Source organism: Bacillus sp. PDNC022 (assembly GCF_016919285.1).
GTDB classification, from domain to species: domain Bacteria; phylum Bacillota; class Bacilli; order Bacillales; family Bacillaceae; genus Bacillus; species Bacillus safensis.
The window spans coordinates 2358079-2415749 of sequence record NZ_CP070345.1 but is presented as its reverse complement, the minus strand read 5'-3'; the positions used below and the strand labels follow the sequence as shown (position 1 = coordinate 2415749).

The following is a 57671-nucleotide window of genomic DNA, read 5'->3' as shown; positions in this document are numbered from 1 at the left end:
ATCAGCGCGGTATTCCGATGAATGCCTTACTGCTCACCTTCCTGTTTACAGGAATTTCGCTGTTATCCGGGTTCTTTGCAGAGAAAACGGTATTTGCTTGGATCGTGTCCATTGCCGGCATGAGTGCACAGACAGGCTGGATCACGATTACATTATCACAGCTTCTTTTCCGTAGAAAATATTTGAAAGCAGGCGGAAAGCTGGAAAACTTAAAATTTAAAACCCCTCTCTATCCAGTGCTGCCGATCATTGCGATCACACTGAACACCATCGTGTTAGTCAGCCTTGCCTTTGATCAAGAGCAGCGCATCGGGCTATATGTCGGCGTACCGCTCATGATCATTGGGTATGTTGTCTATCACCGCTATGTGAAAAAGCATCAGGCACAAAGCGAGCCGCTGAAGCTGCAAATCCATGGAGATGACGAGATTCGGTTTTAAACCATCAAAAAAGAAGCCAACCTAATCGGGAGGCTTCTTTTTTGATTTAATGAACGCCTTTCATCGCTTTCTTAATCACTGGTGTAAGTAATAGCATCACACCGCATAAAACGATGGCAAGGAATCCGATGATACCGAAATAGACGGTTTCTGGCACTTTATCAAACAGTTTGACTACTTGCGCATTGATCGCCTGTGCCATCGCATTTGAAAGGAACCAAAGGCTCATCGTTTGCGCTGAGAAGGCAGCAGGTGCCAGCTTTGTTGTCGCTGACAATCCAACTGGTGATAAGCAGAGCTCTCCGATCACGACGAGGAAGAAGCTCAGAACGAGCCATAATGGGCTCACAAGTGTGTTCGGGCCTGACATGTATGCAGGAATGATCATGATGATGAAGGATAACCCTGCAAACAAAAGACCGAGTGAGAACTTAATCGGGGTAGACGGCTGTTTCTTCCCGAGTCTGACCCATAACCAAGCAAACACTGGAGACAGCAGCACAATAAAGATTGGGTTCAATGATTGGAACCACGAAGAGGCTAATGTCATCCCAAGGAAATTCAAGTTTGTTCGTTGATCTGCATATGTCGCTAAAATGTTTGAGCCCTGTTCTTGAATCGCCCAAAACATCACAGCAGCAAGGAACAATGGAATATAAGCGAGGACCCTGGATTGCTCCACTGCGCTCGTCTTTTTACTGAAATACATGATAATGAAATAAACAATCGGAATGAGTACACCAAGGGCACTGACAAACCAAGTGAATAGATTAATTGTGAGTGCGCCTGTTTGAATGCCAATGACAGCAAAAACCGCGAGCAAAATCACAACCAATGATCCGTAAATTTTGAAGTTCTTACGTTCGGAAGCTGATAACGGATTTGTCACATAAGTACCGGCAAGACCAAGGTTCGGTTTTTTTGTGATGACAAATGTAATGAGTCCAACAAGCATTCCAACGGCAGCGAGTGAGAACCCGAGGTGGAAATTCACTTTTTGACCGAGTGTTCCGACAATTAATGGGGAGATAAAGCCACCCATGTTGATTCCCATGTAGAAAATACTAAAGCCTGAGTCCCTGCGTGGGTCTGTTTTTGTATACAGGTCGCCAACAATGTTTGAAACGTTTGGCTTGAGAAGACCTGTCCCGATAATAATCAGTCCCATACTAATAAAGAGCGCTGTTGCTCCGCTTGGCAAAGCCAAAATCACGTGGCCAAGCATAATGAAAACTCCGCCATAAAAGACCGTACTGGATGATCCAAATACCCGGTCGGCGAGCCATCCGCCAATAACGCCTGACATATAAACAAGTGCACCGTAGACAGACATGATCGAATTGGCTGTCGTCTGGTCAAAGCCTAGACCGCCTTTTGTCACCTCTGTGTACATATAATAAATAAGCAGTGCACGCATGCCGTAATAGGAGAAACGCTCCCAAAATTCAGTGAAAAACAGTGTGTAAAGTCCTTTAGGATGTCCAAAAAACCCTTTTTGAGGAACACTTTTAACAATTTTATCGTGGTCAATTGTAGACATGGCATAGATCCTTTCTTAAAAAAAGAGATATGAGAAAAATGATATTCTTGTATAGTTCTTGTGTCAATATAAAACTATTCTAAAACAGGAAAATGTTAGTTCAATAGGCGTAAAGACTCAAAAAATCGAAAAATTCTTCAAAGTGAAAATTATCGGAAAGTTATTCCAAAAGAATTTATTTAAAATTTTAAACAATGTACAAGCAAACCTTTACCACATGCATAGGATGACGAGAGGACATGTGTGAAAAGGAGTGATTTAAGTTGGGGGAATTGAATGAAGCTGATCTAAAAAAACCTGTTGTCAATGTACTAGATTTTGGCGTAATTGCTGACGGGAAAACGGATTGTACAGCTAAGCTTAATGAATGTTTAGAATGGACAAAAGCACAAGGGTATTCCCATGTCTGGCTGCCGAGCGGCACGTATTTAATAGATGCGGTATACAGAGGTGATTCGTTTTTTCCTTTCCGAGGTGCAGGTATACGGGTGCCAAGTCATATATGCATTGAGATGGCGTCAGACGCAGTGATAAAGGTAAAACCAAATGATTCATGGGGGTATGCAGCCTTTTATATAGGAAAGGTTCAGCATGTGACCATCCGAGGCGGGCGTATTGAAGGGGATCGTCATGAGCATATATACAAGCCGCTCCCCGCTGAACGAAGAACCCATGAATGGGGCTTTGGGATATGTATCGAAGGTGCCTCCCATGTAGAGGTCAATTATGTCCAAATAAAAAATTGTACGGGAGACGGCATCATTGTCAGTCCCCACGGTTTGTTGACAGAGGGTGAACCGTATTCGCCTGCTTCATCTATTGATATTTCTGGCTGCACCGTCACAGATTCGAGACGCAACAATATTTCGATTACAGGCTGTGATGGGGTCATTGTAGAGGACTGTCTCTTGGAAAGAGCAGGAGTAAATGGGGTCGAGCCAAGAATGGGCATTGATATTGAAGGCTATGGAGAAAATGCCGTGAATATGGAGGAGCCTCTGAATATTCAGATTCGCAACAACATCGTCAGAGGAGGTGCTGCAAGCTCCATCTATAACTTTAACGGCTATGGTGTGATCATTGAAGGTAATCATACAGATAGCAGTATCTCCTATGGCTTTTCCACCGAAACGATCATTGCCAACAATTTGATTCGTGCAGTAGGAGGAGGTGTGACAAAAGCAGGGATTACGAGCTTAGGCGTCTCACTTGGTCAAACGGAAAACAATGTGATTATTATTGGCAATATGATTGAGGGGTTTGAAAAAGGGATTGATGTGAGGGGAGACAGTGTTCACATTACAGGCAATAAGATCAGTCTTTTTGAAGATGCGGCTGTGTCCGTTTATATGGCGAATCGCATTCTAATAGAAGGAAACCATATTGAATCAGGAACGAATACCGGAAAAAGAAGCGCCTCGCTGCGTATCTATCAATCGGATAGTGTCGTCTTTTCAAACAATACGGTCTACTCAGTGATCGATGCGGCCGTGGTGAGAGGCACGAATATCCTGATCCAGCACAATCAATTTAAAGAATTCAGCAGAGGAATCTGGGTGCAGGAAGGGGAAGTCGGGATTAACGGCAATCACTTTATTCAAGAAGGACATCCAGAGCTTGTATCCTCGTATACCATTAGTATTACTGGGAATGCAAAGGCTTTCATTTGGCAGAATCGCTTTAAGGACTATCAAAACTATGCTGTATACAGCAGTACGACGGGGGTATTAGAGATTAAAGATAATTCCTTTGAAGAAACACCCTTATATGTGGTGATGTATATTAAAAATGGTTCGCCACAAATTGGAGATAACCGCTTCTATTTAAATCGATCGATCGGACAGCCGACGGCGATCTTTATTGACCAGGCCGCCTCAGCCCGTGTGCTGCGCAATAACATCATCAATATATCTCCTCAAAAAGCAATTGCCGTCCGCACCGCAAATTCCACTCATTCTGTCATCGCCCACAACATGCTGGAGCGTAGTCAATTGGTGACACATACCACAGACAGGCTCATCGGAAATATTGAGATTGATACACCGTCATGAACGTTTGAAATCCCTTATTTTGGAGGTTCAGAAGGCGGTTGACAATCCTGTAAAAAGGGCATATAGTAATAATTATTTTTCATTTTTCGCAACATTTGCCCTTTTTTTATTAATAAAACCGATTAATTCAATCAGAAAAATGTATCTTCTAAGGACTTCGGTTTGATACATTTAGGATATAGAAAGGATGAAGAACAAGTGTCACAGCCGAAAAGGAAGCTCAAGCTAGGCGTATTCATCGCAGGAACTGGACATCACGTTGCCTCTTGGAGACATCCGAATGCAGTACCAGACGCAGCCATGAATCTAGATTATTTTAAACAATTAGCGAAAAAGGCAGAGGAAGGAAAGCTGGATTTACTCTTTTTAGCTGACAGTTTATCCATTAATCAAACCTCTCATCCGAACGTATTAACGAGATTTGAACCGCTGACCCTGCTTTCATCCATTGCTGAGTCTACTTCCACCATTGGTTTAGCAGCAACAGCATCCACTACATACAGTGAGCCTTTCCATATTGCAAGGCAGTTTGCCTCCCTTGATCATTTATCAGGCGGAAGAGCGGCATGGAATGTGGTCACATCTTCTATTGAAGAAACAGCGAAAAATTTTAGCGGAGAAGAGCATTTAGCACACCATAAACGATATGAGCGGGCAGAAGAGTTCGTCGAGGTCGTCAAAGGTCTCTGGGATTCTTGGGAGGAAGACGCCCTTGTCAGAAACAAGGAAACGGGAGAATTCTTCGAATCTAGTAAGCTTCATGAGCTCCAGCACAAAGGTGAGTTCTTCTCAGTAAGAGGTCCTCTCAACGTATCACGCACGCCGCAAGGGCAGCCAGTAATCATTCAAGCAGGATCTTCTGAAGATGGCCAAAAGCTTGCAGCAAAAACAGCAGAGCTCATTTTCACTGCACAAAACGATCTCGATAAAGCGAAGGAATTCTATCAAAGCTTGAAGGGGAAAGTAGAGGCTGCTGGCCGTGCTAGAGAGGACGTCAGTATCATGCCGGGTATCTTTCCGATCATTGCTGATACAGAGGAAGAAGCCCAAGCGAAATATGAAGAATTACAGGAGCTGATTGTTCCTGAGATTGGACTGAGCATTCTGCAAAATTACTTAGGCGGGATTGATCTGTCTCAGTATCCTTTAGACGGGCCGCTTCCAGAGATTGATCCAAGCACGTCAAATGCGGTGAAAAGCCGTTTTGATCTCGTGATGAATATGGCGAGAAAAGATAACCTGACCATTCGCCAGCTTTATCAATCGATTGCCGGCTCACGCGGTCATAATATTTTCATTGGAACGCCGCATCAGCTGGCAGATGTGATGGAAACATGGCTTCATGAAGAAGCAGCAGACGGCTTTAATGTCATGCCGCCGCTCTTGCCAGAAGGGCTGGATGTGTTCGTAGACCGCGTCGTCCCAATCCTTCAGGAACGAGGCTTATTCAAAACCGATTACACAGGACAAACCTTACGAGAAAATCTCGGATTAACAGAGCCAAAAAATCGCTACACGACATAAGGATGAGGTGACTAACGTTGGGATACACGTTTCGTCTGGCAACAGAGGCAGATATAGAGGCGCTGCTTGAACTGACAACAAGAGCCTACGAGCCAATTCGTGAGCTCGGGATCCAATTCCAAGCAGCACATGCTGATTTCGCTCTCGTTCAGAAAAATGTACAAAAAAATCTTTGCTATGTGATGGAAGAAAACGGAGAGCTTCTATCCACTTTATCACTCCGTATGCCTTGGGGAGAGCAGCCAGGACCGTTCGGCGTCCCTCACATTTGGTGGTTTGCCTCAGAACCAGCCGCCAAAAAAGGCACAGGTTCTGCCTTGCTGGAATGGGTTGAAACCGAAGTGCTAAGGGATACACTGAAAGTGCCATACGTGTCGCTCGGCACAGCTGATAAACATCCATGGCTCATAGAAATGTATGAGCGTAAAGGCTATGTCAGAGCAGGAGAAAAAGATTTAGGCAAAGGTCATATCACGGTTTATTTCAAAAAACAATTAAGATCAGATATCACACAACCATAAGAGGAAGAAGGGTTTACAAACATGAAAAACAAAAAGTGGCTAGTCGTTCTATTTGCAGCAATGCTGGCAGTTTTAGCAGCTTGCGGCGGCAACAATCAGAGTGAAGGCAAAGACGAAAAAGTGTTAAAAGTAGGCGCTACAGGACAAAGCTATCCGTTTGCTTATAAAGACAATGGCAAGCTTGTAGGATTCGATGTTGAAGTAACAGAAGCCATTGCGAAAAAGCTTGGCTACAAACTAGACTGGCAGCTGAGTGAATTCAGCGGACTGATGGGACAGCTGACATCTGGTAAGCTCGATACAGTGTCAAACCAAGTTGCAGTCACAGACGAGCGTAAACAAACATTTAACTTTACAGATACGTACGCTTACGCAGGAACACAAATCATCGTGAAAAAAGACAACAACGACATCAAAGGTCTTGACGATTTAAAAGGAAAAACAGTGGCGGCGGTTCTTGGCTCTAACCATGCTAAAAACTTAGAGAGCAAAGACCCAGACAAGAAAATCAAGATTAAAACATATGAAACGCAAGACGGCGTATTAAATGAAGTGGCAAATGGCCGTGTAGATGCATATGTCAACGGACGCAGTGTATTACTTGCTCAAATTGAAAAAACAGGTCTGCCGCTGAAAATCGTAGGCAACCCAATTGTATATGAAGAAGTAGGCTACCCATTTGCGAAAGATAAAAAGCATGACAAACTAAGAGAAGAATTTAACAAAGCCATCAAAGAATTAAGAGAAGACGGGACACTTAAGAAATTGTCTGAGAAATATTTCAAAGACGATGTGACAGTGCCTATTAAAAAATAACGACAGCGGCGGTGAAGAGCAGACATGAACAAAATTGATTGGCAGTATATGGTGACGGTTTTTCCGACATTGCTTCAATACTTGCCGATAACGATCTTCATGGCGATTGTCTCCATGGTATTTGCCATTATCATTGGTGTGGTATTCGCTCTCATTACGAAAAACCGGATACCTGTCTTATACCAATTTGCCAAGCTGTATATTTCTTTCTTCAGAGCGGTTCCAACCTTGGTTCAGCTCTTTCTCATTTATTTTGGTCTCCCGCAGCTATTCCCTGCGATGACCTCAATGGATGCTTTAACAGCGGTCATTATCGGATTAAGTATTAAAAACTCAGCATACTTAGCAGAAATTTTCAGAGCGGCTCTGAACTCAGTGGATGAAGGGCAGCTGGAGGCGTGCTTATCTGTCGGTATGACAAGGTGGCAGTCTTACGTTAGAATTATTTTCCCGCAGGCTATCAGAAATGCAATCCCAGCGACGGGGAATACCTTTATCGGTCTTTTAAAAGAAACATCTCTTGCCTTTACGATTGGTGTGGCAGAAATGTTTGCACAAGGGAAGATGATTGCATCAGCGAACTATAAATACTTTGAAACCTATTTAGCCGTAGGGATTGTGTATTGGGTGCTGACGATCATTTATAGCTTCCTGCAAGACCTATTTGAACGAAAAATCAGCAAACCTTACCGGAATTAAGGAGGTGTAGACATGATCAAGCTCACCAATTTGAAGAAATCATTCGGCGACCTTGTCGTCTTAGACGGAATTAATCTTGATGTACAAAAAGGGCAGGTTGTGGCCATTATCGGACCTTCTGGCTCCGGTAAATCCACCTTGCTGCGCTGTTTAAATTTATTAGAAACACCTGATGAAGGCACGATTGAAATTGGCGATGCGAAGCTCGATGCGTCCAAATATTCACGTAAAGAAGCCTATCACCTGCGTCAACAAACGGCCATGGTGTTTCAAAACTATAATTTGTTTAAAAACAAGACAGCACTGCAAAACATTACAGAATCATTGCTTGTAACGAAAAAAATGACGAAGCAGCAGGCGAATGAAATCGGTATGAAACTGCTGAAGCAGGTAGGGTTAGAGCAAAAGGCTGACAGCTACCCAGTCACATTATCTGGCGGACAGCAGCAGCGGATTGGGATTGCCCGCGCGTTAGCGGTTGATCCACATGCGATTTTGCTGGATGAACCAACGTCAGCGCTTGATCCAGAGCTTGTTTCAGGTGTGCTTCAAGTCATTAAATCCATTGCGATCCAAGAAACAACGATGATCATCGTCACACATGAAATGGCGTTTGCAAGAGAAGTGGCAGACCATGTGATTTTCATGGCGGATGGTCATATTATCGAGCAGGGGACGCCAACTGAGTTATTTGATGAAACAAAGAATGAACGGACGAAACGATTTATCCAAAAAGAAGCAGCGGCTGAAGAAGCATAAGCTGCTTTTTATTCTTTAGAGGGGTGAGAGTCTAGTGAAATCAATAGGAAATGAAGCTTTAAACAAACGTTTGATCAACATTCGCCGAGCGCTTCATGAGCATCCAGAGCTGGCGTTTGAAGAATATGAAACGACAAAGAAACTGCGCCGCTGGTTAGAAGAGGAAGGGATCACTGTGCTTGATATCCCGGCACTTCAAACAGGTGTTGTGTGTGAAATCAAGGGAGAACATGAGGGACCGACGATTGCTCTGAGAGCTGATATTGATGCACTTCCGATTGAAGAGGCATCTGGTGAACCATTTTCTTCAAAGGTACCGGGGAAAATGCATGCATGCGGTCATGATTTCCATACAGCTTCTATTTTTGGTGCGGCTCTTTTATTAAAAGAGCGGAAACATGAGATTAAAGGAACGATCCGTATTTTGTTCCAGCCGGCTGAGGAAGTTGCTCAAGGAGCGAAGCACGTTATAGAGGCAGGCGTTTTAGATGGAGTCGATGCGATTTTCGGTATGCACAACAAGCCTGACCTGCCAGTCGGCACGATTGGCATTAGAGAAAAAGCATTGATGGCGAGTGTGGACCGGTTTGAAATCGATATTAAAGGAACGGGTGGTCATGCTGGTATTCCAAATCACACGGTAGACCCAATTGCCATCAGCGGGCAGATCACAAGTGCCCTTCAGCAAATCGTCAGCCGCCGCATCAGCTCCTTGCATCATGCGGTTGTCAGTATCACACGCATTCAAGGCGGTACGTCATGGAATGTGATTCCCGACCGTGTCGAGATGGAAGGAACCGTTCGGACGTTTGAGCCTGAAGTAAGAGCGATGATTCCAGAGCTGATGAAACAAATCGTCAGCGGGATTGCAGAAGGTTTTGGAGCAGAGGCTGAAGTGAGATGGCATCCTTATCTGCCTTCTGTCATGAATGATGAGCGTCTGACAAAGGTGGTAGAAGAAACGGCTGATTCGCTTGACTTACATGTTGTGCAGGCAGAGCAGTCACCGGGCGGAGAAGATTTTGCCCTTTATCAACAACGCATTCCAGGATTTTTTGTATGGATGGGGACTAGTGGTACGAAGGAATGGCATCACCCTGCGTTTACATTAAATGAAGACGCACTTCCAGCTGCCGCTGCCTTCTTTGCTGAGCTTGCCGTTCGGGCATTGGAGTCTCGATCATGGAATTAACAAAACAACTGGCAGAAGCAGTGCTTTCTGCTGATCCGCTGCAAGATGAACGGGCCGTTCAAATGGCTGGAAATGGCCTGTTAGACGCTGCGGCATCAGCGCTTGCTGCGAAAGAGGATGAAGGGATTCAGAAGCTGATGCAGCTTGTTGAACAGGAAGGCGGAGCCGCACAGATTCCTGTCATTGGACAAGGAAAGAAGGTGAGCCGCCAATTCGCAGCGATGCTGAACGGCTACCTCATCCATGCCCTTGATTATGATGATGTGCACTCAGATGTGAGAGGACATCCAAGTGCGGTTATCATTCCGGCGCTGCTATCACAGCTGACAGAAGGCAAAGGGTATGGCGAGCGGTTTTTAGCTGCCTACATCACAGGTGTTGAAGTGATGGCAAGACTTGGCGAATCCATCGGTAAGGCGCATTATGAGCGGGGCTGGCATAATACAGGAACACTCGGAGCCATTGCGGCAGTATGCGCGATTGGTTATTTGAAACAAGTCTCCGAGGAAGAACTGACGAAAGCAATCGGCTTTGCCGGAGCGCAATCAGCCGGAATGCGAAAGCAATTTGGCTCTGATATGAAACCATTACAAGCCGGCTTAGCTGCTAAAACAGCCGTTTGGTCTATGGATTTAGCTTGTTCAGGTTTTGGCGGGAATGACTCGGTTCTTGATGACGCACTTGGTTTCTTTTCACTCTATGGAGATCTGGAACTTGCGAAAAGTCGTTTACTAGAGGGCTATGGTTCTACATGGCGTATTGTTTCACCGGGGCTGTGGTTCAAAGTATATCCATTCTGCTCAGCTGCCCACCATGCAGCAGATGCGATCCAATCCTTAACGAAAGAGCGGGCTTTCTTGCAGGAGCAGGTAAAACAGGTCGATGTCATATTCCCGCCAGGCGGAGATGCAGCGCTGATTGAGCAGACACCTTTGACTGGAGAAGAAGGACGATTCAGTGTCGAATACGTCATCGCACTTGCAGTGTTTGGACAGACGCTTACGCTGGATGCCTTTACGAAAAAAAACATTCCATTAGACATGCGGACATGGATGAAGCGGGTGAGCAGAGGTTATGATCAAACAGTAGAACCTCATCCCGATGCTGTTCCAAAAGGACGCTTTACGATTGTGAAGCTTACCTTATCTGACGGCACCACCATGAGCAAGCGGGTTGATATTCCGCAGGGAGCACCAGGCTGTGCGTTATCGAAAGAAGACATCATACAAAAGTTAAGCAGTGTCACAAGCGCATCACAGGGACAGCAGATTTTACAGGTTGTTGAAGAGGGAAACGACGCTGCTTATTTGAAGTTGCTGGCATGATAAAAAAGCTCATCGATAGTGATGAGCTTTTTTAAATAGATCTATCATATAACTGTCAGGAAGTGATTTATCTAAATATATGAGACTTCCTCATGAGTTAAAGATCATAAATGACACTGTCCTCATCTTGATATTTTGTAAAGTCATGTTGAATAACTTCTACTAATATCTTGACCATCTTCTGCAATGCCATCATAAAAAAACCTCATGTGATTCACCGCAGTATTAGTTCTTTCAATAAGTATGAATAAAAGATGACCAAACGATGATAAGTTCATAAAAACAGTGGAATCCAATTGAGATTTGAAAGGGAACATGTAAAATAAAGCTACATAAAGAAAAACAATGGTAGCAGCGGAGGCTGATCATGAAAATATTAATGATTGAAGATAATCAGAGCGTTTGTACAATGACGGATATGTTTTTTCAACGAGAGGGATTTCAAGCGGAATTTGTCCATGATGGTTTAGAAGGATTGAATCGCTTTAAGCAAGAGGAGGATTGGGATCTGCTCATTTTAGATGTCATGCTTCCTTCGATGGATGGTCTGACCATTTGTCAAAAGGTACGCCAGATCAGTGACATTCCGATTATCATGCTGACAGCAAAGGAAACCGAATCTGATCAGGTGCTTGGTTTTGATCTTGGGGCAGATGATTATGTGACCAAGCCCTTTAGTCCACTAACCTTGATGGCAAGAATTAAAGCGGTGAAACGACGCTTTGCTCATACAACTACTCAAGAAAAGGTGAATGAGGGCGAACGGCTGGAGACAGCACATTTTCAGTTGGATAAGAAAACGAGGGAAGTTTTCCTGGATGGAGAGCGAATAGAGAACCTCACACCGAAAGAATACGATCTGCTGTGCTTTTTTATTCAGCATCCTCGGCAAGTATTTTCACGAGAACAATTGCTTGAGCAAATTTGGGGATACCAATTTTATGGAGATGAGCGAACGGTAGATGTTCATATTAAACGGCTGCGCCAAAAAATTGGGGACGGGCCTAAGCCCTTTTTGTATACAGTATGGGGCGTAGGGTATAAGTTCGATGAAGATTAAATATTTTTATCAGCTGCTGATCAGTCACCTTGGGTTATTGCTCATCGCCATTGTCATTATCAGCACCCTTTTATCTCATTTTGTGAAAGATATTGCCTATCAAAACAGAGTGAATGAAATGAGCTCCTATGGGAATGAAATCTTGCAAGATTATAAACGACTCCCTAAAAGCGAGATGACCTTTCGTCTGCGTCCATTTGAAGATATTCTTTCGACGAGGCAAATTCGTTTTTTCGTGTTTGATGAAAAAGGAGATATACTGTCTCAGCAGCAAGAGATGCCGCCGCATGAAGTATTATTGACAAAGGATTTATGGGCCAAACTCTCAAAAGGAGAGCAAATCATTGTGAAGCGAAGTGATTCACGCCGCCTTGATCAAGAGGCATCACTTGTGGCGCTCCCTGTCATGGAGGATGGAAAGCTAAAGGGTGGAGTCGTCCTTATTGCCCCGATTCAAGGCGCTGAACAGCTCATCGCCCAAATGAATCGTTATCTGTATATCATCGTTTTTGTGGCGCTGACGATCACCTTTATTCTCAGCCTGTTCCTGTCTAAATTTCATGTGAACCGCATCAAAAAGCTGAGAGAGGCGACTGAAAAGATTGCGCAAGGTGATTACAACATCAAGCTTGAAAACAAACACCTTGATGAAATTGGCACACTTGGTGAGGATTTTAATATGATGGCCAAGCGTCTTCAGCAATCAAGAGAGGAAATTGACCGGCTTGAAAAGCGCAGACGCCAATTCATCGCAGATGTGTCTCACGAATTGAAAACACCGCTGACCACCATTCGAGGACTGGTGGAATGGCTGAACACTGCGGATGTGTCAGCAGAAGAGAAAGAGAAATGCTATGCCTTAATCACTGACGAGACAAAACGTATGCTGCGCCTCGTCAATGAAAATATGGATTATGAGAAAATTAGATCGAATCAAATTACCCTTCAGAAATTTCACTATCCACTCATTGACACATTTGAAGTGATGAAAGAGCAGCTGAGCCGAATCGCCGAAGAGAAAAACAATCAGCTGATCGTGGATGTTGATCCTGAACTAAAGGTTTATGCAGATTATGACAGGCTCATTCAAATACTTGTCAATATCACAAAGAACGCGATTCAATTCACAGAAGGCGGCCGTATTTACTTAAGAGGAAAACAAGAAAATCAAGAGACGATCATTGAAGTGGAAGACACAGGCATTGGCATTGCGCCAGACGAAGTCAAACACATATGGGAACGTTTTTATAAAGCGGATATCTCAAGAACGAATACACCGTATGGAGAATACGGATTGGGCTTGTCCATCGTGAAGCAGCTTGTGGACCTGCATGAAGGGCATATTGATATGAAAAGTGAAAAAAACAAAGGAACGACCTTTACCATTCGATTGCCGTTTCCAGAAGAAAAGGGCTAAAATGAAGTTCATTTTAGCCCTTTTTGGTGAATCACCACTTATTCATTTTTGGTAAACGTTAATCCAATATGAGCAAGTGCCTGTGGTAAATCTTTCCGGATGGTGATGTCTTTAAACGATATGTTGGATTGAATCGCACTTAAAGCAAGGTCTTGCTTAATGCCCGTTAAAACTGCCGAAATTCCTAAAAGTCTCAGCGTTTGTGCGTAGCTGACCAAATATTGAATGCTTTGTTCATTCAGGCTTTTTGTTCCCGAGACATCAATGACCAAATGAGAGAGCGACAGCCTGTAGCTTTCCTGTAAAATGGTTTCCAAAATATGCTGAGCACGTGTCTCTTCGATATCACCAAGCAGAGGAAGCACGGCGACACCGTCAACTACTGGTACGATTGGTACAGACAATTGCTGAATTTGCCGGTTAGCACGGTCTAGTTCGAGAACGTAGCTTAATAAAGAAGCCATCGTTTCAAACATATACACATGCTCTTCTGTGAACTGCTTCGGCCTCAAATCTAGTCCGCAAATCGTCCCGTAGTTCGTCCCATCTGTAAAATCAATGGGAACCCCAATAAACGAGCCGTTTTGAAGATGTTTCGTGACCTCTAAATATTTAGATCGGTCATCCCTCGAAATGTCAGGGATCACAAGTGTATCCTTATGATCGACTGCCAGCTTGCAAAATGTTTTTTCGTAAGGGAGTTCTTCTCCTTCTTCAAGAAGCTGCTCGTCATGATTTAGCACCTTTACAATCTGATTGGTGTTTTGATCATTTTTAGCAATAAACAGTGTATTCACATCAATGAATTGACTCATCATGTTTAAAATACTAGTAGAAGCATCATGAAAATTGCGAAACTGTTTTAATAGTTGTTGACGAGGCATTGTTTTAGGACTCCTTGTAGCTCCGAACATAGGCCGGAACGGATAGTTGATTTGTCTCTATCATACAAAATCAAACAAGAAATAGATACACTTTAATGCGCAAAAACACTCTGATCGTCGAGATGAAAAAAGACTGCTGATCCAAAGATCTGGCAGCCTTCTGATTAAAGAGAGACAGGGACAGTAGACATAGAGAAAAATTCCTCATACAAGGCTTGAACAGCTTCTTTTTCTTGCGCCGCTTTGACACCGAACATCATGCTGACCTCTGAAGAGCCTTGATTGATCATTTCAATATTGACCTTCGCTTTTGAGAGCGCCTTTGCTGCTCTTGCCGTTGTGCCAACATTATGACGCATCGCTTCTCCCACAACCATAATAAGCGAGAGATTTCGCTCTAAAACGACCTCATCTGCATCAAGCACGACCTTCAAGCGGTCTAGCAGCTCCTCTTCAATATGCTGCTCCTCCAGCTGATCCTGCCGTAAAATAATGTTCATATCATCAATGCCAGAAGGGACATGCTCATACGTAAGCCCATATTCCTCTAGTGTTTGCAGCACCTTACGTCCAAAACCGACTTCTCTGTTCATCAAATATTTGCTAATGTAAATGCTGCAAAACCCATTGTCTGAGGCGATTCCAACAACAGGTCCATTTGTATGGTCCCGCTGATTTACGATTTTTGTCCCTTTTGCCGAAGGGTTATTCGTGTTTTTAATCTGAACCGGAATGCCTGCACGGAAGGCTGGAATAAGTGCTTCATCATGGAACACAGAAAAACCAGCATAGGACAGTTCGCGCATTTCCCGATATGTCAGTTCTGTAATCTCTTTCGGATCATGAACGATTGTTGGATTGACAGCGTAGACAGCATCCACATCTGTAAAGTTTTCATACATATCTGCTTTCAGGCCGTTCGCCAAAATGGAGCCGGTAATATCGGAGCCGCTTCGCGAAAAGGTGACGATGTCTCCTGCTAGACTAAAGCCAAAAAAGCCAGGGAATATAATAATGCCAGAGCGCTCTCTTAATTTGTACAAATGATCATATGACTCCGGCAGGACTTGCGCTTGGCCAGGCTCATCGCTCACAAACAAACCAGCTTCCTTTGGATTCACATAATGAGCTTCAACACCCTGATGACGGAAATAGGCGGCAATGAGCTTAGCGTTATTGTCTTCACCGCTTGCTTTAATGGCATCAAGATAGCACTCAGGGCGGGATGAATCAGCCTGTAATAGTGTCTCTAGATCTTGCCTGATGGTATCGATAATGTCATGGCCTAATCCGAGTTCATCCGCTATTGAGGCATAACGCTCGATAACCGCTTCCTTTAAATCATGTGCTTCACCTAAACGTAAATATTGTTCACCGCAGCTAATTAATAGATCGGTGACCTTCGTATCCGTTGAATGCCGTTTTCCTGGTGCGGAAACAACGACTGCTTTTCGAGCTGGATCTGCTGTTACAATGTCAAATACCTTTTGCAGCTGCTTGCCAGAGGCAAGTGAACTGCCACCAAATTTAACGACCTTCAATGCATACATCTCCTATAGTAAAAATTTTCTCACAAATTGAATAGTTCCTATTATCAACTCTTTTCCTTAAATTATCAAGGTTTTTCTTCACTAGAAATACAAATGTATTTATAGAGAGGACGGTATTGTGTGAGTATATGAAAAAAGAGCCGGCCATATGCCGAGCTCTTTTTCTTATGAAGAAGACGAGGAGGAAGATATCTCCTGCTTCATCACTTTGTTATCACGTTTTGCCTTTAAGAAAAAGGAGAGGATGAGTCCAATGACTGCAATCAGACCAGAAATGAAAAATGACGTATTCATTCCATGAACGGCTGATTTTAATGGATTGGCTAATTCTGCATTTGCAGCAGAGCTGCTCATGATGGAAACAAGCACAGCCGTTCCAATGGAACCGCCTACTTGTCTCATCGTGTTATTCATCGCTGTTCCATGCGGGATCAAATGAGGCGGTAATGCGTTAATACCTGCCGTTGTCAGCGGCATCATGATCATCCCAACCCCGATTAAGCGAAGCGTATAGGCGACCGTAATGAGAGCGATCGATGAATCAAGGGTGAGCAGCATAAATGGCAGGGTGGTAACGGTGAGGATCGTAAATCCGCCTAATGCCAGCCCTCTTCCGCCGACTTTATCAAAAATCCGTCCAATAATCGGTGACAGGAGTCCCATGAAGAGAGCACCCGGCAATAAGATCAGCCCTGTATCAAGTGCAGACAGCCCTCTGACATTCTGCGTATAAAGCGGCAGAATCGTCTCTGTACCAATCAATAAAGCAAAGACAAGCATCCCGAGGAAAGTTGTTAAGCTAAAGATCGCAAATTTAAATACGCCAAACTCAAGCATCGGTCTTGTTAAGTTCGACTGGCGCAGGATAAAGAAGAACAAGCTCACGGCGCCGACAATCAGCGAAATGAGAACAGTTGCACTCGTCCATCCATACGTGCCGACACTAGAAAATCCGTAAAGCAGCCCGCCGAAACCGAAGGACGACAAGATGACAGATAACACATCAATACGTGTCTCTCTTTGCTGCGTCACATTTTTCATTAAGAAGAAAGCAAGAATGAGATCAATGATACCGATTGGCATAACAATATAAAACAGGGCCTTCCAGCTGAAGGAATCGACAATCCAGCCGCCAAGTGTTGGTCCAAGCGCTGGTGCGAACGAAATGACAAGTCCGACCATGCCCATTGCCTGCCCGCGTTTTTCTTTCGGGAAAATGGTTAAAAAGATCGTTTGCATCAGCGGCATTAAAATCCCTGCGCCGGCTGCCTGTACGATACGCGCTGCAAGTAACACCGGGAAATTCGTTGCAAATGAAGCAAGAATTGTACCGGCTGTAAAGATGCTAAGTGCCGTTAAAACTAAAGAACGGCTTGAAAATTTCTCAATGAGGAAAGCCGTAATGGGGATGAGAATCCCGTTTGTCAGCATAAAGGCTGTTGTGAGCCACTGTCCTTTGCTGACATCAATATTGAAATCTTCCATGATATGCGGGATCGCTGGAATGAGAAGCGTTTGGTTTAAAATCGCGACGAATGCCCCAACGAGGAAAATCCCAACAATCACAGATCGATTATACGATGTAGTTGATTGGTTCATGTTATCCCTTCTTTATCTATAAAATGATGTTTTTCAGCTGTGACACGTTTTGTGATAAAACGCTGTTTTTGCCTAAATAATCGAGCAGTGAGCTGACTAAAAAGGTTCTCGGTTCATCCTTTGATAATTCTTGATTGAGCAGCTCATACGCAGAGAGGAGATCGTCCTTTTCTTCTCCGTTTGGCAGTGCGTGCAGCTCTTGTTTGATCTTCGTTAAGTACGAGATGACAAGCTTCTCTTCATCATATTCGTCCTGTGAGGAAAACAAATAAGAGTCCATCAGTTGATCTGTTAACACAGGCTCAATCGAGCAAGGCTTTTTCGATACACGATCCATCACACCGATGATCATCTCGGCAGCATTTTCTAATTTGATGTTCTTGTGCTCAATCGCCAGCATTAAGATGAATTCTCTCATTAATCCATTGAGAACAATCACAAGGTCCCAAACATAAGGAGCGACAGATTCTCCATAGGTGCTCAAAATAATGTCTCTGTGCCGCTGCATGATAATGGAGCGTGTCTCGCGCAAGTGTTTAATGACAATAGGCGAATGCTGTGAAAAAGCTTCAAAGGACAGCATATTCAAAAATTTATGATTCTCTTTAAACTCTTCAAGCTCAAGCTTGATCTTCTTTGTGAATTTTTCCTTTTTGGACAGCGTCGTTTCTGAATGAATGATCTGAGAAATCTCTCTCATTTTGCACTGATTGTATTTAATCAGTTCTAATAGAAGAGCTTCCTTTGAATCAAACAGTTTATAAATAGACGCTTTTGATATTTTACAGGCATCGGCAATTGACTGCATGGAGACACTCATATAGCCTTTTTGAGAAAATAATTTCTTCGAAACCCGCAAAATCTCTTCTTGCTTTTCGTTCATCTTCATAAGTCCTTTCCGAATCGGCAAAACCATATGGTCACAATGGAAACCGAGTGGTCACTTTTGCTATGATAACAAAACCAATGACCCATGACAAGAAAATGAACTTAAAAAAATACCCGTCTGCATGACAGGTATTTTATCCTTCCGCATGTGCGACATATATTTTTGTTTTGCCGTGAAGTTCGACGACCAACATATCTTCTCTCTCTTTCACAGAGTAAATAGCGGTTCCTTTTTGTAACCGAGAGGCTGTACCATGTTCAAAATTTTTGGCGGCTGTTTTCTGAATGACACCTACTTGCTGCTGTTTTGTGACGTGTAAGGATGTCGTCCAATCTACATTTGTTTCATAGACCGTTCCTTCCCATTGAAATAAATCTGCCTTCTGATCGATAGCTAATAACTCTTCCGCACTAGGTGGTTTTGACTGAAAAGATTGAACGGACTGGCAGGCGCATAAGGAGATCGTGAGCATCATCATCAATAAATTAATCCATATATTACGTGTCAAAATGGGTTCCTTCCCTTCAGACAGTCTCATGAATAATGGACGTTTGTGGAGCCATATCGTTACTTGACTAGTCAGCTCCAGGTGAATGAGATTGTATGTGAGCACAAAATACGATACATTTATCGTATGACGAATCCAAACCATCCAAACCAAGAAGATATGAGACTGATTTCTGTTCTGCACGCATTGGCTGATCCAATCCGGTTAGAAATTGTCCGCTGCCTAGCAGAGGCGGGGGAGAGGACATGCGGCACGTATGAGATGAATATTGCCAAATCCACGCTTTCCCATCACTTCAAAGTGCTGAGGGAGGCAGGCGTCGTGAAAGTGAGAATTGACGGGAAGCACCGTTACTATTCTTTAAGAAAAGAAGACATCGAGACTGCTTTTCCTGGGCTTGTGTCATCTATTTTAAGAGTAGATAAAAAGCGGTGGTAAGCCAGCTGTCTATGAAGAGCAGCTGGCTGTTTTATGTCCCGAAAATGGCGTCATACAGCCTTTTCACAGCCGGTTGAATATCCTCTCGCCTCATATGTGAGAAGCCGAGGACGAGCGGAACAAAGCCTGGCTGATGCCCTGGCAATTGCTCATCAAGGGTAAAGCGATCCATTCCGTACATTTTCAGCTTCCTTTCTTTCGCCCGCTGTAAAATCTCATGCTGCGTCCGTTTTGAACGGAACTCTGCGATAAAATGAAGCCCGGCATTTTCTCCAATAATCCGCACATTGGCAGTAAAAACCGTATTGAGTTCTTCAATGAGCTGCTTCCGTTTTTCCTCATATAAACCATTCATTCTTTTAATATGCCGTTGATACGCCCCATCTTTTATAAAATGAAGAAGGGTGTATTGTGTAAAAAGATTGGCTGTTTGAATGAAAAAATGCTGTTCCTCCTTATAACGTCTCAATAAATGCTGAGGCAGCACCATATAGCTTAGCCGCAAGCCGGGCAGCAATGATTTTGAGAAGGTGCCCATATAAATGACTTTGTCATATCGGTCGAGACTTTGCAGCGCTGGAATGCTGTCTGTGCCATATTTAAATTCACTGTCATAATCATCCTCAATAATATAACGATCTGGCTGATCAGCTGCCCAGTTTAACAGCTGAATGCGCCGGGAAATCGGCATAATCACCCCTGTTGGAAATTGATGTGAAGGGGTAATGATCAACACATTCGGCTGTTTCTTATGAATGTCGCTCATTCGCACCCCTTTTTGGTCAATGCCAATCGTTTCAATTTGGTGATGATTGTTTTTCAGCATTTGATAGAGCCGGCGGTAGCCAGGGTTTTCTAACCCGTATATTTGATCAGGCGGAAGAATGCTTGATAACGAATGGATAAGTGACTGTGTGCCTGCACTTAAAATGAGCTGTTCCGGGTAGCATTTGACTCCTCGCGCAAGTCCGATCAGCCGGGCAATCGTTTCCCGCAGCTCATACACACCTTGTGGATGCGGAAGCTCACCGAAGGCTTCTTGGTGGAGGTGGATCGCCTTTTGTTCACTTTTCAGCCAGCTTTTAAACGGAAAGTTCGCTGTATCGACGGAGATATGTGAAAAGGAATACCAGTCGTCTCGTGCAATCGGTTCTTCCTTTAAATCTACAGGAAGAGAAGAGGGTTTTAGCTGACCAGATTCATGAAACGTTTCTAGTGACTCCACGAAAAAACCTTTGCGCTCAACCGAGTATAAATACCCCTCGGCAAGCAGCTGCTGATAGGCGCCATTCACTGAATTAACGCTAACGTTTAATGCACCCGCTAACTCTCGTTTGGACGGTAATTGATCGTGCGGCTGCAGGTTGCGATTTAAGATTTCTTCTTTGATTTTCATATAAATTTGATGATAAATATATCCGTTTTGCCCTGTTTGATCTAGTTGAATTGTCAGCATCTCACCATTCCATCCTCTCTGGTACCATGAAAAAAATGATATTGGTACTTTCTATCATACCAAAAAATATTCAGAATAATAAAAAAGGATATAAAGGGGATGGATGACAATGAGTCAAACGACAACAAACCGTTTTTCAACTGAAGAATGGCAGGGGAAAAGAGATCAATACGTCGCAAGAGGCGTGAGTAATGGCAACCGTCATCTTGCAGCGAAGGGGAAAGGAGCCGAGCTGTTCGATATTGATGGAAAGCGATTTATCGATTTTGCAGGCGCCATTGGCACATTAAACGTAGGACATTCACATCCAAAGGTCGTGGAAGCGGTCAAAGCACAGGCAGAGAGCCTGATTCACCCAGGATTCAACGTGATGATGTACGAATCGTATATCGAATTGGCAGAGAAGCTGTGCCATCTCACACCAGGTGACCATGATAAGAAAGCCATTTTTCTTAATTCAGGTGCAGAAGCTGTTGAAAATGCGGTGAAAATTGCACGTAAATATACGAAAAGACAGGCCGTTGTGTCGTTCACAAGAGGTTTTCACGGCAGAACGAATATGACAATGAGCATGACAAGCAAGGTCAAGCCATATAAATTTGGCTTCGGACCATTTGCGTCAGAGGTGTACCAAGCACCATACCCGTATTACTATCAAAAGCCAGAAGGATTAAGCGATGCCGCGTACGACGAGTACATCATTGACCAATTCAATCAATTCTTCGTCGCAGCCGTTGCACCAGAAACGGTTGCTTGTGTGGTCATGGAACCAGTCCAAGGGGAGGGCGGATTCATAGTGCCATCGAAGCGTTTCGTTCAGCATGTCGCTTCCTTCTGTCAGCAGCACGGGATTGTCTTTGTTGCAGATGAGATCCAAACCGGTTTTGCGAGAACAGGGAAATACTTTGCGATTGAACACTTTGATGTGGTGCCGGACTTAATCACTGTGTCAAAATCTCTTGCAGCTGGCTTACCGCTGAGCGGTGTCGTTGGCAGAAAAGAAATGCTTGATGCGGCAGATCCAGGGGAGCTTGGAGGAACATATGCAGGCAGTCCATTAGGCTGTGTAGCAGCACTGGCGGTTCTTGATATCATTGAAACAGAACAACTGAATCAACGATCTGAACACATTGGACAAGTCATTGAGGACAAAGCAAATGAATGGAGAACAGCGTATCCATTCATTGGGGAAGTTCGCCGGTTAGGGGCAATGGCGGCAATTGAAATTGTGGAAGATCAAACAACGCGTACACCAGATAAGAAAAGAGCCGCAGCGATTGCAGCATATGCAAATGAGCACGGGCTGCTTCTTTTAACGGCAGGGATTAATGGGAATATCATTCGCTTCTTAACACCACTTGTCATCACAGATGAGCTGCTTCACGAAGGACTAGGGATCATCGAGGACGCCTTCAAAGCACGCTAAACAACAAAGGGGGATGGTTGTATGCAAAAACAACAAATGGGAAAAACGATGTCGCAGTCTGACGTACTGTTTTTGTCCATTGGTGCAATGCTTGGCTGGGGCTGGGTTGTACTTTCGGGAGATTGGATTTTAACAGCTGGATTTTTAGGCAGTGTGATTGCTTTCGTTATAGGCGGTATTCTCGTCATCTTTATTGGACTTACGTATGCCGAGCTTTCATCTGCAATTCCAGAGACAGGCGGAGGGCTCGTCTTTGTCCAACGGGCATTTGGGATGAAAGCAGCGTTCGTCTCAGCATGGGGCGTATTGTTTGGTTATGTGTCTGTGATTACGTTTGAAGCTGTCGCCTTGCCGACCGTCATTGATTATGTGATTCCAACACAGCATGTTGGCTTCTTATGGAATATAGGGGGCTGGGACGTTTATTTCACGTGGGTATTGATTGGATCTGGCGGTGCATTGTTTTTAACAGCGCTGAATTACATTGGGGCGAAGCCTGCTGCCATTTTTCAATCCGTGTTCACAGTGGCGATTATTCTGACAGGTTTTCTCCTTTTAGGCGGCGCAACATTTAATGGAGATTTTGCAAACCTTGAGCCGATGTTTCAAGGCGGGGTTGGCGGTCTTATGGCGGTGTTAGTCATGATTCCCTTTTTATTCGTTGGGTTTGATGTCATTCCGCAAGTAGCGGCGGAGATTAACGCACCAAAAAAAATCATTGGGAGAATCTTGATTATCTCCATCGTGAGCGCGGTCATTTTTTATCTGCTTATTGTCTTTGGGGTAGCAGCTGGGCTGTCAAAAGGACAGCTTGAAGCTTCTTCATTAGCAACAGCAGATGCGATGGTACAGCTTCTCGGTCATCAAGCGTTTGGAACAGTGCTTGTCATTGGAGGGGTAGCAGGAATTGTGACGAGCTGGAATGCTTTTATTATCGGTGCAAGCCGTATTCTATATGCTATGGCGGAAAGAGGTATGATTTCCAAATGGTTTGCGTATATTCATCCAAAGTATAAAACACCGACAAATGCCATTTTATTTCTTGGAGCTTTGGCTTTTTTCGCTCCATTACTAGGGCGTCCTGCCCTTGTATGGATTGTCAATGCAGGCGGTGTAGGAATCATCGTTGGGTATTTAATCGTGTCCATTGCCTTTATGAGGCTTCGCAAAACAGAACCTGAGCTTGAGCGTCCATACAGCATTAAATATTGGCGGACGACAGGTGTTTTAGCCATCGGACTGAGTCTTCTTTTCCTTTCATTTTACTTTCCGGGAATGCCGGCCTCCTTATCGTGGCCAGCTGAATGGATATTGCTTTTAGGTTGGGTACTCATTGGGTATATACTATATGTAATGAATCCAAGAACGAAGGAGACGGTAGAGCATGACAAACGAACTCAAAGTGTATAATCCTGCAACAGGAGAAGAAATTGCTTCAGTTGCTCAGCATACAAAAGAACAGATCGAAGACGCAATTTCCCGTTCACACAAAGCATTTAAATCATGGGCGAAAACGTCAGCGCATGAACGTGCCAATATCATTCGCAAGTGGTTTGATCTGATGATTGAGCATAAAGAAAGGCTTGCGAAAATCATCACAGAAGAAAACGGAAAGCCATATCAAGAAGCATTAGGAGAAATCGTCTATGCGGCTGGTTATATTGAATGGTACGCGGAAGAAGCAAAGCGAATCTACGGCAGAACCATCCCGTCACATACGACGAACAAACGCCTTTTTGTCACAAAACAGCCAGTTGGTCCGGTTGCTGCCATTACTCCGTGGAATTTCCCTGCGGCGATGATTACGAGAAAGGCAGCTCCTGCGCTTGCAGCAGGCTGTACGTTTATTGTAAAACCTGCTGAAGACACACCGCTGACAGCCATTGAACTAGTGAAATTAGGTCATGAAGCCGGCATTCCAGAGGATGCACTGCAATGGGTTGTGGGAGACGGCAAAGAAGTGGGTGAAATCTTCACAGATAGTCCATTGATTCGAAAAATCACGTTTACAGGCTCAACGCCCGTCGGAAAGCATTTAATCAAAAACAGTGCCAGCACAGTCAAACACGTATCAATGGAGCTTGGCGGTCATGCCCCGCTCATCGTAGACAAGGATGCAAACCTTGAATTAGCTGTCAAACAAGCCGTAGCATCTAAGTTTCGGAACGCAGGACAAACCTGTGTCTGTGCCAACCGCTTAATTGTGCATGAAGATATTCATGAAGCATTTGCTCAAAGCTTCAGCAAAGAGGTAGAGAAGCTGAAAGTGGGAAATGGCTTTGAAGAAGGCACATCCATCGGTCCAATTATCAACAAACGCGGCTTTGATAAAATTGTCGACCAAATTCAAGATGCAGTGGATAAAGGAGCGAAAGTTCTTGTCGGCGGCGATACGCATTACGACGATGACAAGTCGTATTATTTTGTCCAGCCAACAGTTCTTACACATGTGGACCCTTCGATGAACATCATGCATGAAGAGACCTTTGGTCCAGTGGCACCAATTACGACATTCAAAACGTTAGACGAGGCAATTGAATTAGCCAACGATACACCTTTTGGCCTTGCTGCTTATTTCTTTACAGAAAATTATCGAAACGGACTCTACATTTCAGAAAACCTCGATTATGGGATTATTGGCTGGAATGATGGCGGTCCATCGGCTGTCCAAGCACCTTTTGGCGGTATGAAAGAGAGTGGGATTGGCCGAGAAGGCGGCATCGAAGGGATCGAACCTTATTTAGAAACAAAATATGTATCTATTGGGTTAGACGAATAAACGTGAAAAAGACTGTCCGAGAAATCTCGGCAGTCTTTTTTTATTAAACAGCCGGCGGAAAAAGCTGATCCACCGTTTCTTTCGTTTCTTTCAGAATTTCGTGTATGTAATCTGCAGATGCCTGCTCCATGCTGCTGAACAAAAGCCGTTCGACTGGCTGAACGCCAATAAAATTGAAGACTTCAGTATCAGTTGTCATGTGATGAGAGGAGGTGAAGATTTTATTGGAATCAAGAAAAGTCCTCGGGGCATCATGCGTGTTGATAATGACACCTTTTTTGTGCCGAAGCAAATTTTCAATCTCTCCATCCTCATTGATCTGATAAGCAAAACCCTCAGAAAAGACGCGCTCTACATAACCCTTTAGCATAGCTGGCAAGCCGGTCCACCATATTGGAAAAATAAACGTCAGCACATCCGCCTGCTGAATCAGTTTCTGCTCTCTTTGAATGGCAATCGGCACATCACCGCATTTGATGGCAGCCTTTTCTGTAATGGTGAGCTCTGGCGAAAAACCTAGAGTATAGACATCACGAACAGTCACTTCATGACCATTGTTCAAAAGAGTGCTCACAACAAGATCTAATAAGGTTTGATTTAAGCTTTGCTGGGGATGAGCAAAAATGATTACATGGTTCATCTCATAGCCTCCTATGTGGTCATGTGTCTCATTATGGCATGCGGCTTTATCCTATTCAATCCTATATTGGAAATAATAAGTTGGGAAAATGGAAAAAATTGATTTCTAATAAAAGTAAACAATCTGTGGTGCAAGAAAAAGCGATCGTTTCCTAGATAACGATCGCTCATGTATCTCTTTATTTCTTTCTAAAAGCAAGCCCAAGTGCAATCAGCGCCACGACTAGGGCAGCAATGGATAGACCAAGGACAAGCGGTGAGGAAGAAGCAGAGGCTGTTTCAGAGGCCTTTTCTTCTTTTGGTTTTTCCTGGCCATGTGAATCCGTTACGGTATTAGATGCCACAATGTTTGTGATGGAATGAGGTTTATCAGCATCTTTATCGCCAGTCCATTCAACGACCGTTCCATCCTTATAATATTGATACGCATCCCAAGCAGCTTCCCCTGCTTTTTCAGGGTTTTTCGCTACAAAAACGAATTGCTGGAATTGTCCAGCAAGCACACCTTTACCAGTTGCTTCCCAAGTCACTCTTGTCACCTTGCCATCTTTCTCTTCAGTTGCCGTTTTCCAGCCAGGTACTGGCTCATATTGCTGGAATTCTACGCCTTTAGGTATTGTCAAAACAACCTTTGTCGTCGGGCTGTCACTCTCAGAAGGAACCTTTAATGTATAGGTCTCCCAAGCATTTGCCGCAGATGTATCAGGCTTGACTGTCACGTGCGCACTCACAGGAATCGCCAATAAAAATGAAGCGAGAAGCATTGGTAATAAAGCTTTAACGTATTTTTTCATAGTGATAACTCCTTTTAGTTTCTTCTAATAAATGTAGTATCGATATTCTTAAAAGAACCAGTTAACGCATGGATTTCAATTTTCCATGTGCCTTTTTCATTTAATAAGAGATTTTCAGCAGAGAAATGACCATTTTTTAATCGTTTCAGTTGAAATTCACTTGGTGTCTCATCACCGAATAAAGCCACCTTATGGATCTTGGCTGTCACAGATTGAATATCAGTGATCGTTTCTCCATTCTTCTTTGTAAATGCCACTTCGAACGAGTTTTTCCCCGGGGCATTCGGGGTAATGCTCAAGGACACAATGTCACGATGCTCGACCTGATTTGCGCCAAAGAAGGGCTCAGGTGCAGGCGGAGGAGGGCTCGGAATATTGGTAAAGACAGCCGTTAATAACAAAATGGCAATCCCGATCATCCATTCAGCTCGTAAGGAAAAGCTGCGTTTCTGCATCTTTTCCCATCTCAGCATCAAGTAATGCATAAGCCCAAGCAGGCCCATGAGGATAAATAAACCAAGCTTGATTAAAAAGGTGCGTCCGTATGCTGATTGGAAAAGAGCGTCAAACGATTGCAAAATAAAGATGGCATTCACAAATCCTGAGAACACAATGAGTCCAACAGAGAGCAGTGCCCAAGGATGAAATGCTGCTAGCGTACTCCGAATGAGCGGCTGATCTTCATTTGGCAGTTTCTTCACCAATAGAAGGACAATGGCTGTTAAACCACCGACCCAAATCGAAGCAGAGACGAGATGGATGAAATCAAGTGATGTTGTGAGTATTTTATTGTCTGTTGCGGCTGGATGTCCGATTTGTGCTTTCACCCAAAGGAGCACTGTGAATAGGAGCAGTGGAAACAGCCAAATCCGAAAAGAAGAGAAGTCCCCTTTTCTCACCGCTACAATCGTCCAGATGGTAAGAAGAACAAATGACGCCATAAGCATCATCCACAGACTACCGCCAGAAGTGGACGCAATCGTTTCTTGTAAAAGCGAAGGCTGGAATGCCCCCCAAAAGGACACGTCTGCCGCTGATTTTGTTTGAATCGGCAGCTGGAACACAAGTGCTCCGCCCATCATGATCAATGACACGGTTAAAAGCCGCTTCATTCGTTTCGCCAATACAGGTGAAATCGCAGTCTTAAACCAAAGCAGTCCAAACAAAATGGCCCCAAGGAATAAGCTGAATGACGTATAAAGAAAGGCTTTATCAATAGTGGAGGCCACATCAATGGCTTCATCCGTTTGACCTTGTTCTAATTGGTCAAAACCGCCATTCGCTTTTCCAATACTAAACGGAATCATGCCAGAGACAGAGTGTCCGTCCGCTGATACCGCATTCCACTGAATGGTGTAAATTCCTTTTGGTAAATTCTTTTTCAAAGCCGCTTCCATGATCTTTTGATCTTTAATGACCGTATCTCCCTTATCCACACGATCACCTTTTGCATTTAGCACCTTAATGGCATGAAATCCGCTTTCAATCCCTTCACTAAATGTGATCGAGACGGAAGGAGGCTGCTGATCCAGCTCTTCATTTGCCGCTGGGTTCGAGCTCACGACGTATGCATGAGCAAATGCTTCCTTTGGAATGAAAAAAGCGAACATGACCATAAGAAGCAGAAGCCATTTACTATTTTTAAACAAGGTGAATAACCGCCTTTCTACCTATGAAAATGTCTCATGTATCAGAAAGAAAGCGGCAGTAAACTGTGAGTCACAGAAAAAACCGCTCTTCCTATTGTACCGCCCTCTCTAAAAGGTAAACGAAACAAACAGCAAGATGGTTCACTTTTTCTGTTTCATGTCTGCGCAGACATTTCTTAATTGAATAGGTTTCATCCAATTATAAGCCTATTCGATTTAAGAAGAGGAAACAAGAAGAGACCATTTGAAAGTTGTGAAATTCCAATGAATTTTGCGTAAAAACAACGGCAGATCAGGCTTTTCACCCATTATATGTTGGGATCTGACAGAAAGTTCATGTCCTATTTCAATTTTGTCACACACTAAGTGACAAAGTGACATTTAGTTTCAATTGAAGAGATTGTGAAAGCGTTTTACGATAGGCATAAGGGCTTCACTGAATCTTGTTCTTATATCTTTTGACCTATAAAGCCCTAAATAAAGGGAGAGAAGAAAGGAGTTTTCATAGATGCAGGAAAAAAGCGGATTTCGCGTAAAAGTACAGCGCTTCGGAAGCTATTTAAGCGGTATGATCATGCCGAATATTGGAGCATTTATCGCTTGGGGACTCATCACAGCATTGTTCATTCCAAGTGGTTATTTTCCGAATGAACAATTAAATACACTAGTTGGCCCAATGATCAACTACTTGCTGCCGCTTTTAATCGGTTACACAGGCGGGAAGCTCGTATATGACCATCGAGGCGGGGTACTCGGTGCAACAGCTACGATTGGGGTTATTGTCGGTTCGGACATCCCGATGTTTTTAGGTGCAATGATCATGGGGCCGCTTGGCGGTTATCTCATTAAGAAAATCGACCAGCTGTTTAAAGACCGAATCAGATCAGGTTTTGAAATGCTGATTAATAACTTTAGTGCAGGTATTCTAGGTGCCATTTTAGTCGCCATTGCTTTCTACGCCATCGGCCCAGTGGTACTAGGTTTAAATAAAGCCCTTGCGGCAGGTGTAGATATCATTGTCAATGCACATTTACTTCCGCTGGCAAGTATCTTCATTGAACCAGCGAAAGTATTGTTCTTAAACAATGCCATTAACCAAGGGATTTTAGGTCCATTAGGAGTAGAGCAAGCAGCGAAGACAGGCCAGTCCGTTCTGTTCTTGCTTGAAACAAACCCAGGACCAGGTCTCGGTGTTCTTCTAGCCTACATGTTCTTTGGAAGAGGGACGGCGAAGCAGTCTGCACCGGGTGCGATTGTCATTCAATTCTTAGGGGGAATCCATGAGATTTACTTCCCATACATCTTAATGAAGCCAAAGCTCATTTTGGCGGTTATTGCTGGGGGAGCAAGCGGAGTGCTGACCTTTACACTGTTAAATGCAGGCTTAAAGGCTGTGCCGTCACCAGGAAGTATTATCGCTCTTATGCTCATGTCACCAAAAGGCGGTCACCTTGCCGTTCTAGCAGGTGTTGTCGTGGCAGCGGTCGTATCGTTCCTTGTCGCTTCTGTCATTTTAAAAGCGTCTAAAGAAGTGGACGAAGACTTAACGGCAGCAACAGAAAAAATGCAAGACATGAAAGGCAAGAAAAGTGCAGCAGCAGCTGCTCTTACAGCACAAAAAGAAGGTGCTGAAGCAAGCGAGCAAGCAGCATCTCCAGATGAAATCAATCCAGATGACGTGAATAAAATCATCTTTGCCTGTGATGCAGGAATGGGCTCAAGTGCGATGGGCGCATCCGTTTTAAAGAATAAAGTCAAAAAGGCAGAGCTTGATATTGATGTAACAAATACATCCATCAGCAACATCCCAGATGATGCCGATGTGGTCTTTACTCATAAAGATTTAACAGATAGAGCCAAGGCAAAACTGCCAGGAGCTGTGCATATCTCAGTTGATAATTTCTTAAACAGTCCGAAATACGATGAGCTGATTGAGAAATTGAAAAAATAACATGACGAAACGGGTTGAGTCCAATTTTTCCTAATTGAACTCCCCGTTTTGGTTGTTTTCTGATTTTCCATTCTAAAAAAGGTGTGTGATCTTTCATGAAACAAGTACTTTCAAAAGATAATATTTTTCTAAACGAACAAGCGGGCTCTAAAGAAGAAGCCATTAAAAAAGCAGGCGAAGTCTTAGTGGCAAACGGCTATGTCACGAGTGATTATGTTGACAAAATGTTTGAAAGAGAAAATATTTCTTCTACATTTATGGGCAATGGAATTGCCATTCCTCATGGAACAGAGGATGCGAAAGCGGCTGTCCTTCATTCAGGAATTTCCATTATCCAAATCCCAGATGGCGTTGAATATGGAGAGGGAAATATTGCCAAAGTTGTATTTGGCATAGCTGGTAAAAACAATGAACATCTCGATATTCTTTCTCAAATTGCGATCGTCTGTTCAGAGGAAGAAAATGTAGAGCGTATCATTCATGCAAAGGATCAGGATGAACTGATCGCTATCTTTAACGAGGTGAACTAACATGAAGGCACTTCATTTTGGAGCAGGCAATATTGGCCGAGGGTTTATCGGATCTTTGTTAAAAGCATCAGGCTTTGAGCTCGTTTTTACCGACGTAAATGAAGCGGTCATCAACGAGCTGAATGAAGAAGGAGAATACACGGTTGAACTCGCAGCACCAGGGCAGCAGCAAGAAGTAGTTGGTCCTGTGTCAGCCATCAATTCCGCAAAAGATCCCGCTGCATTAACTGAGGCGGTAGCAACAGCTGACCTCATTACAACAGCTGTTGGACCAGCCGTTTTGAACATCATTGCTTCATCGATTGCTGAAGGTTTAAAACAGAAAAAGCCTGATCATATCATCAACATTGTGGCGTGTGAAAATATGATTGGCGGCAGCTCTCATTTAAAGGAAGCTGTTTTCTCTCATCTAACAGCTGATGAACAAGAAGCGCTGTCACACACAGTTGGTTTTCCAAACGCTGCGGTTGACCGCATTGTCCCGATTCAGCACCATGAGGACATTTTGAAAGTATCAGTCGAACCATTTTTCGAGTGGGTCATTGATGAGACAGGCTTTATCGGAGACGTTCCTCAGATCGATGGAGCGACCTTTGTACAAGATTTGACGCCTTATATTGAGCGTAAGCTCTTTACTGTCAACACAGGACATGCACTAGCTGCTTATGTCGGGTACGAGAAAGGTGTGCAAACGATTAAAGAAGCTGTCGATACACCAGAGATTCGTCAAGTGGTCGAAGGTGCACTTCACGAAACGGGCAGTTATTTAATCGACACATATGGCTTTCAAAAAGAAGAACATGATGCGTATATTCAAAAAATCATCAAACGATTTGAAAATGCCTTTATCTCTGATGAAGTCACGCGCGTCGCACGTTCCCCGCTTAGAAAGCTTGGAGCAGATGACCGTTTAATTGGTCCAGCGAAAAAAATCAAACAGCCACAGTATTTAATTAAAGGTATTGTGGCAGCTTTGTCTTATGACTTTACTGGAGACGAAGAAGCTGTTCGTTTGCAGGCATTAAGAAAAGAAAAAGGCATTGAAGGTGTGCTGGAAGAGGTATGTCGACTCTCGCCAACAGACGATCTTTATCAAGCCATTCTTAAAGAAACAGCTCGATAATGAGAAAAATCCCTTTCCATCGTGTGAAAGGGATTTTTTCTATGACTTTTTTAATACTTTTCCCTGCTTGACGATATATAAAGTAAGGGGGAATTTGTACATGAAAAAGAAAGCGTTTGCGTCAAGAAGTGTCTTTTTTCAATTAATGTCTGCCATTATCGTGATCACGATTTTAACAGGCGGACTAGTTGGAACAACGGGATATTTGTTAGCGAAACATGTATTAATTGATGCAGGGAAAGCAGATTTAAAGCACATTGTGAGCGGAGCGATGGCCACACTTGAACAGTTGAATGACCGTGTGGAGAAAAAAGAACTGACGCTTGAGCAGGCGCAAGAACAAGCCCGGCTTTACTTGAGCGGACCCAAAAATGACAACGGGAAGGGATACCAATCTCAAAAATCAGATTTTATCTATAAAAATAAAGGCTATCTTATCGCTTATGGCACTGACTATTCTACCCAGGTTCATCCAGTCAACGACATCGGCGTCATTCCAGATAACACGACCAATCGTCAAAAAATGGTCGCTGGCGCCAATGCAAAAGGCGAGGATGCACACTATGTGACCTATATGGATAAGGACGATGCAACCGGCGAAGAAAAAGAAAAGCTCGCCTATATGAGCCAGTTTACGCCTTGGAATTGGAGTGTAGGCATCGCTGTCTTCCAAGACGAATTTTATAAAGAATTAGAGCAGATGAAGCTCTATATTATTCTTATTACAGCGGGTGTCGCCCTTCTGAGCCTAGGCGTATTTTATTTAGCTGCTAGAGGAAAAGTCAGACTGCTGAAGCAAGTCACTGCTGCTTCAAAGGAAATTGCGGCAGGGAATATTGAACGCACGAACTTAAAGGAAACAACGGATGAAATCGGACAGCTGGCAAAAGGCTTTAACCATATGTCAGGAGAGCTTAGAACACTGGTGAGCGGTTTACAGGAAACGAGCAGTCAGCTTGTTGAATCAGCGACAGATTTATCGGCAATATCTGAAGAAACCTCAGCCAGCAGTGAAGAAATTGGACGAGCCATCGGAGACATATCGACTGGAACACTTCATCAAGCATCCGATCTTGAAGTCGCCAATCAACAAATGACCCAGTTTAATCAATCTATTGAGAATGTCAAAGAACAGAGTGATCAAATTAAACGGATTTCCGACCAATCAAGTCAATCATCACAGCAGGGCCAGCAAATCGTACAGCAATTAAAACAATCGAATGAACAATCGATTCAGGCGTCTCAAGGCATTAGAGCAGGAATCGAGCAGTTAAGTACAAAAGTACAGGATATCTCTCAAATCACAGATACGATTGAAAGCATTTCAAATGAGACGAATTTACTGGCGCTGAATGCAAGTATTGAGGCAGCACGTGCAGGAGAGCATGGCAAAGGCTTCTCAGTTGTGGCGAGTGAAGTGCGGAATTTAGCTGAGCAGACAAAACAATCAGCCGTTCAAATTCAGCAAATGATCCAAGGCATTAAAGAAGAAACGACAACAACAGCTGGTATCATGTCTAACACAATGGATCGTTTTGCCGAGCTGGATGAAGCGGTGCATGCAACAGAACATGAATTCAATGCCATCTCTACATTGATTTCACAAACCATCGTTGAAACAAATGCGATGGCAAAAGAGCTGAATACACTGCTGGAGCAAAACGACCTCATCACAAAAGCCATGCACGGCGCAGCACATGTTTCTCAAGAAAATGCTGCGGCGATCGAAGAAATCACTGCATCCACAGACGAACAAGTGACAGCCATCTCTAATGTGGCAAAAGCAGCAGAAAGGCTCAATGAACTAAGCATGCGATTGAATCAGGACATTGCGCGTTATCGTCTATAAATCATTTTGACGATGTATCACTTGTCAGCTACGGTGAAGTTAATCAAAACCTTGCTCACGCAAACAAAAGGAGTGTTCAGGTCATGAAAAAGAAGATATTGATGTTCTTACCTTGTGGCTATGGATACTCCACTGCTGTTTTCTTTTAGGATAGATAGAAATTGGTGAAGTCTGTCTACAAAACGAAGAAACTAGCAGAAAAATAAACGTGAGTGAGGGACATAACATGGAAAAAATCACGAGAAAAAACCCAGAAAGTATGCCGAAACCTGTTGGTCACTACAGTCATATCACAAGGGTGCCAAAGGGCGCGGGATTATTTGTTACATCGGGTCAGGTAGGGACAGATATAGATGGGCAGATCCCATTAAGCTTAAACGACCAAGTAACGAATACGTTTGAAAACATCAAAAAAATCCTTGAATCAGAAGGATTAAATGAAGAACATGTGATCAAGGTCAATATATGGGCAACAGAAGAAATCGACTGGGTGTAAATTTTGGTTTTATTTTTCACTAATTTTAATAGTTATTTTTCATTAATACAAAAAGCTATCTATTCATTTGTAGGTCTATTTTAATTCGGATTGCGAACTAAGCAGTTTTATTCAACTAACGTCGCAACTTAGTTTAGTATCCATTTTAATGATTATTCATAACACTACAAAGGATACGAATATAAATCGCTTATGGAAATATATTAAAAAAATTTCCTTGACTTGGTGTTCACTCCAAGTAGTAATCTGTGTTTACTATCGGAAACACAGAAAGGAAGAATAAAATGAACGAACAAAATAAAGTGGTATTGATTACAGGAGCCAACTCTGGGATTGGATTGGAACTGACGAAAAAGATTGTATCTCAAGGATGGGAAGTAATTGCTGTAATTCGTTCTGACTTTCCAAATGATCAACCAATAGTTATTGATGCTCTTAAAAAGAAGCTATTAAGAGTATATAAAGCTGATTTAGCCGAATTCTCCAGCCTTAGAAACGTACTTAGCCAGATTAAGAAAAGCGAGAACAAAATTGACTTGATTTTTAACAATGCAGGAGTCAGTTTTGCTGAATACAAATATTCCAAACAAGGGCGTGAAATTCATTTTGAAGTTAATACATTAGTGCCTTATATCGTTACAATGGAACTTAAAGAACTGTTACTACATGGGCAGGAGAAAACGATCATCAATACGTCTTCCAATTCTTTATTATTTTTGAAGCAATTTGACTTAAATACAGTAATCGATCCTAAGACAATTCCATTTAAAAAGATTATAGGTCCATATGCGAACAGTAAATTAGCCCTTTCCCTGTGGACGAATGGAATTGCTCCGAAGCTATTGACCGAGGGAATAAAAATTCGCAGTGTCTGCCCAGGACCAAACAGGACGAAGTTGACCAAAGGAAAAAGAATGCCCAGTTATATTCTTCCCATAAGGAACCTTATTTTTTCTCCTCCAAGCAAAGGGGCATCTCGCTTATATGAAGCTGCTTTCAATTTCAACAACGAAATTACCGGGATTTTTGTAAACAAGGGCAAAGAAACTGCAATCAAATTCTCTGGTTATGAGGCACAAGTACTTAATCAACTGATTGATATTTACCAAAACGAGTTTCTCGTTTAGATTTTAATTAATCTATCTGTAAACAAAATTAGTAGGTGATGATTTGAATGCTTATTCTATCAAGCAAGCTTCCAAGAAAACCGGATTAACTGAAGATGCGATCCGCTATTATGAAAAAATCGGATTGCTTCCTTATGCAAAAAGAAAACGAAATGGACATCGAATATACGATGAAGAAGACATAGAGCTAATGGAACTGATCATTTGTCTGAAAAAAACAGGAATGTCATTAAATGAAATGAAAAATATTTTACAATATCCTGTAAAATATAAACTTAGTTCTGTTCCCGAATTAAAAAGAACCCTTTTAGAATATAAAGAAAAAGTTATGAATCAAATACACGATCTTCAACGTATTGTGGAGTTTATTGATTCTAAGCTAGAAAACGATGAGACCCTTTTTCGGCCTCAAAAAAATAAAGGTAACAAAAACGGTTAGTGTATGACTAGTATTTTAACTGTAGTTTAGGTATGAAGCTACCCCTTATGGGCTATTACTTAATATTTTGTTTAAATCAATAAGATGCTTTAATATAAGAGTATTTTAGTGTAAATTAGCACTCAAATTAAATGAAAAATAGCTCCTAAAGTGATAGACTGGGACCATCTATATCCTCAGTGGGATACGACCTTGAAAACAGCTTACCCATCAATGACGGTTGCTTATGTATCAGCTTTAGGATGGCCGGAGCTGAAAATTGAAATTGAACTATGGTGTGCGGATAATTGATCTAAAAAAAGAACAGCGATGCTGTTCTTTCAAGTTGTTGACAAAGGGCTAAAATGATCTTTATTTTAGCCCTTTGTCTTCTTTTTTTCAGCGTGATAGAAAACCTTTGAAGTCTAGGAAGGACGAGTACCGGAGCGGAGCGAATTTGACATTCGTGAGCACCGGAGCGCAGACCTGACACCGAATGCGAGGGTTTGTCTACACGCTGAGCCGCTTTGTAATCAATCCAGCAAGGAACGTAAAGACGGTATAGACAATCACCCAAATGAGAAAGGATTCATTCCCGCCAATAGAGGTGAACATGAAAATCAAGCTTGCCAACAGCACAATCAAAGTAGGCATCCAAACATTCTTCAAAAAAAGCGTGCCAAAAATGCCAATCAGCACAGAGAGAATAGGAAAGCCAAATACAATGAATAGAATAAAAACAGCCATATGACTAACTCCTTTTAACAAGTGTTTACATCAAAACGTATAAGGCCGAAGCAGCCATGTGCGGAAGGGCAAAAATGATCACAAGAAAAGCCGTATCAAGACGCCACATGCGGTGTTCTTTTGTTTCAGAATGATAGGCTGCTCGTGTCTCTTCTCCACTTGTCCAAGCACCCATTAGCACCCCAGACATCACGACCCCAATAATAGAGATCCCGCCGCTGACAAACCCAATCCATTCAAGGTGCTGCAACAGGATAGCGGCGCTGCAAATCACAATCATTGAGCAAACACCGGCGAAAAAAGCATGTTTTTTTCTCATTCTGGTTCACTCCCTTCAAAGACAATTAGGAGACCGCATCACATATTTCAATGAAATGACCATCAGGATCAGACACATAAGCGACCGTTTGACCCCATGGTTTTTTTGCAGGTTCTTTGATGATCGGTACCCCTTTTTCTTTCATTGATGCAATCGTTTGCTCCACATCATCCACAACAAAGCCAATTTCAAACGTTTGAGATGTTTGATTTGTTTCAGGGACAGGCAATCCGAGTGCTTCTTTGACATCCTGGCGTGAATTAATCGATAACGTCACGTCTCCAGTGTCAAACTCAACATAGGATTCAACCCTCAATTTTATTGGGAAACCAAGTACATGCTGAAAGAAATGAATACTCGCCTCCACATCGTTTACATATAAAATGGTATATTTCATTTTCATGTGAAAAACTCCTCTCTTCATATACGTGTCAAAAACGGAAAGGTTTCCCACTCATTGTACCATATAGGATATAAGGTGTATTTCATGCCAAAAAAATCAAAATAATTAGCTCGATAGTCTTGAAAAACAAAAAGTGGTGACATATGATAAAAATGTAAAATTAGAAAAAATAGGGGGATTTTACATGTTGAAAAAAATCATGGTGGCTGTCTTGTCTTTAGGTCTTTTACTAAGCTTTACACAAGTCGACACCCACACAGCAGATGCAAAAACGGTCAAGTCTTACAAAAACTGCAAAGCGCTGAACAAAGTATATAAAGGCGGCGTGGCAAAAAGCAAAAACACAAAAAACAAAGGCGGCAAAACAAAGTACAAGCCGTATGCATCAAAAGCACTTTATCTTAAAAATAAGCACCTTGATCGTGATAAAGACGGTATTGCATGTGAACGCTAAGCCAATCTGAAGAGACCTGTAACCAGGTCTTTTTTCTATGGGATCAAACTCGTCCCTTTGTGCCAGCTTCATCTTTATATTAAAATAAAGATAGTTTCAAAAATCGATACAAAGTGGGGTACTCAATTTGTCAACACAAGCTCATAAGAAAGACATCCGATTGATTGCCATTGATATGGATGGCACGCTGTTAAACAGTGAGCACATCATTCCAGAGGAAAATAAACAAGCCATTAAAGAAGCTGAAGCAAAAGGGGTCCATGTGGTCATTAGCACAGGGCGGACACTGATGACATGCCGAGAGCTGGTTGAGCCGCTCAAGTTATCGTCTTACCTCGTGACAGCAAACGGAAGTGAGATCTGGGATTCAAACTTCCAGCTGATCGAACGAGATCTGCTGCATCCTGATCACGTCCAAATGATGTGGGATTTAAAAAATAGGTACGAAACCGATTACTGGGCTTCGACTGTGGATAAGGTGTGGAGAGGTGAATTCCCAGAACGAATTCATGACCATGAATGGCTGAAATTTGGCTTTGATATTCATGATGATGACGTTCGTGAGGAAGTACTCAATACATTGAAAACAAATAAGTACCTAGAGATCACAAACTCAAGTCCGACTAATATTGAAGTCAATGCAGCCGGCATTAACAAAGCGGCAGCTCTTGCAAAAGTAGCAGAACGCATTGGCTGTACGATGGACAACGTCATGTCCCTTGGCGACAGCCTCAATGATATGGCCATGATTCAAGAAGCTGGATTAGGCATTGCGATGGGAAATGCCCAGGAAGTGGTGAAAGAGGCGGCGGATTGGATTACAGCGCCTAACACAGAACACGGCGTTGCAAAGGCCATCCAACATTGGGTGCTGTCTAAATAGGAAGCATTTCATACAAGAAAAAGTGAGAGGACTTTGCCTCTCGCTTTTTTGTTTTCTCCTAGTTCTATTGTTATATTTTCTGACAATTTCATGTGCAGTCTATCCAAAGTTGGTATAATCAATATAAATTCGAATATTCGGACTTTATATTCCGTATTTCGGAACAACAAGGAGGGATTCTATGTATCAAGTGGATATCAACTGTGATCTGGGAGAAAGCTTTGGTCAATATACAATCGGTGCAGACGAACAAATGTTAGAATATGTCACCTCAGCCAATGTTGCTTGCGGTTTTCATGCAGGAGATCCAACCGTTATGAGAAAGACGGTCAGAATGGCACTGGATAAAGGGGTCAAAATTGGTGCACATCCTGGATTGCAAGATTTGGCCGGCTTTGGCAGACGTCCAATGGCTATCTCCGCAGAGGAAGCCTATGATCTTGTCATCTATCAAATTGGCGCTCTATCAGCCTTTCTCAAGGCCGAGGGCGGCACGATGCAGCATGTCAAACCACACGGCGCTCTCTACAACATGGCGGCTAAAAATACTGAATTATCTGAATCAATTGCGAAGGCAGTGTATGATGTGGATCCTAACCTAGTGTTATTTGGTCTGTCAGGCAGTGAACTTGCGTTAGCAGGTGAACGAATAGGTCTTCAAGTGGCACATGAAGTTTTTTCTGATCGGACGTATCAAACAGATGGGACGCTGACATCCCGCCGCGAACCACATGCACTCATTGAAGAGGATGAACGGGCCGTCCAGCAGGTTGTTCGTATGGTGCGAGAAGGCAAGGTTCGTACAGTTCAAGGAGAAGATATCGAGCTCAAAGCAGATACTGTCTGCATTCACGGAGACGGCAGCCATGCGCTTCAATTTGCGAAAACCATTACAGCGAAGCTAAAAGAAGCCGGTATTCATCTCAAGGCCTTTCAATAAAAATTGTCATCAAAGGGGGAAACAGCATGAAAACAGAGAAAGTCAAACACATGAAGGCTCCAAAGGGGAATCGGTCTATGCTGATGGGCGCTGCCTTTTTAATGGCGACATCCGCGATTGGACCGGGATTTTTAACACAAACGACCGTCTTCACACAGCAGCTTGCGGCTAGCTTTGGGTTTGTCATTTTGATCTCCATTTTATTAGATATTTTTGCACAAACAAATGTATGGCGCATCATTGCCGTCTCAGAAAAACGAGGTCAGGATATTGCCAATATGGTACTCCCGGGTCTCGGGTATGTGCTGGCCTTTTTGATTGTCATTGGAGGACTTGCCTTTAACATCGGAAATATCGCTGGAGCTGGGCTCGGTTTTCAGGTGATCACAGGAATTGATCCGCGAATCGGAGCAGCCATCAGTGCTGTCATTGCTATTTTTATCTTTGTGATTAAAGAAGCTGGGAAAGCAATGGACCGTTTCACACAAATAGCAGGTTTTGTCATGATTGGCCTGATGCTGTACGTGGCGGTTTCAACAGCACCGCCCGTTGGAGAAGCAGCGCTCAGAACATTTGTCCCAGAAGAAATTGATATTTTATCAATAGTGACACTTGTCGGGGGGACAGTTGGCGGCTATATCGTTTTTGCTGGTGGGCATCGTCTATTGGATGCTGGCATTAAAGGGAAGGATGCACTTCCTCAAGTGACGAAAAGCTCTATTTTCGGTGTCTTAATTACATCTGTCATGCGTGTAGCACTCTTTCTTGCCGTATTAGGAGTTGTCTCAAAAGGCTTGCAGATAGATCCATCCAACCCGCCTGCCTCTGTTTTTCAATTAGCTTCAGGAAATATCGGATATAAAATGTTCGGAATTATTATGTGGGCTGCGGCGATTACATCCGTCATTGGAGCAGCATACACATCGGTTTCCTTCTTTAAAACCTTCTCACCAAAAATTGAGCAAAACCAGCGTGGTATCATCATTGGCTTTATTGCCCTCTCAACCATTTGTTTTATTACGATCGGAAGACCAGTGAACATATTGATATTAGTTGGAGCGATCAATGCATTGATTTTGCCGCTCGCCCTTGGCACATTACTCGTTGCGGCGTATAAGAAAGACATTGTCGGAGATTATCGTCATCCATTCTTTTTGACAGTGACTGGTGCATTTGTTGTGGTCATCATGACGATGATGGGCGGCTATACCATCATTAATGAAATCCCGAAACTATGGAGCTGATTCAGATGAATACTTATCAAACATATGAGCCATCACAGATGAGAGAATTGATTCGCGAAAAAAAGATCACAGGACCAACGGCTGGCTTTGCAGAAGGGTTTGCTCAAGCCAATTTAATGATTGTCAAAAAGGAACTTGCCTTTGATTTTCTTTTATTTTGTCAGCGGAATCCGGCTGCATGTCCCTTGCTTGATGTACTGGACCCAGGTGATCCAGTGCCAAGACGGTCGGCGCCTCAAGCGGATATTCGTACGGACTTTCCTAAGTACCGTATTTACCGAAAAGGGATTCTTGAAGAAGAGGTCACAGATATCTCTGCTTATTGGGAGGATGATATGGTTGCCTTTCTCATTGGATGCAGTTTTACGTTTGAGCACGCGCTTATGCTGAATGACATTCCTGTCCGCCATATCGAAGACGGTCATAACGTACCCATGTATCAAACGAATATAGCTTGTGAAAAAGCAGGAGTCTTTCATGGCCCGATGGTAGTCAGCATGAGACCCATACCGGCGCATCAGGTCACAAGAAGTGTTCAAGTGACGTCTCGATTTCCGTCAGTCCATGGCGGCCCGATCCATATCGGGGACCCAGCGGTGATTGGCATTTCCGATGTAGGTCAGCCTGACTTTGGAGAACCGTCTGTGATCAAAGAAGGAGAGGTCCCGGTGTTTTGGGCATGTGGTGTGACGCCGCAAGCCATTGTCATGCATACAAAACCCGACATTGCGATTACTCATGCACCCGGGCATATGTTCATCACAGATCAAAGAGATCAAAAGCTCGGTGTACTGTAGAAAGAGAGGTGTCCTCAAGTGGCTTTTTCAACGATAAAAGATTCCATCACCTATCACCCGCTGGGAGATGCAGCGATCGTCATCCAAGCTGGAGCTGACATACGTGAGGAGATTCATGCACGTGTTGAGCAGCTGTTTGCATGTATTGAACAGCACCCATTTGAAGGATATGTAGAAGCGGTTCAAGCCTTTACAAACGTGACTGTTTTTTACGAGCCTTATACCGTTCATCAATCGGCCCGACTTCAACAACATGACCTGTCTCCGTATGAATGGGTCAAAGGCTATATTGAACAACTTCTTGAAGACAAATGGCAGGAGGGAATTCAAGTAAAGCGCCGCATCGTTGACATTCCAGTCTGTTACGGGGGAGCGCTGGGCCCTGATTTAGAAGAGGTTGCCCGTATCAATGGTTTAACGCCAGAGGAAGTCGTGCGTATTCACACTGCTGGGACGTATCTTGTCTATATGATTGGATTTGCCCCAGGGTTTCCGTTTTTAGGCGGGCTGTCTGAAAAGATCGCAGCACCACGCAGAGAAACACCAAGGATGTCCATTCCAAAAGGCTCTGTTGGTATTGCGGGAAAGCAGACAGGCGTTTATCCAATTTCCACACCCGGGGGCTGGCAGCTCATTGGACAAACCCCGCTGCCGCTTTTTCGCCCAGACGAGGAAATTCCGAGTCTATTGAAAGCAGGGGACGAGGTCAGATTTGTCCAAATGTCTGAAAAGGAATTTTTCAGCATGAAGGAGGCAGAACGTTGAGTATTCATGTCATCAAGCCAGGGATGTACACAACCATTCAAGATAAAGGGCGGCAAGGCTATCAAAAGTATGGCATCTTAACGAGCGGCGGCATGGACCCGCTCTCACTTAGAATCGCCAACATTCTCACCGGCAACCAAGAAAACGAAGCCGTGCTGGAAGTGACGTTGATGGGGCCGGGGCCTGTGCTCACATGTGAGAAGGATCAGCTCATTGCCGTCACTGGTGCTGATGTTGAGATTGATATTGATGGAGAGCGGGCACCATTATGGAAGCCGCTCTTTGTCCGATCAGGAAGCACGATCACTTTTGGTCTTTGTAAGAGAGGCTGCCGCGTTTATCTTGCTGTGGCAGGTGGATTTGATGTGGAGCCAGTCATGCAGAGCAAAAGCACCTATGTCAGAGCAGGGATCGGTGGACTGAAAGGACGACCGCTTGAAAAAGGCGACATTCTGCCTGTTGGAGAGCCGTCTATCGTAGCGGATCTTTTGTTTGATAGGCTAAAAAATAAAGTGAAACAGGCGGGATACGGCGCACCCGATTGGACAGTGAGTCATGATCATTTTTTACCGCTGCGGAAATCACCAGTGATTCGTGTGCTGGCAGGCAGGCATCTTTCTCATTTTCAAGAAACATCTCAAATCGCGTTTTTTGAGCAGCCTTATCAGGTCACACCCCAATCAGATCGCATGGGCTGCCGGCTGAAGGGAGAGCCGGTTCATTTAAAAGAAAAACTGGAATTGATCTCAGAAGCGGTCGCCTTTGGATCCATTCAAATTCCTCCTGATGGCCAGCCGATTATTCTGCTGGCAGATCGGCAGACGACAGGCGGATACCCGCGTATTGGAGAAGTAGCGACTGTTGATTTGCCGCTTATTGCACAAGCAATGCCTGGGGCAAATCTGTATTTTGAACAAATAGATCATCGGGATGCAGAGCAGGCGTTATTTAAGCAAGAAGCAGAACTGAGGGAGCTGGCCGCAAGAATCAAGCTAGAAGCATTCTCGTTTAGAAAAGGTGAAGAAGATGCAAAACACAAATAAAACGGTCGTGAAATCAATGGAGATTTTGCGCCTGTTTATCGCTCACGATCAATTAACATTAAATGAAATGATTGAGCTTTCCGGTATGCCGAAAACATCTGTCCATCGTATGGCGAGCTCTTTAGCCGATATGGGGCTGTTAGAAAAGCAAGAAACAGGTGTTTATCGATTAGGCTTAATGTTCCTTGAATACGGTCAGCTTGTGGCGGACCGCCTTGATATTCGGAAGATTGCAAGACCATTTATGGAAAGCTTACGGGATGAAGTAGGAGAAGCTGTACAGCTCATTGTTCGTGAGGGCGACGAAGCCATTTATGTGGAAAAGATTGAAGGTACGCAGCCTGTTCGTCTCTACACCGCCGTTGGCAGACGGTCTCCCCTATATGCAGGTGCTTGTGCGAGAAGTATTCTCTCTTTTTTGCCAAAGAGCGAGAGACTTGCCTATATTGACTCAATTGAGCTGGGGAAGATCGGAATTGGGACCATCACAGATAAAGAGGTTCTAAGAAACATGCTGGAAGAATCAAATGCGCGGGGATATACGCTAAGCTATTCTGAGCTTGAAAACTATACAGCTGCGATTGGAGCCCCTATTTTCAATCATCTTGGGGAAGTGACAGCAGGTATTAGCATTGCAGGATTTGAAGCAGGCTATCAAAAAGAACGCCTGCCTTACTTAATTCAACACGTGAAAAAAGCCGCCAGTGATATTTCGAGAGAATTAGGCTTTTCATCTGAACAAATAAAAAGCCAATGACCGTAAAGATCATTGGCTTTTTGCGTGCAGTTATTAGAAAGTTTTTCCTAAAGCTTTCGCACGTTCGATTGCATCTGCTTTAATTTGCTCTGCTTTTGCAGGCTCAGCATTGTGACCTTCAACGATAAGACCTTCGAAAGAAGGAATTCCGAAGAAGCTAGCGATTGTACCAAGGTAACGGTGACCTGCTTCAAGTTCAGCAGCAGGACCTTCAGTGTAATATCCGCCACGTGCTTGGATGTGAAGAGCTTTTTTGTCTGTTAATAATCCAACAGGACCTTGCTCAGTGTATTTGAATGTTTTACCAGCTACAGCAACAGAGTCGATGTATGCTTTAAGAACTGGTGGGAATGAGAAGTTCCAAAGTGGTGAAACAAATACATATTTGTCAGCAGAAACGAATTGATCACTTAATTCGTTTAGGCGAGCAACTTTCGCTTGCTCTTCAGCTGAAAGTGTATCGAAACCAGCGCCAGATTGAAGTTTGCCCCAGCCAGCGAATACATCTGCATCAATGTGAGGGATGTTTTCTTTGTACAAATCGATATGTACAACCTCGTCACTTGGATTTGCTTCCTTATAAGATTCGATAAACGCCTTAGCAGTAGCCATACTGTAAGAAACTGTTTCATCATGCGGATGTGCAGTGATGTATAAAACTTTTGCCATGTTCATTCAATCCTTTCTGTTTCAGTGATTTTTTTAGTGTATCCCAGAGATACACTGAATATGTGGCATCTTTAATCATATTGGAATGCTATGAAAAAGATGTAACAAGCACAGTTACATGAAAACTGATATTTTCATTGTAATCACAATGTAGTTTGAAGTCAAGGTATAAAGTCTCGAAATCAAGATAAAAAGTTTGTAAATTTTTCTGGAACGCGTAAACACGCAGTTTTCAGCGCAAAAAGCCTACTCTTATTGAACAAAAAAACGTTCGATATCGCAAGTAAAGAGTTTGTAAAGGCACTGCTTCTCAAAAAAAGATGGATGCCCCTAAGTCATCTGCTACAAGCATCTGTTCTCCGAATTCGTATATATAAGAGAAGGCAGGAGAGAGTGAGGGATAAGAGTGGGACGATCCTATGTTGCGATTGGAGATTCCTTAACAGTTGGGGTGGGGGCACGTTTATTTGGCGGAGGATTTGTTCAGCGGTTTTGGTGGATGCTTGAAAAAAAGACGCATGCACCAGTCGAGCTGTCCGTATTTGCAAAATCAGGGTTAACGACCGAGCAGATTTTACAGCTCTTCAAACGGTCAGAGGTGAGACGTTCGATTGCGGCAGCTGACATCATCACCATCACAGGCTGTGGGAATGACCTTGTTCAAGCTGTTCAGCAGTATGAAGAAAGTGAAGATGAAAAGAAACTGCTGCAAGCAGTCATGCATTGCCAGGCGAATTTTAGCAAGATGATTCAAGAAATCGCTCAGATCAAAAAAGGGCAGCATCAGCCCTACTACGTGTATTTCATGAATTTATATAATCCATTTCCGCAAATACCAATAGCCGGTAGGTGGCTTCAGCAATATAATCAACAACTTCGTTTGCTTGCTGCGAATCCGCATGTAGAAGTTGTGGATGTGTACAAAGCGTTTGAAGGGCATGAAAGAGCTTACTTATCGATTGACCAATTTCACCCGAATCCTAAGGGGTATGATGCAATGGCAGAAGCATTGTTTCAAGCACACTGTAAACAGCTGTAATCCGGTGGGATTGCAGTTTTTTTCATCCTTTTCAATAAATGACGGTTTCGATATGATAAAAGAAACGAAGGCGAAAGAGGTGTACAGGCATGGAGGAGATCAGTGCATATTTTCAAGAGATGACAGGAACGGCTTATGAAGTGGGAAAACAGCAGGCTGCCTGGCTTAAGGAGAATCCGTTGCTAAAGACACAATATATTCGGACAGAACCGGCAAGAAAGGAGGCTGTGAAGGAAACGAAGCAGCTGATGCGTCCTTATCTTCCACAGTTAGATGAAGAGATTGCTGGATTTTGTGATGAACTGCAATTAGATGAGCGTTATTTAACCTTTTTCTATTCATCTCATCTTCAGCCGGGCTGTTCCCACTGCGTGAGGCAGGGGAATATGGCGGCAGGTCAACAAACAGTCATGCTGCGTAACTATGATTTCTCTCCGATTTTTGATGATATGCGTCTTGTGACGACACATGTAAAAGGCTCAGCATATCATACAGGCTCGTCACTGCTCTTGTTTGGCAGATCTGATGGGATGAATGAGCATGGTCTTGCTGTGACTTTCTCTGCTTGCGGTCCGCCGATTGGTAATGAACCCGGTCTAAAGCCTCCAGCAGTAGCCGGTTTGCAGGTGTATCATGTGATTCGCTCTGTTCTGGAATCCTGTCAAACGGTTGAGGGAGCCATTCGCTCTATCAAGGAAATGCCTGTTGCCTCAAATGTTCATATCATGCTAGCTGATCGAAAAGGAGAGGCGGCTGTGATTGAAATCATTGATGGTCAAAAAATGGTGAGAAGACCGGAGAGAGGTTATATTGCCGCAACGAATCATCCGGTAGCTGATCAAACAGCAAAAGGGATGACCAAACATCATTCTGTTGTCAGATACGATATGTTAATGGAAGCTTTAAAAGAGCAACGATCAGGTGATTCTCTTGCTAAACTGTTCCAGACAGAATATCCTGATGGTCTGGCTGTGCACAATTATGAGGAGCTGTTTGGAACGATGCGAACCGTCATGTTCCGTCCGGAAGAAGGCACAATCGATTATTGCTTTGGCTCTCCAGTATACAATCCGACTTATTCTTTAAAAGCCGGAGGTTCACTGCCTTTTCAAAAACAAAAGGTTCAATTTCATCAAAAGGATTATGGACCGTCATTTTGGAGAAGCGTCTGATGAAACCTTTGTTTTTAATTTTGTCATAGCCGCTGTGCCAAAGTCAGATCAACTTAAGATTGCATCGCTTGTTGAAAGCGTTTTATATTAAGATGTGACAATAGACCTATTTATACAGAAGGAGGCATTTCATGTACATAACGGCACGAGAACAGAAAGTCATTAAATACATCATTCAGCAAAATCGTTATGTCACCATTCGTGAGATAGCCGATTCTGTTCAGGTGAGTACTAGAACGATCCATAGAGAACTAAAATCCATTAAACCAATATTGAAAGATTATCATCTTTCATTAGATAAACAGCCGGGGAAAGGCTTGAAGGCAGTCGGCGAACAGGAGGATAAACAGCGGCTTCTTGCTCATATGTCAAATGAGGATCAAATCGAATATAGCTCAGATGAACGAAAGCTCTTAATCCTATGTGCGCTGCTTGAAGCGAAGGAACCGGTGAAATTATACACACTCGCAGCTGACTTACAGGTAACAAATGCGACGATCAGCTATGATTTAGATGAACTGACGGAGTGGATTGCTCCATATGGTTTGCAGCTTATCCGCAAGCGCGGGTACGGCATTGAATTAAAAGGGCCGGAGGAAGCAAAACGGAAAATTGTCGGCAATCTCATTGTTGACCGGCTCGACATTCAATTATTTTTAGAAACGATTGAAATGAATATCAAACATCGAACGAAAGCGACGGAAAAAGTGTTTGGCGTTGTCAGCAGAGGACAGCTGCTTAAGGTAGAAAGACTGCTCTTTCATTTGAAAGATCGACTGTCACTCTCATTATCTGATAGTGCCTATATTGCACTTGTTGTTCACTTAACCTATGCCATCGAACGTATTCAGCTTGGGGAAACCATTCGGATGGAAGAGAAAGAGCTGCTGGAATTAAAGAGGACGAAGGAATTTGAATCATCACTTCGAATGGCAAGAGCGCTTGAACGCATGTTTAATGTCGAGATTCCTGAAGCGGAGGTCGGATATATGACCATCCATCTTCGCAGTGCAAATCGCAGCTTTGGGGCAGAATACCGTATTGATGAAATTGAGCTGGATATAGCGCTGAGAACGAAAAAGCTCATTGATTTTATTTCAAATAAAACCGGCTATCATCTCAATGAAAATGATTCATTGTATGAGGGGCTCGTGTCTCATCTCGAACCTGCCATGAACCGTCTAAAGGAAAAGATGAGAATCTATAATCCGCTCACACAACAAATTAAAAAAGACTACTTTTTGCTGTTTATGGCGATTGAAGAAGGAGTCGAGCGTTTCTTTCCAGAGATTGAATTTCCAGAGGATGAAATTGCCTTTCTTGTGCTTCACTTTGGCTCAGTGCTTGAAATCAAAAAAGAAGAAACAAAAATTCATGCGTTGGTTGTTTGCTCAAGCGGGATTGGTTCCTCGAAAATGCTCGCCTCCCGGTTGAAAAAAGAATTGCCGGAGATCGCCAAGTTCGATCTATCCTCTTTGATGGAACTAAAGGAAATCGATGCATCGAGCTATGACATGATTGTCTCAACCGTTCCGATCCCATATGAGCATATCGATTACATCATGGTCAGCCCGCTTTTAAACGAGGATGATGCCATGCGTGTGAAGGCTCATATTAAACGGAAGATTCCTTATATCATCGAGAAAAAAAGAACAAAAGAATCTCCGAAAGAATTGGTGCAAGAAACCGTTGATATGATGGCGGTTGCAGAGCAGGTGACGAATTATATGTTTGTGATTCGCAGCATCCTGTCCCATTTTACCATCGAAAAAAGAAAGACGATGCCGCAGCATGATGAAACCATCAGTCAGCTCCTTCGGCAGCTTGAAGAGGAAGGGTTTATCATACATGCGGATGATGTGGCGAGCGGCCTTCTGGAACGTGAACAGCAAGGCGGCTTAGGCATACCTGGTACTGAATTTGCTCTTTTTCATTTAAAGCATGCAGACATTAAGGAACCAATTTTTCATATTTATGATCTTGATCAGGCATACGAGGTTAAAAGCATGGATGGCGGGCAGCAGCAGATGTCACGAATGCTCATGATGCTGGCGCCGCAAGAGCTTGGCAAGGAAGGATCAGAAATGTTTAGTCTGATCAGTTCATCCATCATTGAAAGTGAAGAAAGCATGGCGCTTTATGGACAGGGGACTAAGGAAGACATTGAACAGAAATTACATCAGCTTTTCTATCAATTTGTCAAAGAGGCAAAGTGGTAAGAAAAAGGCCGAGAGCTTATTCGCTTCTCGGCTTTTTTGCTGTGACACAGACAGCAAGGGTAGGGCGAATTTCTTCATACTCAATAGAAAATTGGTCAAACCCTGCAAACTGTATGTCATTTAATATGTTTTCACCCATCTCTTTTGTCCGCTTGGCGTCAGCTCCTTTTTCTCTTGGCTGCATCACAATAACGAGGGTCCCGCCTGGTTTCAAGGTGTGATAAAGATTGAGTAATCCCGTTTTTGGATCATCCCAAATTGTAAAATTATTAACAGACAGCACTTTGTCATACTGCTCTCCGGGAAGACGTGTTTTCTCGATTTTTCCGACATACAGCCTAACCTGTTTGTCTTTTGCTCGTTTGCTGACGCGGGACTGTGCTTGCTCCTGCATGGTAGAAGAAGCATCCAGCCCATCAATGTGAAGGTCTTGATAATGCTTGAGCATATGTTTAATACTGTAGCCGGGTCCATAGCCAATTTCCAAAATGTTTTCACCATCTGTCAAATTTAAGTGGCGGATGGCCCACTGATTCAATGCTTTATTTTCATTTGCCATAATGAATCCAGCGATGCTTCCGAGCCAGCCTTTTGGTCTGCTAAAAGTTTTCGAAATAGTAGACAGCATGTGAGAACGCTCCTTTTTGATGATCATGTAACCGTTTTTTCTCCTCTTCAAACATGCTGATTTTCGGGAACACATCGGTACAGCTTCATGATGTTTGAGTAGAAAAATGAGGTGGTAATGAAAGGATACATCAACAAATCAAGGAGGAGCTTACACATGGATTTACGTGAATATTTAACAAATGGCATTCCGCGCCAAACGCAGGATCAGCAGCCAGGCAGTGAAAGGGAAATGAATCCAGCGCCGATCTTTGAGGATGAATCATATCAAGGTTCTGGCAAGCTAAAAGGAAAAGTGGCACTGATTACAGGTGGAGATAGTGGAATTGGACGGGCAGTATCTGTTGCCTATGCAAAGGAAGGTGCAAATGTCGCCATTGTATATTTAAATGAACATGAGGATGCAAAGGATACGCAAAAGCGCGTAGAACAGGAAGGCGTCAAATGTTTAACGATTGCAGGAGATGTCGGTGACGAAGCCTTTTGTGAGAAAGCAGTAGAAAAAACAGTTGAAGCCTTTGGTCAATTAGACATTTTAGTGAATAATGCGGCTGAACAGCACCCGAAAGAACGGATTCAGGATATTTCTAGTGAACAGCTTCACCAAACCTTTAGAACCAACTTCTATTCCTATTTCTATTTTACGAAAAAGGCATTGGATTATTTAAAACCGGGAAGCTCCATCATTAATACAACATCAATTAATCCATACCGGGGTAACCCAGTGCTGATTGATTATACGGCGACAAAAGGAGCCATCAACGGCTTTACACGTTCTATGGCACAATCGCTTGTGAAAGATGGGATTCGAGTGAACGGTGTAGCGCCAGGTCCAATTTGGACGCCGCTCATTCCATCTACATTTGATGAAGACAGTGTGGAAAGCTTCGGGGCAGAAACCCCAATGGGAAGACCAGGACAGCCTGTAGAGCATGTCGGCTGCTTTGTGCTGCTGGCTTCTGACGAATCGTCTTATATGACAGGACAGACACTTCACGTCAATGGCGGTTCCTTTATGAATACATGATCTACCGCGGCACCGCCCAGCTTTGATTGGGCGGTGTTTTTAGTATTTCTTGCGATTCTTCTGCACAGATATGACAGACCATACGATAATGCCTACAACAACTGCTGCAATGACAAGTGAACTTAAATGAAACATCGTTTCATGATGCATGTTCAATTTCTCCCTTCATTGAACCTGTTTTCTATAGCATCAGCTAGAAGGTCTCTTTTTATGAAAAACACATTTCTTTGTTTAATGAATGGGCTGTCGTGGAAACCTACGAATACGGATGAAATTTTGAAGGAGTGAAACGATATGTCTCAAGAAGAATTAAAACAAAAGGTATTAAACCTATTAGATGAACAAAAGGTCGGAACATTGGCGACTGTTGAACAAAATCAGCCGCATACCCGCTACATGACTTTTTTCCATGAAGGGCTGACGTTATATACACCAACGAGTAAAGAAACACATAAAGCAGAAGAAATTGAAAAAAATCCGAATGTTCATATTCTCATTGGATATTCAGGCGAAGGATTCGGTGATACTTATGCAGAAATTGCAGGCACCGCAGCATTAACCGACGATCGGGAACTGATCGACCGTCTTTGGTCTGATGAGATGGAGAAATGGTTTAAAGGAAAAGATGATCCGAATTTAGTGATTCTGAAGATTAACCCAACCTCCATCCGTTATATGAATGAAGGAAGCCGTACACCAGCAGAATTATCACTTTAACACTTGCGTAAGAAGGGGGAATGTGTTATAGTTTGATATTAAGTGTTGAAATAAGCAAATAAATAAAGAAAGTAAACTTTCTTTTTTCTATGACATAATGAGAAGCAATAGAGCTTCTACTTGATAAGAACGAGACGCTGTCAAAGCGAACAAACTTATTCTTTTCCTTCTGCACCCGCCCCCCTATATAAGCGGAAGAATGGAAAAAAGACGTTTTGATTTACAATTCACACTGGCGCGGCTTCGGAGCCGTAAGGACGAATGAGAGGTAGGGCTTTCGTTGTCTTGTTATCCAGAACTTCCATGGCGTTTACTTTCAAACGTAGGTTCACTCGGAACACATATGACACACTGATATGATCGAATCTTAATTCATACACTCCGTAACGGAGATTAAACATTGATTATTTATTTGCATGAAAAGAGTAAGGAACAGGCTGCCATCTATTTGGCAGCCTTTTTCATTGGGTTAAACAATAGGACCCCGAGACCAACGAGCCCAAGAAAAGGGAAAACAAAGGTCGCAACCAAACGCATAGCGTCCGCTCCAAAAGGGTTCGATACTAACAGCAGGCCGATAAATGCACAGATCATCAGAGTGAACAAAGCGAGCTTCATGATCATTTACTTTGTCCTTTCTTCTGATACCGCCAAATTCGCTCAATAAAAAAGAACATGACCGCAAACAAAATAGAAAACATGAACATGTCCAGCAGTGTCACGCCTCTATTTGGGTGCACAAGACCAAACCAAACGAATTGCAGCACAAAAGAGATCGCAAAATATAGAATCGATTTTTTCATCATTGTCCTCTTTTCACTTATTTTTTTGTCCCTTAAGCCACATCAGCCAAATGATGAAGGAACCAATCACACATGAGAGCAAAGTGACAGGCGGCAAGGTGTGCCAGCTAGTCAGCCCCTTTACAAAACACATATAAAAAAAGAAAATGGAAATGGATACGAGTACCCATTGCTTGAACCAGCGAGGGACACGCAGCCAAGCTGCTAGAATGATTGATGATAGCTTATCCAATGAGATAACTCCTTTTTTGAATCTGATTGGATTTTATCGTAAACAACAAAGTTTGTAAAATATGGATTTTAGAGGCTTTGATGGTATTCTTCTAGCATGAAACATTTTCGCTGTACTGACGTATAAGTTACAGGAACCTCATGAAAGGAAGCGATCAAGTGAAAAGAATACCAGTCATCTTCCTCAGATATATTGTCTTCTTTATTCCAGCGATCATTCTCAGTGTTTTGGTGTGGAATCATTACCAAGATGATTTGTCAGATGGGAAAGTAACAGAGTATGACGTCAAAGGAATGTTTACATTTGATGAAGGAAAACGAGTGGTGAGTGCTGTATCAAAAGACCAGCAGCTCCATTTTGCAATGTATGATCCTCAATCAGGAAAAAGAATCAGTGAATGGACCACAGAAAGTGATTCGTTTAATGAAATGCTGCCATCCATTCAAGGAAACAATCTCTTACTGGCTTTAAAAAATAAAGACGGGCAGCTGTTGATCGAGAAACTAACACCAAGCGGAAAAAAGAAAGAGCTCGTTCAAAATAACCTGCAGATTCCCTCATTTTTAAAAACGAATACATACCAATGGAATGGACGGCTCGTATTTACAGGAGAAATGGACGGTGCCGCTGCGGTCATCGGTGAGCTGAAGAATGGGCAGTTTCATGTGCACAATCTGAACGAGCTAAAGCTGCCAGCAAGACCCGTTTCTATCGATGTCGTCATGAATTCCTTTAGAGGGCAGACGCCAATTCCTATGTTTGAATTGGCTTTGAAAAATGACCAGAAGGCGTATGTCAGCGGAATCTCAAACGAGAAGCATCAGCTGGGGGTTTATGTCTCCAAAAACGCTGAACCGTTTAGCCTCATTGAAGATAAGGTGGAGCAGCAGCTGGAGAAAAAAATCGGGTCATCACAAAACTTTGCAGTCGCTGTCGAATCTAACTATCCAAAAAGAGCAAGAAAAGTGAATGCAGAAGGAAGGCTTGGGGAAGTCGTTCCAACACCAAAACCGATTTATCAAACCTTTATTTACCAGCTTAATGAAGAAGAAGTTCTTCTGGCAGGCTCTACAGCAAAGGACGAAGCAAAAGGCAAACTGACAGGTTATATTTATAACCATCGTACGAATAAGGCGACGTCAGCCAGCAAGCTTTTGCAGTCGTTTTCATATGAATCTTTACAAAAAGAAGGGCTCTCTTTCAATAAAAATGTGAAGAGCAATTGGCTCTATTATTCATTTGACAATCAATTAACGGGTGCATTTGAGACGAAAAGCAAAGAGCTAAAGGAATTTCCTTTGCAGAAGGTCATCTCAATTGAAAACGCCAGTCCAGCCCACCAAACGTCTGTTGATACCTTTACGCAATATGTAATGAAGGGCGGACCGCTCATTCTTAACTGGGCGATATGGATCTTGATCCCGCTGTTATTATTTGTACTAGCGATCTTCCTGCCGCCGATTTTGAGACTGGTGAGAAGAAACAAAATAAAGGACAGTGTCACATTAGAAGCCAATATTGTGTCTGTTAAAGAAACGGGCACCTACATCAACGAACAGCCAGTTGTCAGCATGCGGCTTCAATTTGAATATGAAGGGCAGCGTATAGAAAAGACGGTTAAAACGGTAGTATCCTACACCCAGATACCACAGCCAGGCCAGCGTATTGTCATTCACTATGATCCGAAGAAGAAAAAGGCAATGCTCTTAAAAGAAGGTGACTTCTCGCAGCCAAGTCAGCCAAAGTTCATCAAAGGCGCTGTTTTGAGAAAAATAGAATCATATGGAACCGTAGGACGAGGCACCGTCTTATCACTCACATTTGAATTAGATCAGAAAACGTATATCATTCCGATGATTCAAGCCGCTGGTTTTGAATTTAGAACAGGAGAAAAAGCCGATCTCGTCGACATCAACGGCCAGCTCAAAATGGCAGCCTATGGCCATGAAGTGCGGAATCGATCGGGGAAAGATGTGACGTTAACAGGAACGATCCAGCGTGTGAAACAATATCCAATTGCCATCCATGAGCAAAAGCCCATTCAGCTTGATGTGACGGTTTCAAACGGAGATGAATCCATCACAAAAACGGTCAGCCAGTTCATCCCTGACCATATGCAGGTCGCAGCTGGCACTCAAATTACGATCCAGACAAAGAAAGAAGAGCTGGATAGAGAAATGGGTCTTATGCAAGAGAAACAAGGAAGCGCAAAAGTGACCAATATCGAATTTGCTGGCGTCATCGGCAATCTGCCGTTAGCGATCATTCAGGTTGAGAGAAATGGCATGATGTATGAAGTGAAACAGCCAATCGATCCAATCACTAGCGTCTTGCCTGGTGATGAATTATGGGTGGCGTATCACGATATGACGCGTCAAGCAGCCATTGTGAAATATGCATCAATATAAAAAAGCGTTCCTTTATCAGGACGCTTCAGCGTGAAGACTAAGGGCTAAAACGAATGTCGTTTTAGCCCTTTTTGATTAAGCTTTTGTATCATATTGGCGGAGTACCTTATCGTAGGCGAAATTACCGAAAGGAATGAAAGCCGCAAAAAAACCAGCGATGGACCATTTCAAATGCCAGCGAACTTTAAAAGTCACATATGCCAAAATGAGCATATAGATGACAAACAATGCGCCATGAAGAGAGCCTACAATCGTGACTGCCATCGGAATATCCGCAAAATATTTTAGAGGCATGGCAATTAAAAGAAGGGTTAAAAGAGACATACCCTCAATAAAACCCGCCTGTCGAAGACGGCTAATACTTGTATGCATATACAAATCCTCCTGTATAAAAGCTAGTTTCTCATCTTCTAATATAAACGAAAGATCGTCTGGACATGCTGAAATCTACGAAAAATTCAAAATATGTTCATGGAATGCTTAAAAAATGGGAAAAGTCCTTTACTCTTTGTTTGTTTTACAGAGTACTTGCTTTAAGTGCATGACATCATGTAATAAATGCTCTGTCATTGCTTGAACGGCTTCTGTGGAGCGGCGTTCTTTTATTTCAGAATAGATGGCTGCATGCTCTCTTTGAATCGTTTCAGCACGAGCTCCGCCGCTAAAATGGAAGATGCGGCAATAGTGAATGAGTGCATTCACGTGATTCAATTGTTTGGATAAGCGGTCATTGTGACTCGCCAAAATGATTTTTTGGTGAAAGGCTTCATGTAACTGGACAATCTCTTTAGATGGCAGCTGCTGCTTGATCGCTTCGTCCGCCTGCATGAGAACCTGCTCAATTTCATCGATTTCTCTTTGCGTGGTTTCCTTACAGGCAAGCTCAACAGCAAGTGTTTCTAAGGCCACCCGAATTTGATAAAGCTCCTCGACATCTTTTTCGGTCAACGTATAGACGGAATAGCCTGATCGATGATCCGCGATTAAAAGCTCGTCTTTTTCTAACAGCCTCATCGCCTCTCTGACCGGTGATCGGCTTACACCAAATTGCTTGGCAAGCAGTGTTTCATTGATGCGCTCTCCTGGCTGAAACTGGCCATCAAATATCATTTGCTTCAGCTGTTCATAAAATTGCATGTGATACGGTGTTGGTTTTTCCATCTCGAATGAATTCATCCCATCATTCCCTCTTTTATACATCATCTTTTGTCTCATGTTATCCAAGTTTTTCCCTCTAGGCAAGCCTGCATCGAAAAGTCAATATCGTACAATCCAAGAGAAAAAGGGTGTGCTACACTAATGATCAGCTCAGTGAAAAGAGGGGATCGACATGAGAATACTAGAGGAACGAACAGTCCATTTTGACCAGGACTTGCAAATAGAGGCGTATCGCTTTCATGCCATCATCAAAAAGTTCCCAAAACATTTTCATACATACTATGTGATTGGATTTATTGAAGGCGGTCAAAGACGTATGTTCTGCCAAAATCAAGAATACATCATTGAAAAAGGAGATATCCTTCTTTTCAATCCATACGATAACCACGGATGTGAACAATTTGATCACATGCCGCTAGATTATCGCAGCTTAAATATTGAACCAGAGTTGCTGGAGAAGGTCTTTCAGCACAAGCCGCATTTTAAAGCCCCTGTGGTTTCACAAAGTGAACTAGCAAAGCAATTATATGATCTTCATCAAATGATCACAGAAGAAGCTCCTGCTTTGAATAAACAGGAAGCCTTTTACTTTTTGATGAAGCAGTTGATCGAAACCTATTCTGATACACCAGAGGAAAAAGCATCAGCAGCCAATGCCAATGAACAAAAAGTCCAAGACGTACAGCAATATATTGAGACACATCTCACGGAAAATATATCGTTAGATGACTTAGGTGAGCTTGTGTCCATGAACAAATATTCATTGCTGCGTGCTTTTACAAAGTTCAGAGGAATTACGCCGTATCGTTATTTACAGACAATCAGGGTGAACTATGCGAAGGAACTTCTTGCCCAAGGAATGAAGCCAATAGATGTAGCTGCTGCCGCTGGATTTTCTGATCAAAGTCATTTGACTCATTTCTTTTCGGAATTTATTGGGCTTACGCCAGGGCAGTATCAGCAAATTTTTGCAAAGCAGGTAACAGCAAAATGAAAAATAAACAGCTTCTTGGTCATCTAGCAGCCATGTTCACCATTTTTTTATGGGGATCTACCTTTATATCAACCAAAATATTATTAACGGCTTTTTCTCCAACAGAGATTTTATTTTTTCGTTTTTTTATAGGGTACTTGGCTCTAATGATCATCTATCCAGTTACCATGAAAGTGCAAAGTAAAAAGCATGAAGGGATGTTTGCGCTGGCAGGTTTATGCGGTGTGGTCTTATATTACTTTTTAGAAAATGTCGCACTTACTTATACGTTCGCTTCGAATGCAGGTGTCATCAGCTCCGTTGTCCCATTCTTCTCTTTTCTATTGTCTTATTTTTTATTAAAAGATGAGCCGCTGCACAGCCGATTTTTCATAGGCTTTTTCATCGCGATGATGGGAATTGTACTGATTAGCATGAATGGAATGACGACGTTTCAGCTGAATCCACTTGGTGATGCCTTAGCATTAACGGCTGCCATCGTCTGGGCACTCTATTCCATCTTATCGAAGATCATCAACCAATATGGGTACCATATCATTCAGGTGACTAGGCGTGTCTTCTTTTACGGACTGTTATGGATGATTCCATTGATCTGGCATTTTAAGATTCGTTTAGACTGGGAGCGATTCACGAATCCATCGTTTGCCTTCCACTTACTGTTTTTAGGTCTTTTCGCATCTGCTATTTGTTTTCTGACATGGAGCTTTTCCGTGAAAACGCTCGGTGTGGTGAAATCGAGTGTGTATATTTATGGAGTGCCCATTATTACGATGGTCATTTCAATGATCGTTCTTCACGAGAGATT

At 43.1% G+C, this 57671-nt stretch carries 57 protein-coding genes and 1 pseudogene (2 of these 58 only partly in view); 38 read left to right on the top strand and 20 right to left on the bottom strand.

The window, feature by feature from the left end; all coding sequences use genetic code 11:
* Positions 1–440: the 3' portion of an amino acid permease gene (locus JVX94_RS12535; protein ID WP_039176475.1), read on the top strand. 994 nt of this gene lie to the left of the window's left edge; only the last 440 of its 1434 coding nucleotides appear in the window; its start codon lies off the left edge, out of view; the stop codon is at positions 438–440.
* Between the two features lie 46 nt (positions 441–486).
* On the opposite strand, the gene JVX94_RS12530 is transcribed toward JVX94_RS12535, so the two are convergent.
* Entirely contained in the window at positions 487–1980 is a 1494-nt protein-coding gene (locus JVX94_RS12530; protein ID WP_144473057.1) for a peptide MFS transporter, read from the bottom strand.
* 263 nt (positions 1981–2243) lie between these two features.
* Between JVX94_RS12530 and JVX94_RS12525 the strand changes: the two genes are divergently transcribed.
* From JVX94_RS12525 to JVX94_RS12480, 10 genes are all read left to right on the top strand, one after another.
* The gene (locus JVX94_RS12525; protein WP_205183325.1) at positions 2244–4031 is read left to right on the top strand and encodes a right-handed parallel beta-helix repeat-containing protein; all 1788 of its coding nucleotides are present in this window, start codon (positions 2244–2246) and stop codon (positions 4029–4031) included.
* Positions 4032–4229: 198 nt separating this feature from the next.
* Positions 4230–5555: an LLM class flavin-dependent oxidoreductase gene (locus tag JVX94_RS12520; RefSeq protein ID WP_144473053.1), complete on the top strand. Its 1326-nt coding sequence runs from the start codon at positions 4230–4232 to the stop codon at positions 5553–5555.
* Positions 5556–5572: 17 nt separating this feature from the next.
* Complete coding sequence (locus tag JVX94_RS12515) at positions 5573–6076, top strand: GNAT family N-acetyltransferase (RefSeq protein ID WP_024427303.1); 504 nt, start codon at positions 5573–5575, stop codon at positions 6074–6076.
* 21 nt (positions 6077–6097) lie between these two features.
* Entirely contained in the window at positions 6098–6892 is a 795-nt protein-coding gene (locus JVX94_RS12510; RefSeq protein WP_095407736.1) for an amino acid ABC transporter substrate-binding protein, read from the top strand.
* Between the two features lie 24 nt (positions 6893–6916).
* Positions 6917–7591 (top strand): amino acid ABC transporter permease, encoded by a 675-nt coding sequence (locus JVX94_RS12505; RefSeq protein ID WP_041089072.1) that lies wholly within the window; start codon positions 6917–6919, stop codon positions 7589–7591.
* A 12-nt stretch (positions 7592–7603) separates the two neighbouring features.
* Positions 7604–8350, top strand: coding sequence for an amino acid ABC transporter ATP-binding protein (locus tag JVX94_RS12500; RefSeq protein ID WP_203129275.1), 747 nt, complete (start codon positions 7604–7606; stop codon positions 8348–8350).
* Between the two features lie 43 nt (positions 8351–8393).
* Complete coding sequence (locus JVX94_RS12495) at positions 8394–9542, top strand: amidohydrolase (protein ID WP_205185556.1); 1149 nt, start codon at positions 8394–8396, stop codon at positions 9540–9542.
* The gene (locus JVX94_RS12490; RefSeq protein WP_205183322.1) at positions 9533–10867 is read left to right on the top strand and encodes an MmgE/PrpD family protein; all 1335 of its coding nucleotides are present in this window, start codon (positions 9533–9535) and stop codon (positions 10865–10867) included. The genes JVX94_RS12495 and JVX94_RS12490 overlap by 10 nt, the downstream gene beginning before the upstream one ends.
* 367 nt (positions 10868–11234) lie before the next feature.
* A complete protein-coding gene (locus tag JVX94_RS12485) occupies positions 11235–11927 on the top strand; it encodes a response regulator transcription factor (protein WP_024425529.1) in 693 nt (230 codons plus the stop codon).
* Complete coding sequence (locus tag JVX94_RS12480; RefSeq protein ID WP_111289680.1) at positions 11917–13344, top strand: sensor histidine kinase; 1428 nt, start codon at positions 11917–11919, stop codon at positions 13342–13344. Before JVX94_RS12485 ends, JVX94_RS12480 begins: the two co-directional genes overlap by 11 nt.
* 38 nt (positions 13345–13382) lie before the next feature.
* Here the strand turns inward: JVX94_RS12480 and JVX94_RS12475 are convergent, their stop codons facing one another.
* The 5 genes from JVX94_RS12475 to JVX94_RS12455 all read right to left on the bottom strand — a co-directional run bounded on the left by JVX94_RS12475 (position 13383) and on the right by JVX94_RS12455 (position 18774).
* Positions 13383–14228 (bottom strand): GAF domain-containing protein, encoded by an 846-nt coding sequence (locus tag JVX94_RS12475; RefSeq protein ID WP_048238099.1) that lies wholly within the window; start codon positions 14226–14228, stop codon positions 13383–13385.
* Between the two features lie 164 nt (positions 14229–14392).
* On the bottom strand, positions 14393–15769 hold the full coding sequence (locus JVX94_RS12470; RefSeq protein ID WP_197197945.1) for an aspartate kinase: 1377 nt from the start codon (positions 15767–15769) through the stop codon (positions 14393–14395).
* Between the two features lie 174 nt (positions 15770–15943).
* A complete protein-coding gene (locus JVX94_RS12465; RefSeq protein WP_111289686.1) occupies positions 15944–17377 on the bottom strand; it encodes an MDR family MFS transporter in 1434 nt (477 codons plus the stop codon).
* A 16-nt stretch (positions 17378–17393) separates the two neighbouring features.
* Positions 17394–18260, bottom strand: coding sequence for a TetR/AcrR family transcriptional regulator (locus JVX94_RS12460; protein WP_240193760.1), 867 nt, complete (start codon positions 18258–18260; stop codon positions 17394–17396).
* Between the two features lie 139 nt (positions 18261–18399).
* Positions 18400–18774, bottom strand: a complete 375-nt coding sequence (locus JVX94_RS12455) for a hypothetical protein (RefSeq protein ID WP_111289690.1) — start codon at positions 18772–18774, stop codon at positions 18400–18402.
* 126 nt (positions 18775–18900) lie between these two features.
* Between JVX94_RS12455 and JVX94_RS12450 the strand changes: the two genes are divergently transcribed.
* Positions 18901–19212 (top strand): ArsR/SmtB family transcription factor, encoded by a 312-nt coding sequence (locus JVX94_RS12450; RefSeq protein ID WP_205185554.1) that lies wholly within the window; start codon positions 18901–18903, stop codon positions 19210–19212.
* Positions 19213–19243: 31 nt separating this feature from the next.
* Here JVX94_RS12450 and gabR read toward each other — a convergent pair whose 3' ends face one another.
* A complete protein-coding gene (gabR, locus tag JVX94_RS12445) occupies positions 19244–20668 on the bottom strand; it encodes a MocR-like transcriptional regulator GabR (RefSeq protein ID WP_095407748.1) in 1425 nt (474 codons plus the stop codon).
* 109 nt (positions 20669–20777) lie between these two features.
* On the opposite strand from gabR, the gene gabT reads away from it, so the two are divergent.
* From gabT to JVX94_RS12430, 3 genes are read left to right on the top strand one after another with little or no spacing between them, the layout of a single operon-like run.
* Positions 20778–22094, top strand: a complete 1317-nt coding sequence (gene gabT, locus JVX94_RS12440; protein ID WP_144473037.1) for a 4-aminobutyrate--2-oxoglutarate transaminase — start codon at positions 20778–20780, stop codon at positions 22092–22094.
* A 21-nt stretch (positions 22095–22115) separates the two neighbouring features.
* Positions 22116–23504: an APC family permease gene (locus JVX94_RS12435; protein ID WP_095407750.1), complete on the top strand. Its 1389-nt coding sequence runs from the start codon at positions 22116–22118 to the stop codon at positions 23502–23504.
* The gene (locus JVX94_RS12430; protein ID WP_205183319.1) at positions 23479–24873 is read left to right on the top strand and encodes an NAD-dependent succinate-semialdehyde dehydrogenase; all 1395 of its coding nucleotides are present in this window, start codon (positions 23479–23481) and stop codon (positions 24871–24873) included. Before JVX94_RS12435 ends, JVX94_RS12430 begins: the two co-directional genes overlap by 26 nt.
* A 43-nt stretch (positions 24874–24916) precedes the next feature.
* Here JVX94_RS12430 and JVX94_RS12425 read toward each other — a convergent pair whose 3' ends face one another.
* The 3 genes from JVX94_RS12425 to JVX94_RS12415 all read right to left on the bottom strand — a co-directional run bounded on the left by JVX94_RS12425 (position 24917) and on the right by JVX94_RS12415 (position 27955).
* Positions 24917–25513: an NAD(P)H-dependent oxidoreductase gene (locus tag JVX94_RS12425; protein WP_111289701.1), complete on the bottom strand. Its 597-nt coding sequence runs from the start codon at positions 25511–25513 to the stop codon at positions 24917–24919.
* A gap of 178 nt (positions 25514–25691) precedes the next feature.
* Positions 25692–26306: a YcnI family copper-binding membrane protein gene (locus tag JVX94_RS12420; protein ID WP_144473033.1), complete on the bottom strand. Its 615-nt coding sequence runs from the start codon at positions 26304–26306 to the stop codon at positions 25692–25694.
* Between the two features lie 14 nt (positions 26307–26320).
* Positions 26321–27955, bottom strand: a complete 1635-nt coding sequence (locus tag JVX94_RS12415; protein WP_205183316.1) for a copper resistance CopC/CopD family protein — start codon at positions 27953–27955, stop codon at positions 26321–26323.
* Between the two features lie 508 nt (positions 27956–28463).
* Between JVX94_RS12415 and JVX94_RS12410 the strand changes: the two genes are divergently transcribed.
* The 7 genes and pseudogenes from JVX94_RS12410 to JVX94_RS12380 all read left to right on the top strand — a co-directional run bounded on the left by JVX94_RS12410 (position 28464) and on the right by JVX94_RS12380 (position 35470).
* Complete coding sequence (locus tag JVX94_RS12410; RefSeq protein WP_205183313.1) at positions 28464–29906, top strand: PTS mannitol transporter subunit IIBC; 1443 nt, start codon at positions 28464–28466, stop codon at positions 29904–29906.
* Positions 29907–30001: 95 nt separating this feature from the next.
* A complete protein-coding gene (locus JVX94_RS12405; RefSeq protein ID WP_012008933.1) occupies positions 30002–30436 on the top strand; it encodes a PTS mannitol transporter subunit IIA in 435 nt (144 codons plus the stop codon).
* Position 30437: 1 nt separating this feature from the next.
* On the top strand, positions 30438–31559 hold the full coding sequence (locus JVX94_RS12400) for a mannitol-1-phosphate 5-dehydrogenase (protein WP_205183311.1): 1122 nt from the start codon (positions 30438–30440) through the stop codon (positions 31557–31559).
* Positions 31560–31659: 100 nt separating this feature from the next.
* Complete coding sequence (locus JVX94_RS12395; RefSeq protein WP_111927525.1) at positions 31660–33408, top strand: methyl-accepting chemotaxis protein; 1749 nt, start codon at positions 31660–31662, stop codon at positions 33406–33408.
* A gap of 226 nt (positions 33409–33634) precedes the next feature.
* A pseudogene (locus JVX94_RS12390) lies at positions 33635–33898 on the top strand (RidA family protein); the annotation flags it as partial.
* A gap of 290 nt (positions 33899–34188) precedes the next feature.
* Positions 34189–35031: an SDR family NAD(P)-dependent oxidoreductase gene (locus tag JVX94_RS12385; RefSeq protein WP_205183308.1), complete on the top strand. Its 843-nt coding sequence runs from the start codon at positions 34189–34191 to the stop codon at positions 35029–35031.
* 43 nt (positions 35032–35074) lie between these two features.
* Complete coding sequence (locus JVX94_RS12380) at positions 35075–35470, top strand: MerR family transcriptional regulator (RefSeq protein WP_073203836.1); 396 nt, start codon at positions 35075–35077, stop codon at positions 35468–35470.
* Between the two features lie 489 nt (positions 35471–35959).
* Here JVX94_RS12380 and JVX94_RS12375 read toward each other — a convergent pair whose 3' ends face one another.
* From JVX94_RS12375 to JVX94_RS12365, 3 genes are read right to left on the bottom strand one after another with little or no spacing between them, the layout of a single operon-like run.
* A complete protein-coding gene (locus tag JVX94_RS12375) occupies positions 35960–36196 on the bottom strand; it encodes a DUF2651 family protein (protein WP_205183305.1) in 237 nt (78 codons plus the stop codon).
* Between the two features lie 25 nt (positions 36197–36221).
* Complete coding sequence (locus JVX94_RS12370) at positions 36222–36515, bottom strand: DUF5316 family protein (RefSeq protein WP_205183302.1); 294 nt, start codon at positions 36513–36515, stop codon at positions 36222–36224.
* Positions 36516–36540: 25 nt separating this feature from the next.
* A complete protein-coding gene (locus tag JVX94_RS12365; protein WP_095407759.1) occupies positions 36541–36918 on the bottom strand; it encodes a VOC family protein in 378 nt (125 codons plus the stop codon).
* Positions 36919–37102: 184 nt separating this feature from the next.
* Between JVX94_RS12365 and JVX94_RS12360 the strand changes: the two genes are divergently transcribed.
* From JVX94_RS12360 to JVX94_RS12325, 8 genes are all read left to right on the top strand, one after another.
* Positions 37103–37372, top strand: coding sequence for an excalibur calcium-binding domain-containing protein (locus JVX94_RS12360; RefSeq protein ID WP_144486128.1), 270 nt, complete (start codon positions 37103–37105; stop codon positions 37370–37372).
* A 127-nt stretch (positions 37373–37499) separates the two neighbouring features.
* On the top strand, positions 37500–38255 hold the full coding sequence (locus JVX94_RS12355; protein ID WP_144486129.1) for a Cof-type HAD-IIB family hydrolase: 756 nt from the start codon (positions 37500–37502) through the stop codon (positions 38253–38255).
* 181 nt (positions 38256–38436) lie between these two features.
* On the top strand, positions 38437–39195 hold the full coding sequence (locus tag JVX94_RS12350) for a LamB/YcsF family protein (protein ID WP_205183299.1): 759 nt from the start codon (positions 38437–38439) through the stop codon (positions 39193–39195).
* Positions 39196–39221: 26 nt separating this feature from the next.
* Entirely contained in the window at positions 39222–40439 is a 1218-nt protein-coding gene (locus JVX94_RS12345) for an NRAMP family divalent metal transporter (protein WP_205183297.1), read from the top strand.
* A 5-nt stretch (positions 40440–40444) separates the two neighbouring features.
* Positions 40445–41236 (top strand): putative hydro-lyase, encoded by a 792-nt coding sequence (locus JVX94_RS12340; protein WP_205183295.1) that lies wholly within the window; start codon positions 40445–40447, stop codon positions 41234–41236.
* Between the two features lie 18 nt (positions 41237–41254).
* Positions 41255–42001 carry a 5-oxoprolinase subunit PxpB gene (pxpB, locus tag JVX94_RS12335; RefSeq protein ID WP_095407764.1) on the top strand — a complete coding sequence of 249 codons (747 nt, stop codon included), beginning with the start codon at positions 41255–41257 and terminating at the stop codon, positions 41999–42001.
* Positions 41998–43044 carry a 5-oxoprolinase subunit C family protein gene (locus JVX94_RS12330; protein WP_205183293.1) on the top strand — a complete coding sequence of 349 codons (1047 nt, stop codon included), beginning with the start codon at positions 41998–42000 and terminating at the stop codon, positions 43042–43044. The genes pxpB and JVX94_RS12330 overlap by 4 nt, the downstream gene beginning before the upstream one ends.
* Entirely contained in the window at positions 43028–43801 is a 774-nt protein-coding gene (locus tag JVX94_RS12325; protein ID WP_203129291.1) for an IclR family transcriptional regulator, read from the top strand. Before JVX94_RS12330 ends, JVX94_RS12325 begins: the two co-directional genes overlap by 17 nt.
* Positions 43802–43834: 33 nt before the next feature.
* On the opposite strand, the gene JVX94_RS12320 is transcribed toward JVX94_RS12325, so the two are convergent.
* On the bottom strand, positions 43835–44470 hold the full coding sequence (locus JVX94_RS12320; RefSeq protein WP_003214444.1) for an FMN-dependent NADH-azoreductase: 636 nt from the start codon (positions 44468–44470) through the stop codon (positions 43835–43837).
* A gap of 406 nt (positions 44471–44876) precedes the next feature.
* Between JVX94_RS12320 and JVX94_RS12315 the strand changes: the two genes are divergently transcribed.
* The 3 genes from JVX94_RS12315 (at position 44877) to JVX94_RS12305 (ending at position 48900) form a co-directional block, all read left to right on the top strand.
* Positions 44877–45509 (top strand): GDSL-type esterase/lipase family protein, encoded by a 633-nt coding sequence (locus JVX94_RS12315; RefSeq protein ID WP_205183291.1) that lies wholly within the window; start codon positions 44877–44879, stop codon positions 45507–45509.
* Between the two features lie 89 nt (positions 45510–45598).
* Positions 45599–46681, top strand: coding sequence for a C45 family autoproteolytic acyltransferase/hydrolase (locus JVX94_RS12310; protein ID WP_205183289.1), 1083 nt, complete (start codon positions 45599–45601; stop codon positions 46679–46681).
* 131 nt (positions 46682–46812) lie between these two features.
* Positions 46813–48900: a BglG family transcription antiterminator gene (locus JVX94_RS12305; RefSeq protein ID WP_205183287.1), complete on the top strand. Its 2088-nt coding sequence runs from the start codon at positions 46813–46815 to the stop codon at positions 48898–48900.
* Between the two features lie 16 nt (positions 48901–48916).
* Here the strand turns inward: JVX94_RS12305 and JVX94_RS12300 are convergent, their stop codons facing one another.
* Positions 48917–49555, bottom strand: coding sequence for a class I SAM-dependent methyltransferase (locus JVX94_RS12300; protein ID WP_240193759.1), 639 nt, complete (start codon positions 49553–49555; stop codon positions 48917–48919).
* Positions 49556–49684: 129 nt separating this feature from the next.
* Here JVX94_RS12300 and JVX94_RS12295 point away from each other — a divergent pair, with 129 nt between their 5' ends.
* A complete protein-coding gene (locus JVX94_RS12295; protein WP_111289756.1) occupies positions 49685–50554 on the top strand; it encodes an SDR family oxidoreductase in 870 nt (289 codons plus the stop codon).
* Positions 50555–50848: 294 nt separating this feature from the next.
* The gene (locus tag JVX94_RS12290) at positions 50849–51271 is read left to right on the top strand and encodes a pyridoxamine 5'-phosphate oxidase family protein (protein ID WP_111289758.1); all 423 of its coding nucleotides are present in this window, start codon (positions 50849–50851) and stop codon (positions 51269–51271) included.
* Positions 51272–51715: 444 nt separating this feature from the next.
* On the opposite strand, the gene JVX94_RS12285 is transcribed toward JVX94_RS12290, so the two are convergent.
* Genes JVX94_RS12285 through JVX94_RS12275 form a run of 3 tightly spaced genes read right to left on the bottom strand, consistent with a single transcriptional unit; the run spans position 51716 to position 52306 of the window.
* Positions 51716–51895, bottom strand: coding sequence for a hypothetical protein (locus JVX94_RS12285; RefSeq protein ID WP_144473002.1), 180 nt, complete (start codon positions 51893–51895; stop codon positions 51716–51718).
* Positions 51892–52074, bottom strand: coding sequence for a hypothetical protein (locus JVX94_RS12280; protein WP_024425563.1), 183 nt, complete (start codon positions 52072–52074; stop codon positions 51892–51894). The genes JVX94_RS12285 and JVX94_RS12280 overlap by 4 nt, the downstream gene beginning before the upstream one ends.
* A gap of 13 nt (positions 52075–52087) precedes the next feature.
* The gene (locus JVX94_RS12275) at positions 52088–52306 is read right to left on the bottom strand and encodes a hypothetical protein (protein ID WP_034283837.1); all 219 of its coding nucleotides are present in this window, start codon (positions 52304–52306) and stop codon (positions 52088–52090) included.
* Positions 52307–52464: 158 nt separating this feature from the next.
* On the opposite strand from JVX94_RS12275, the gene JVX94_RS12270 reads away from it, so the two are divergent.
* Positions 52465–54714: a hypothetical protein gene (locus tag JVX94_RS12270; protein WP_223250937.1), complete on the top strand. Its 2250-nt coding sequence runs from the start codon at positions 52465–52467 to the stop codon at positions 54712–54714.
* Between the two features lie 75 nt (positions 54715–54789).
* On the opposite strand, the gene JVX94_RS12265 is transcribed toward JVX94_RS12270, so the two are convergent.
* Together JVX94_RS12265 and JVX94_RS12260 are read right to left on the bottom strand one after the other, a co-directional pair.
* Positions 54790–55086 (bottom strand): DUF3817 domain-containing protein, encoded by a 297-nt coding sequence (locus tag JVX94_RS12265; RefSeq protein ID WP_008347156.1) that lies wholly within the window; start codon positions 55084–55086, stop codon positions 54790–54792.
* A 129-nt stretch (positions 55087–55215) separates the two neighbouring features.
* Positions 55216–55890: a GntR family transcriptional regulator gene (locus JVX94_RS12260; protein ID WP_205183285.1), complete on the bottom strand. Its 675-nt coding sequence runs from the start codon at positions 55888–55890 to the stop codon at positions 55216–55218.
* Between the two features lie 154 nt (positions 55891–56044).
* Between JVX94_RS12260 and JVX94_RS12255 the strand changes: the two genes are divergently transcribed.
* Together JVX94_RS12255 and JVX94_RS12250 are read left to right on the top strand one after the other, a co-directional pair.
* On the top strand, positions 56045–56866 hold the full coding sequence (locus tag JVX94_RS12255) for an AraC family ligand binding domain-containing protein (protein WP_095407776.1): 822 nt from the start codon (positions 56045–56047) through the stop codon (positions 56864–56866).
* Positions 56863–57671: the 5' portion of a DMT family transporter gene (locus JVX94_RS12250; RefSeq protein WP_205183284.1), read on the top strand. The gene runs 124 nt beyond the window's last position; 809 of the gene's 933 nt are visible here — the first part of the coding sequence; the start codon lies at positions 56863–56865; the stop codon falls past the right edge of the window. The genes JVX94_RS12255 and JVX94_RS12250 overlap by 4 nt, the downstream gene beginning before the upstream one ends.

Coding starts and splice junctions, on each gene's coding strand:
- JVX94_RS12255 (WP_095407776.1), top strand. CDS start 56,045: ATGAGAATACTAGAGGAACGAACAGTCCATTTTGACCAGGACTTGCAA.
- JVX94_RS12290 (WP_111289758.1), top strand. CDS start 50,849: ATGTCTCAAGAAGAATTAAAACAAAAGGTATTAAACCTATTAGATGAA.
- gabT (WP_144473037.1), top strand. CDS start 20,778: ATGAGTCAAACGACAACAAACCGTTTTTCAACTGAAGAATGGCAGGGG.
- JVX94_RS12500 (WP_203129275.1), top strand. CDS start 7,604: ATGATCAAGCTCACCAATTTGAAGAAATCATTCGGCGACCTTGTCGTC.
- gabR (WP_095407748.1), bottom strand. CDS start 20,668: ATGCTGACAATTCAACTAGATCAAACAGGGCAAAACGGATATATTTAT.
- JVX94_RS12370 (WP_205183302.1), bottom strand. CDS start 36,515: ATGAGAAAAAAACATGCTTTTTTCGCCGGTGTTTGCTCAATGATTGTG.
- JVX94_RS12490 (WP_205183322.1), top strand. CDS start 9,533: ATGGAATTAACAAAACAACTGGCAGAAGCAGTGCTTTCTGCTGATCCG.
- JVX94_RS12280 (WP_024425563.1), bottom strand. CDS start 52,074: ATGAAAAAATCGATTCTATATTTTGCGATCTCTTTTGTGCTGCAATTC.
- JVX94_RS12385 (WP_205183308.1), top strand. CDS start 34,189: ATGAACGAACAAAATAAAGTGGTATTGATTACAGGAGCCAACTCTGGG.
- JVX94_RS12465 (WP_111289686.1), bottom strand. CDS start 17,377: ATGAACCAATCAACTACATCGTATAATCGATCTGTGATTGTTGGGATT.
- JVX94_RS12405 (WP_012008933.1), top strand. CDS start 30,002: ATGAAACAAGTACTTTCAAAAGATAATATTTTTCTAAACGAACAAGCG.
- JVX94_RS12430 (WP_205183319.1), top strand. CDS start 23,479: ATGACAAACGAACTCAAAGTGTATAATCCTGCAACAGGAGAAGAAATT.
- JVX94_RS12365 (WP_095407759.1), bottom strand. CDS start 36,918: ATGAAAATGAAATATACCATTTTATATGTAAACGATGTGGAGGCGAGT.
- JVX94_RS12425 (WP_111289701.1), bottom strand. CDS start 25,513: ATGAACCATGTAATCATTTTTGCTCATCCCCAGCAAAGCTTAAATCAA.
- JVX94_RS12325 (WP_203129291.1), top strand. CDS start 43,028: ATGCAAAACACAAATAAAACGGTCGTGAAATCAATGGAGATTTTGCGC.
- JVX94_RS12505 (WP_041089072.1), top strand. CDS start 6,917: ATGAACAAAATTGATTGGCAGTATATGGTGACGGTTTTTCCGACATTG.
- JVX94_RS12435 (WP_095407750.1), top strand. CDS start 22,116: ATGCAAAAACAACAAATGGGAAAAACGATGTCGCAGTCTGACGTACTG.
- JVX94_RS12260 (WP_205183285.1), bottom strand. CDS start 55,890: ATGAATTCATTCGAGATGGAAAAACCAACACCGTATCACATGCAATTT.
- JVX94_RS12300 (WP_240193759.1), bottom strand. CDS start 49,555: ATGATCATCAAAAAGGAGCGTTCTCACATGCTGTCTACTATTTCGAAA.
- JVX94_RS12265 (WP_008347156.1), bottom strand. CDS start 55,086: ATGCATACAAGTATTAGCCGTCTTCGACAGGCGGGTTTTATTGAGGGT.
- JVX94_RS12480 (WP_111289680.1), top strand. CDS start 11,917: ATGAAGATTAAATATTTTTATCAGCTGCTGATCAGTCACCTTGGGTTA.
- JVX94_RS12530 (WP_144473057.1), bottom strand. CDS start 1,980: ATGTCTACAATTGACCACGATAAAATTGTTAAAAGTGTTCCTCAAAAA.
- JVX94_RS12395 (WP_111927525.1), top strand. CDS start 31,660: ATGAAAAAGAAAGCGTTTGCGTCAAGAAGTGTCTTTTTTCAATTAATG.
- JVX94_RS12420 (WP_144473033.1), bottom strand. CDS start 26,306: ATGAAAAAATACGTTAAAGCTTTATTACCAATGCTTCTCGCTTCATTT.
- JVX94_RS12400 (WP_205183311.1), top strand. CDS start 30,438: ATGAAGGCACTTCATTTTGGAGCAGGCAATATTGGCCGAGGGTTTATC.
- JVX94_RS12320 (WP_003214444.1), bottom strand. CDS start 44,470: ATGGCAAAAGTTTTATACATCACTGCACATCCGCATGATGAAACAGTT.
- JVX94_RS12310 (WP_205183289.1), top strand. CDS start 45,599: ATGGAGGAGATCAGTGCATATTTTCAAGAGATGACAGGAACGGCTTAT.
- JVX94_RS12285 (WP_144473002.1), bottom strand. CDS start 51,895: ATGATCATGAAGCTCGCTTTGTTCACTCTGATGATCTGTGCATTTATC.
- JVX94_RS12295 (WP_111289756.1), top strand. CDS start 49,685: ATGGATTTACGTGAATATTTAACAAATGGCATTCCGCGCCAAACGCAG.
- JVX94_RS12460 (WP_240193760.1), bottom strand. CDS start 18,260: ATGAACGAAAAGCAAGAAGAGATTTTGCGGGTTTCGAAGAAATTATTT.
- JVX94_RS12510 (WP_095407736.1), top strand. CDS start 6,098: ATGAAAAACAAAAAGTGGCTAGTCGTTCTATTTGCAGCAATGCTGGCA.
- JVX94_RS12450 (WP_205185554.1), top strand. CDS start 18,901: ATGACGAATCCAAACCATCCAAACCAAGAAGATATGAGACTGATTTCT.
- JVX94_RS12345 (WP_205183297.1), top strand. CDS start 39,222: ATGAAAACAGAGAAAGTCAAACACATGAAGGCTCCAAAGGGGAATCGG.
- JVX94_RS12475 (WP_048238099.1), bottom strand. CDS start 14,228: ATGCCTCGTCAACAACTATTAAAACAGTTTCGCAATTTTCATGATGCT.
- JVX94_RS12375 (WP_205183305.1), bottom strand. CDS start 36,196: ATGGCTGTTTTTATTCTATTCATTGTATTTGGCTTTCCTATTCTCTCT.
- JVX94_RS12305 (WP_205183287.1), top strand. CDS start 46,813: ATGTACATAACGGCACGAGAACAGAAAGTCATTAAATACATCATTCAG.
- JVX94_RS12485 (WP_024425529.1), top strand. CDS start 11,235: ATGAAAATATTAATGATTGAAGATAATCAGAGCGTTTGTACAATGACG.
- JVX94_RS12410 (WP_205183313.1), top strand. CDS start 28,464: ATGCAGGAAAAAAGCGGATTTCGCGTAAAAGTACAGCGCTTCGGAAGC.
- JVX94_RS12350 (WP_205183299.1), top strand. CDS start 38,437: ATGTATCAAGTGGATATCAACTGTGATCTGGGAGAAAGCTTTGGTCAA.
- JVX94_RS12340 (WP_205183295.1), top strand. CDS start 40,445: ATGAATACTTATCAAACATATGAGCCATCACAGATGAGAGAATTGATT.
- JVX94_RS12360 (WP_144486128.1), top strand. CDS start 37,103: ATGTTGAAAAAAATCATGGTGGCTGTCTTGTCTTTAGGTCTTTTACTA.